A 57,671-nucleotide genomic window follows, 5' to 3' on the forward strand; every position below is an offset into this window, starting at 1 on the left:
GAATCTAAATCCGATTTTTCCGCTTCTACTACTTCCATCTAATTCTCGGTACTCCATCAATTACGCATAACGCCCTGTTAAGGGGTGAGCAACGCAATACCGAAGTCGCCGCATACCACCTTAAACACTTAAACCAACGCATAGTGAAAATGCCACGCGTTGCGAATCCCTCTTGAACAGTTTGTTAACTGTTTTGTTCATGATGTACTTTGTTCCACTTACGTGACTTCAAACCCGTTCTGTATGGCCAAGTAAATAGCTGAGGATAGTCTCTCTCATTAATTACCTCATCCATTTCCCATATTCCCCAATAACCGTCATTTTCAACAATCAAGTCATGAATCTCAACAAACTCATGGTTTAGCAAAGAGATCATTTGTTTTGCTGCGTCTTCGTTTATCTTCTTACTTGGTATTGATATTTGACTCGTAGTATCGACTTTACCTTTGCCTCTTTCGAGTGTCACATAAGTGGATTGTTGTTTTTGGAACTCTAACTTTTTCTCTTTGATTCGATTCACAAAACTTGGTGAATAGTCGAAAAGTTCACGACCAATAAATGCAAACTGTTTCTCTGGGTGCATATAGAGAAGTTTGAGCCATTGCTGCTCAAACTTTACAAATACTTCGTAATCAGGAGCATCTTCCTTTGGAAAGCCATTATTCGTAAGAGTCATGTAATAACAATGATCAACCCACTTCGCCTTTGCGAACTCTTCTAAGGACAGAACCGACAACTGAAATGCAGATGGGTAAGAGCCATGCTTGAACAACAGTATTGAATCCATATGCAAGCGAAGTGCATTCTTTAGGGACTCGTAAGCAATTTTCTCATACTTATAATTACTTAAACGTTTAAGCTTCATACTACCTCTAAAACAGTTAACGCCGCGTTAAGGGGTGAACAACGCGATGCCACCCAACTTAAACCATTGTGCCATAAACACAAAAGCTAAGCTTTGAACCAAAACTGCCATGCGTTGAGAATCCCTCTTAAACGCTTTGTTATGTGCGTACTAAAGTTGTACGTACAATCTCAGCATGTCTTTGTGTTGAATACCATTTTCATAGATTGGCTCTGGATAATTCAGCAAAAAGTAATCTTTGACGATTGAGTCAACCCGAAAGCCAAGACGCTGATAATAAGTCAGTTGATAGCCAAAGGTGCCTGTACCCAGTTCAACACGTGAGATTCCCTTACTTGATAACTGAGACAGAACCGACTTAAGCAATTCAGAACCAACACCTTGACCTTGTAACTTTGGATATACAGAGACATTGAATATCTCAGCAAGACTATTGGTTTGTAGCTTCACTATGCAAGCAGCTAAAACACGCCCATTATCTAGTGCAGCGAAGCACCATGAATCGGATAAATATGAAGAAACACTCGCTTCAGAAGGATCGGCTTCAAGCAGCAAATCTAGCGGAATCTGGCTACTTTTGACTTCGATATATTGCATTTTTCCTCCAAGCACATAACGCTTTCTATACGGCGATTTGCCGTTTTTCTGGCAGGCTACCGCCTTCTTTCTTATCAAAAGCGCTATCAATCGTAGCACTTATATGCATGAAACAAATAGAAAAACAGTATGAATATGTGTGGTGGCGCGCGCAATTAGGCGGCGCACAGCACGCTAATTTCAAAAATGGTGATACATTAACGGAGCTGTATAAATAAACAGGTTAATTTATCATGAAAAGTCAGTTTTTACTTAGTGTAAAAGAGCACATGCTTACTCGTCATTATGCGAATAAAACTATCGAAAGTTATCTATTTTGGATAAAACGTTTTATCACTTTTCACCAGCTCGCCCACCCATCAACACTAGCAGAAGATGATGTCATTCAATTTCTGAGTTACTTAGCGGTAGAAGAAAAAGTTGCGGTAAAAACGCAAGCTTTGGCGCTGAACTCAATATCATTTTTATATCGTGATTATTTTAAAACCCCACTATCACTTGATATGAGATTTCAGAAATCCTTGACCGAAAAGAAACTTCCCGTTGTGTTAACCAGGGAGGAGATCCGAAGATTCGTTCAGCATATCGACCCGAGGTATAGACTCCATATTCAGCTACTTTACGGCTCCGGGCTTCGAGTTATGGAATGTTTACGCTTAAGAGTTCAAGACATCGATTATGATTATGGTGCAGTTCGCGTTTGGCAAGGAAAAGGAGGTAAAAATCGTACAGTCACATTAGCCAAAGAACTACATGAACCACTCAAAGCTCAAGTTAATTTAGCAAGAAACTACTACTTTAAAGATAGGCACATGCCTGGTTATGCGGGCGTATATATCTCTGAAGGTTTACGACGTAAATACCCAAAAGCGGAGCTAGATTTTAACTGGCACTTTTTGTTTCCATCAACAAAGTTAAGCGCAGATCGAGACACTGGTGAACTCCGGAGGCATCATATCAATGAAAGCGCAATACAAAGAGCGGTAAAGCGCGCGGCAAGCGACGCAAGCATTGAGAAAACTGTAACTTGCCACACACTAAGACACAGTTTTGCCACGCATTTATTGGAATCTGGCGCAGACATTAGAACTGTTCAGGAACAATTAGGGCATACTGATGTAAAAACCACGCAAATCTATACTCACGTTATCGAGCGCGGGGCTGGTGGTGTGTTGAGTCCATTATCCAGCCTTTAGAAAAACAAAGCCACCTCGAAAGGTGGCTTTGTTTTATAACTCTTTATTGACGAACACCGAGTTTCACATTGCCTTTTGAATCAAACCAAAGTGCTTGCGAACGGCGACGTCCTATTAGTATCGGACCATCGTCATAAAAGAGAAAGTTCTTCCAGTGCTTTTTAAAAATAGACCATTTCGTTTCGATGACATTGTACTTCTCGTAGCAAAAGTAAACGGTTACATCGTCTTGCCAATCGATATGTGCCTCAGCTTCCGCTGGCATGTCAGGATCATCCGACTCCCACGCAGCCATCCAATCCACAGTTTCAGACCAATTCGCCTCGTTCATTGGCCAGTCTTGGGAACTTAGTCTATCCATATCAGGGCTTTGAGCACTGATATTTTCTTTCCAAAATTGTGCTGAGCGGGCTTGGCTCATCGGCTTAATAAAAGCCAAATCTTCTTCTGGCACAGGCATCGACTGATGCGTAAAAATCCATTTTCTTTGGTATTCGTCCAAAGGCAAATAAGACATTCAGTCTCCTTTATTACGATTTCAGCCAACCTTTCTCTGTGGCTTCTTCAATCAACTCTTTCGCTTTGTCCCATAAGGTAACAGAGCCAAATTCAATTCGTTTATTAATGGTAAGTGCTTGTTCGCGTGAGACACCATGTTCCTTCCAACTCTGACCATTATTATGGTAGTTCAAGAGCATTGGAATTAACCGATCGAGTGCTTTTGCATACTTAGCATCATCGGTCTGCGCGGCTTCAAATTCATGCCAAAGCGCCAATAGCTCTTGCTCCTGATCGCTGGGTAACATACCAAACAAGCGCTCTGCAGCTCTAATTTCTTTTTCTGCTTGCTCTTGAGACGCAGCAGTATCATAAACAAAGGTATCGCCCGCGTCGATCTCTACTACGTCATGTATCAATAACATTTTCATCACTCGGCAAATATCAACAGGTGCATTCGCATGCTCTTCCATCAATATTGCCATCAGTGCGACATGCCAACTATGCTCACCACTATTTTCGAGGCGCCCTTCAGCACTTTTAACTCGAGTTCGGCGCAAAATGCTTTTGAGTTTATCGAGCTCGATTACAAGTGCTAACTGCTTTTCCAATCGTTCCATACTATCGTCCTTCTGGCTGCCAATTCGGATTAATAAGCGACGTTAGAACGTGGTCTTGCCACTCACCATTAATCAAAAGGTAATCTTTTGCATACCCTTCTCGGTTGAACCCTACATGCTCTAGCACAGATTCACTGCGTTTATTGTGAGGCATGTAGCCAGCTTGAATACGATGCAGTTTCTGAACGTTAAACATGTAGTCGCAAGCCATGGTTAATCCACGACGCATATAACCATGCCCTTGCGCTTTTTCAGCGAGAGAATATCCGACGTTACAAGAATAAAAAGGAAAACGACTCAAACTACTAAAGGATATCGTACCTAGCATTTCACCCGAAGAGGCTCTGACTAAAAGGCAATAATACCCCAATCCCATTCGATGCAGCTCATTGAGCTTGATAAGCTTTTGCAACCAACCGTTCACTGAGAAAAAAGCCTCTTCACGTTTCGGTTCAAACGGTTTCAGGTATTCTCGGTTCGCTTGAAAATATTCGGCAATCATATCTGCGTCACCGATTTCAGCGGTACGAAGAAGCAAGTCACCGTCCAACTTATGAACGGCGATAGATGAGCTGTTATCTTCCATTACAAATGATTAATCCCGTCTTTTCGTTCAATTCGATTAATTCTTACGTATACCGTAATCACGCAGTTTATTAGCGATTGAGGTATGCGATACATTCAAGCGCTTAGCAAGCTTGCGGCTTGATGGGAATGACTGATACAAACGTTCCAGAACTTGAGATTCATAATCACGCATGATCTCATCCAAAGAACCGTCGATGTTAAGCGTTGCACTACCAGTGCCGACTGACTGAGGCTGAGGTAAATTGAAGTGATCCGCGTTTAGTATATCACCATCCATTTCCGTGAGCGCTCGAAGAACCATGTTATCCAGCTGGCGCATGTTTCCTGGCCACTGATAATTTGCAAGGGCATCAACTAGACCATCATCAAACTCTGGCTTATCAATCCCAAGCTGTTGAGCATGTTTCGCCACAAACAACTCAAGCAATGGTGCAACGTCGTTTGAGCGCTTACGTAACGGAGGAATGCTGAGCGTAAGTACGTTGAGACGATAATACAAATCTTCACGGAACATTCCTGCTTCAGAAAGCTCGGCAAGGTTATGTTTTGTTGAAGCGATGATACGAACATCGACATGCATCTCATCTTCTGCACCGACACGACGGAAATTACCATCCTGTAGAAAACGTAACAGCTTGATTTGAAGGTGCGAACTCATTTCACCGATTTCATCAAGAAATACCGTGCCGCCATTTGCTTGCTCAAAGATGCCTTTGTGGCCTTGTTCATGATTGAATGAACCCGGCGCATGACCAAAAAGTTCGGTTTCTGCTACATCGTCAGGCATCGAAGCACAACTCAAAACTAGGAATGGCTTGCTCGCGCGGCTAGAACGGCTGTGGCAAGCTTTAGCAAGCATTTCCTTACCAGTCCCCGTTTCGCCCTCAATCAACAATGGTTGGTCAAGCACAGACAGCTTTTTAGCTTGGTTCATTAGTGCTTTATGACGGTTCGATATACCAACAAAGTGCTCAAAACCCAGAGGATTATGCAGCGGTAGCGCTTCTTCAATTCTGGCAACTTGCTGACTAGAGCGAATCGTCATTAGAGTACTCGCTAGAGTCGAGTTTTGCGCTTCGTCTCGGATATAAACGGGCATCAACTCTAGAACATAGTCCAAGCCATCAATCACAAGGTTTTCCCGCGTTCGACCATTAACACCTTCAGACCAACGAGAGAAACGAACACTTGGTAACAAAGCACCGATTTGAGTACCAATCACTTCTTGCTTGTGAAGGCCAAGCAATGAAAGTGCAGACATGTTTGCCATGTCTACGGCACCTTTAAGATCAATGGCAAAAACCGGATCGGGCAAGTTATCAACTAACGAGAGCAGCTCCGTATTGTGGCGCTCCATCGGCATAAACTGGATTTTACGTACGTCTTTCACCCCCGGAATACGGCGGATTTCAGCCATCAGCTCACTAAACGTATCAAAATCAATATCTGGGCAATTCAAATAGATAATACCGCTAATATCGATTTCGATACCACGCAAGTCGATGCTTTTAGACGCTAAAATATCGAGCAGTTCTCGGGTCAAGCCGAGTCGATCTTCACATAAGACTTCAAGACGCACTTAAAATATCCCAATTCACAACTGTCAGGAAAAGTTGACAGTAGTTTCTATCATGCTTGGAATGGCGTCAAGCAATCCTATCCATCAAAGTTGATATTCGTTACGGTTTCATCGTAATTGATGCAACTTTCGCCGCCACTGCCTTGCGTATGGTGCCCAACTTAACCTGACGGTCAGGATACCAGGGTAGTGGACGCAATAAGGTCATCGCTTTCAAGCCCAAACGTGCCGTTAGAATACCAACACCTAGTCCCTGCCCCGCACGAGCAGAAACTTTGCCAGCAAGATCCATCGACATCAAATCCATACTGGCATCAATAGCGAGCTCACTGGCACCAGCCGCCGCCATATTGACAAATACCGCTCTTAGTAACTTGATGCGAGATGCATAACCTAGCTCTACCCCATATACCTTGGAGAGGTTGTCGATCATTTTGAAATTTCGCCAAGCCACCAGCAACATATCAGCGGCAGCCAGAGGGCTCACGGCGACTAGGGCCGCACACTCGGTTGCGTGCTGTGATACGATTTTCGTTGCCAACTTGTCTTGTTGGCTCACAACCATCGAGTCATACATATCAAGAATTTCAGCGTCACTATGAGCAGGGTTAATACTGTTCTGCCAACGATCAAAGCCCGGATTCTCTGCCATCACACCACTTTGTTCTGCTACGGTTTCGCAAAAGGCTTTCCCTTTCCCAACGCTCTCACTATTAACAAGTGCTTCTGCTTCTTCTTGAACACTAAAATGATTTCGTAGTTTTCGCAGTTTCCAAAGCTCTTTACCCATAGCTCCTAAACCAAGCGAAGCGATCGCAGCAATAAACCCCGTCCAGCTTAAGGCTAGCCAATCAGAAGCCTGAATTGCGGTTATAACCGAGTCCACCGCTTGCCAGCCAACCAGACCAGCAAAAGTTGCAAATGCGCCAGTCGCGAGCCATTTTCTGCCCGATTTTGGACGAATGACATGCTCGAGTTGCAATTCCTGTTCGGTCTCCTGGTGCGCTTCTTTAACTTCAACAGGTACAAATGTTTCTTTTTCGCCGAATGTTTGCTGCGCCGTCAACTCCGGTTGATTCGATTGCTGCTCTTTTTCCATTACCTTTTCAGAGAAAACTTGTTTTTGCTTCAACTCACTCATTTCAATTTATCTCCAATCAGGTAATCCAATGCTTTGTCTAAGCGTATGTGCTTCATTGGCTCATCATTCGGTGAGGGCATCGGACGAAACGACGTAAAATCAAACCAGTTGTTTTGCCAATACGCTGCATTTGGTAGCTTTTTCGGCACCTCTCCGGGAAACATAGTCATCGGCTCACCACCCAATGTTGTTCCTTGTAACGCCGGGATGGTCTTATCTCCAGAGGAAATAAACCCCGTCGTGGTTGCTTGGATGGAAGCGATACTCATGCAGCTCATCTCAATATTCTCGTAGGCTGCCGTTTGCCACGCTGGATGCACCATTTGTTGGAGCAGAGACACCAAATTTGGGTGCTGATCGGGCGTGATATGATCCGCTTTTGTAGCAGCAAACAACACTTTGTCGATTTTTGGTGAGAACAAACGACGCAAAAAGCTACTACGACCATAACGGAAGCTATGCATGATCTGTTCTAGCGCTTGGCGCATGTCGTAAAACGCTTCATCACCAGCATTGAGAGGCTGCAAACAATCCACCAGTACAATCTGGCGATCGAAGGTCGCAAAATGATGCTTATAAAACGCTTTCACGACTTTCTGTTGGTATTCCTGAAAACGGGCTTCTAGCATCGCTAAGTTACTGCCCTTGGGCGCTTTGCTTTCTGAATCAACACGACACGGGAAAAACTGTAGCACCGGCGCGCCTGCTAGCTCACCAGGTAATACAAAGCGGCCAGGCTGAACCCAATGAAGGCCAGAGTCTTTACAAGAATGAAGGTACTCTGTGTATGTGTGTGCAACTTTCTCAAGTAGTTTATCATTCACTTCTGCAAAGAGATCCACTTTCTCCAGTTCAGAAAGCCAAGCTTTGGCTAAATCGCCACGCTGGCCTTTAAGTGCATCAAACTGAGTTTGCGACCACGTTGCAAAGTCCATGTCCAATAAAGGCAGGTCGAGCAACCACTCTCCTGGATAGTCGATAATATCAACATTTAAAATTGCGGTTTTACTCAACAGCTTTTTCGTAGTTTTATTTGGTTTGTACTTGAGCGCTAAGCGAATCTCACTCACATCACGTGTCGGTACTGGCCACTGAGGTGGAGTGGCATGAATTTGGCTCATCGCCTCATCGTAAGCAAAGCGTGGCACCATCATATTCGATTGAGGCTCACGCTTCGCCCCAATAAGGCGCTTATCTCTAGCCGCAGTCAAAAGAGGCAAATTGTCATGGGTTGCAGTATGAAGAAGCTGATTCACTAATGACGTGATGAATGCCGTCTTACCGGCACGAGAAAGTCCGGTGACAGCAATTCGAACATTAGAGTCCATACCTCTGTTGATAAAGTCATTAACTTCTTTCTTTATTCTCTTCATTACGCTTCTTTATCTTACTCCACTTTAAAACAACGTTGTCAGCGACTTCGAATTTCGAGCTATGAATACTGTTCTATCCCGAATCCTATGAGTTTAACTTTATATACCTTAATAAAAGATGAACAAAACATCCGGCTTAATGCTGTGTTAAAAAAGAAAAGCCCCTGAGTGGTTCAGAGGCTTACTTAATCTACAGCATTAGTAACTCTATATGCGCTGATTACTATGTTAAACAGGAACCCGCTTTCTTTAAGCCTAGTCGTCTTCGATTAACTTATAGATAACAAATAGAGCGATTTCTAAAATCAACCACAACACACATGTGATGGTCACGTACTTTTCATCAAAGATGCTGATACCGTGAAGAATCAAGTCATAGCCAACAAAGCCACCTATCACTACAGCAAGAATAATTTGTAGAATCTGAATAAAACGAGGCATGCCGTCTCCTAATTATTGTTCGCATAACGTTTGATTGCTATGCCTAAAGGTTTATATCCTTAATTATATAGACAAAAAGTGCAGGTTTCGCTGCACTTTTGTCAATTGTTTGCTAGGTAAATCAGCACCTTGTCACATTCTCTCTACTGAGACGCAGCAAGATTGCCCTTTGCCTTATGCTTCCATCTCTTGAATTTTCACTTTCCAAGTGTCTGGACCAATTTGGTGCGCGTTAACACCATTTGAGTCGACAGCCACTGTTACTGGCATATCTTCAACTTCAAATTCGTAAATCGCTTCCATACCTAAATCTTCAAATGCGACAACGCGAGCTTTCTTGATCGCTTTCGCCACCAAGTACGCAGCGCCACCGACAGCCATTAGGTAAACCGCTTTGTGATTCTTGATAGATTCAACCGTTGCAGGGCCACGCTCAGCTTTACCGATCATGCCCATGATGCCGGTCTTTTCTAGCATCATGTCGGTGAATTTATCCATACGCGTAGATGTTGTTGGGCCAGCAGGACCAACGACTTCATCACCAACTGCATCGACAGGGCCTACGTAGTAAATGAACTTACCGTTTAGATCTACGCCTTCAGGTAGACCTTCACCGTTATCTAGCATGCCTTGAATACGTTTATGCGCAGCATCACGACCAGTCAGAATTTTACCTGATAGAAGAACCGTTTCGCCTGTCTTCCACTCTTGTACTTCTTCTTTAGTAATTGTATCTAAGTTTACGCGACGCGTATTTTCGCCCGCTTCCCAAGTGATGTCTGGCCAATCTTCTAGTTTAGGTGGTGTTAGCTCTGCTGGGCCGCCACCATCAAGCGTGAAGTGCACGTGACGAGTCGCCGCACAGTTCGGTATCAAACAAACAGGCTTAGAAGCCGCGTGCGTTGGCGCAGTTTTGATTTTAACGTCGACAACAGTCGTCAAACCGCCAAGGCCTTGCGCGCCGATACCAAGTTTGTTCACGCGATTGAAGATATCCAAACGAAGCTCTTCTTCTGCGTTTTGTGGGCCACGGTCAATAAGCTCTTGAATATCGATGTGTTCCATTAGAGATTCTTTTGCCAATACCGCTGCTTTTTCAGCCGTACCGCCGATACCAATGCCAAGCATGCCAGGAGGACACCAGCCCGCCCCCATTGTTGGTAGCGTTTTTTCTACCCACTCAGCAATATCGTCAGATGGGTTTAGCATCACCATCTTAGTTTTGTTTTCGCTACCGCCGCCCTTCGCAGCGATCTGAATTTCAACTTTATCGCCCGGAACCATGTTGATATGTACGACGGCAGGCGTGTTGTCTTTGGTATTAATACGTTTACCAGCAGGGTCCATAAGTACTGACGCACGCAACGGGTTATCAGGGTTCGTGTACGCTTGTCGAACACCTTCATCTACCATCTGCTGAACCGTCATGTCGGTCGAATCCCATTGCACGCCCATACCGATGTTGACGAAACACGTCACAATACCAGTATCCTGACAAATTGGACGGTGACCTTCTGCGGACATTCGGGAGTTAATTAGGATCTGAGCAATCGCGTCTTTCGCGGCTTGACTCTCTTCGCGGTGATAGGCTTTTTCAAGAGCTTGAACAAAGTCTAGCGGGTGGTAGTAAGAAATATACTGTAGCGCATCAGCGACACTGCTGATCACATCCTGCTTGCGTATTACCGTCATTACATGCCTCGTTATAGTTATGCTTCCATTATTGGCTTGGCTTCAATCGTGTTTGTTGAGCTTATTGCTCTTTTGAGCTTCGTTTTTTATAAACAATTGTCGAACGGCTGATATCGACACACGAAATGCTGAAGTTGCCTACTTGTAAACCATCTCAAAACCCTATGAATAGAGGGAGTTTGGCTACACAGAGGAATATGATACTCTTGCTGCCCATGACATGCCATGCAGTGAACGATCTCTTTGTCACAAATTACACAAATGAACAACATGGACAATCAATTCATTGATTTTAAAGCGTTGGAATACGCACCAGAGTTTGCTCTTCACCTTTTTTCTCGCATTCAACACCTACCTTGGGCGATGTTGCTGCGTTCTGCATCAAAAACGCATATCGATAGCCGCTTCGATGTGTTGGTCGCCAACCCGATTGCAACGTTAGAAACCACTGCCGACAACACACAAGTTGAAACGCCATCGAATGCCTATTCAACTCAAGATGACCCATTCACGCTGCTTCATCAATTGCAAGAACAGTGGCTTCCTCACGTAGAGTTAAATAAAGAATTGGATTTGCCTTTTGTTGGTGGTGCGCTCGGTTACTTCAGTTACGATTTAGGTCGCCGCGTAGAAACGATGCCAGAAGTGGCAGAAAAAGATCTCAACACGCCGGATATGGCGGTAGGTCTGTATGAATGGGCCGTTGTTGTTGACCACAAGCTTAAAAAAGCATGCCTAGTTGGTCAGAATATCGAGCAAGCTTGGCAGTGGTTAAACGAGCAAAAAGCAGAACAAACCGTTGACTTCGCTTTGTCTGGTGCTTGGCAGTCAAACATGACGAAAGAGAGCTACGCTACTCGCTTTGACAAGGTGCAAGAATACTTGTTGAGCGGTGACTGTTATCAGATAAATTTGGCGCAGCGCTTTAACGCACCGTATCAAGGCAGCGAGTGGCAAGCGTATCTGAAATTAGAGTCCGCAAACCAAGCGCCATTCTCAGCGTTTATCCGTATGCCTGAGTCTTCGATTTTGAGTATCTCTCCAGAGCGCTTTTTAGAGCTCAAAGATCGCGTCATTGAAACAAAACCAATCAAAGGTACTCGCCCACGCAGCGAAGATCCAACGAAAGATAACGCTAATGCCCATGACTTGCAGACAGCGGAAAAAGATCAGGCAGAAAACCTGATGATTGTCGATTTGCTGCGTAATGATATTGGTCGAGTTGCATCACCGGGTAGCGTTCACGTTCCAAAGCTGTTCGATATTGAAAGCTTCCCTGCCGTGCATCATTTGGTGAGCACCATTCGTGCAAATTTGGATGAACAATACGCTCCTGCGGATTTGCTGCGAGCGTGTTTTCCAGGCGGTTCAATTACGGGCGCACCTAAAGTTCGCGCAATGCAGATCATTGAAGAACTGGAGCCGCATCGACGCAGCGCGTATTGCGGCAGTATTGGCTACATTTCACGCCATGGTCGTATGGACACCAGCATTACTATCCGAACTCTTGTAGCGGAACAAAACAAACTTTACGCTTGGGCTGGCGGCGGCGTCGTGGCAGATAGCGATTGCGCCTCTGAGTATCAAGAAACGTTGGACAAGCTTTCAAAGATTTTACCAGCGCTGCAATCGTAGATTTCAACCGCGGACAACGTCGCTTTAATGCTATTGACGAAAACAATCTAAAATGCCTCCAGAACGGATAATGCCGCTCGTTTAACAGCGAGTGGCATATTTCTGTATCTCATCACCCTGCACAGCGACGAAAGAGCGTGATACAGGTTCTTCTATTCAAGCACTTTGTGGTCAAATTTGTTTCATTAACCGCTCATCGTGCTGCTACTAGATTCTCAGTATCGCCAAGGCTCGCTAGAATGACCCAAAAAACATCGTTAAATGATCGGCATTATCCAGCGTGGTGCGTTTTTTGTGTGCTTTATTTGCATGTACTTTAGCTTTTAGCCGTTGGCCAACAAAAATTCTTTTTTAAAAGGCAGCGTCTACTGCTCAAGCCACTTACACATAATCTGTTCAATATCGGTTGCGGTGTACGGCTTAGTGAGGATGTCGTCCATGCCTGAATCAATACACTTTTGACGCTCTTCGATGGTAGTGCCAGCGGTTAATGCAATAATAGGATGAGTAAAGCCACGCTCTCTCAGATACATCGTCGCCTCATAGCCATCCATTTCTGGCATTCGGCAGTCCATGAATATCAGTTCGTAGTCTTTACTTTTCACCGCTTCTAATGCTTCTTTGCCGTTGGCTTTTAAATCAGGTGTGATGTCGAGTTTTTTCAGCATTTGAGTAACAATGACTTGATTCATTCTGATGTCATCAACCACTAATATTGAGCGTCCTGCTAAATCGCTTCGCTCTATGGTGACCAATTCCCCCTCTGCTGTGCCTTGTGCTTGCCCTTCCTCAAGAGGAATAGCAACTTTAAAAGTTGTCCCTTTGCGCTCTTCACTTTCAAAGCTAATTTGACCTTGCATCAAATCCACAAGGTTTTTACAAATCGCGAGACCTAAACCTGAGCCTTCAAAGCTGCGTTTCGCCGAGCGATCAACTTGGACAAATGGATCAAAGAGTGACGGCTGTGCTTTTATTGGGATGCCAATACCAGTGTCTTCAACCTCAAAATAAGCCGTGCCGTTAAGCCATTCCACCCGTAACACGACGCCACCCAAGTGAGTAAACTTAATCGCGTTTCCCACCAAGTTAACCAAAATTTGTGTAATACGCTCTAAGTCACCGACTAAAAATTCCGGGATCCCCAGCTTTTTGTCGATAGAGAAATGGATGCGTTTTTCCGCAGCCTTAGCTGCAAATACACCCATGATGGCTTTTTCAAGTTCCTCCCAGGCAAAGACTTTATGTATGATTTCCATCATACCGGCATTCATCTTACTGAAATCAAGAAGATCATTAATGATAACTCTCAATAAGTCCCCTGATTGAGTCAGATTGCTCAAGTATTGACGCTGCTCTTCTTCTAATTGGGTTCGACTCAATAACTCCGCACTACCCAATACGCCATTGAGAGGAGTTCGCAGCTCATGGTTAATCATGGCGACAAACTCCTTCGTCGCTTTTTCTGATTCCTCAGCCCGCTTTCTCAGCTCGACCTCTCGCTCTAAACTTAAGTGTCGACCAATAACACCATGAACTAAGTCAGACACGAGCTCCATCTGTTTGGAAATAAAAGACTGATCGATTTGATCTTGCAACACAGAGAAAATCAACTCCCCAACCGTTTCCCCATCAATGATAACTGGCAAATGCAAATTCTCTCCCTGCCAATTAGGAGAGGTTAAAATCTCGTTGTTATGACGAAGCTGTAAGTGACCAAAGTGATGACGACGTAATGAGCTCAGCTTTGTAGCGTCAAGAAACAAGTAAGCCGCAGAAATGATCGAGTTAGAAGTGAGCTGCTCAATAAAGCTCGCTATCATTGCTTCATCGAACGTGCTCGATAAAAAAGTACGACCGAACTTAATCAACGTGGCATCAATTTGCTCTTCAAACTCAAACTTACGAAGATCCTTTTTAGATTTAAGCTCTAGCTTTTTCAATGCAACACTGAGTTGCTGGTTGGATTCATATAACTCTAAGCTTTTCTGTTCCAACAGCTGCTCAGCTGCTTTTCTTGATGCAACTTCTCGTTTGAGTTTCCTTTCTAATGAGGAACTTCCCGTCATATCGTTCTTATTGAGCCTCTAACCAAAAACGTACTTTGCTGCCATCTTCTGACTGGTTTTGATGTTTGATATGAACTACCTCACCAAAATGTGCAGCACAACCTTTTATCAATCCTAAGCATACGTGAGACATACATCTTGCGCTGTGGTAGTCAAATACCAATTGGGATTGGTTTTCACTAATGAAATCAAATTGCGGAGGGTTAGCATCAGGATAAAGCTTCTTAACTTCGACATGAATAAAGTCTTCAACATGGCGAACAAATTGAAACGTCGTTTCACACTGTTGCAAACTGGCGTGACTAGGAATGGAGCGAAGTAAATTCAAAAAGACGCACTCTCCAAACACTTCTTGCAGTTGCTCGGGGGGAACACCAGATACTTTACTGAGATTCACGATCAACTTAACCAAGTCTTTGTGATCGTAACTACCAACAGCGGTGTAAACACCTTCATCGTTAGAAAGATCGAGAACTTGGTCTAACACATCAAGACCGAATTTCTCTTCTACTAACTCCATGAACTCGGTGAAAATAATCCCTTTCATTGGCCAATACTTGTCCTATAGTGACGTCCTAAAATAAAGAATGGTGTATAACCTTATAAGTTTCAAATTAATATGTTCAAGCAGAGTGAGACACACAACACAAAGAGGGAAAGTGCTGGCGAGTGCTTTAATGCGAATGTTTTATTTGGTAACCAGTAACGATAACGCCATACGCTTTGCCGTCTTTGAGTATAATAAATAATGGTTAGGCACGATAAATAAGGACTCAGTTTGGTTATCGACAAAACTCATTTACTACAGAACTTTCAATTTCGGCTTCCAACGGGCTACCACAAAGAGTCCCTTGCACGACTGAAATGGATGAAAGAAAAGTCCCTGAGAGATGCGGCAGTCTTAATCGGTTTTGTGGAACGCGATGACGGGTTACAAGTCATTCTGACTAAGCGTGCAGCCCACTTACGCCATCATCCGGGACAAATCAGCTTTCCCGGTGGCAAATATGAGCAGGAAGATATTCAGCTCGTGAATACCGCTTTAAGGGAAACCAAAGAAGAAGTTGGGATAGAAGATGAGCATATTCATGTGTTTGGTCAACTGCCTACACTACCAACGATTAGTCAATTTAATGTGACACCTTTTTTGGCTTTTGTTTCTCCGGAATATAAAACGCATATTGACCCAAATGAAGTAGAGTCAGTTTTTGAGGTTCCTGCCAACCATATTCTGAACCCCAAAAAATTGTATAGCACCAAATTTGACCTAAAAAGAAGCAGTCATCGTGTATTTGCTATCCCATATAGACAGCATTTCATCTGGGGCATGACGGCACAAATTATCGAATCAATGCAAAAACATATTATTTCACATTAAACAGTTGTTGATATCGGTGCTTTTATAGGCGCGATCATTATGCGCATCAATATTAATAAAACGTTGCTTCATAAACATTCATTCACATTAGATTAATTTTCCATTTTCACCGCAAACGCTTGCGGTGAAATAAATTTATACAAACAGCCCTATTGATAAGTTTTTCTAATTTTACTCATTAGCAGAAATCACGAGTAGCACATCATTTTCGTGATAAAAAGCAGGTTTTTGACATATCATTCAATAAGCGTAAGCAATAAATGATTTAGATCTAATTTTCCTAGTGTAAAATCTTGCAAAATTACTCCCGACTTATTTCCTGTTCCCAAAATGAGTAACTAAAAAATGAATACAACTACTTCTGCGGTTTCTACCGCACAATCGTCTAGTAAGTTTTCTTACAAAGACTTTACCTGGTGTCTGTCCCTTTTTGGTACGGCAGTAGGTGCAGGTGTACTGTTCCTTCCTATTAAAGCAGGTGCAGGTGGCTTCTGGCCATTAGTAATCCTAGCCCTAATCGCAGCACCAATGACTTGGTTCGCACACAAATCTTTAGCTCGTTTCGTTCTTTCTGCGAAAAACCCTGAAGCGGACATCACCGACACAGTAGAAGAGCACTTTGGTAAGACTGGCGCAAACCTTATTACGTTCGCTTACTTCTTCGCTATCTACCCAATCGTACTTATCTACGGTGTTGGTATCACAAACACAGTTGACTCTTTCCTAGTTAACCAAATGGGCATGGAATCTATTCCTCGCTGGCTACTTTCTGGTGCACTTATTGCTGCAATGACAGCAGGCGTAGTATTCGGTAAAGAGCTTATGCTGAAAGCAACTTCAGCAATGGTTTACCCTCTCGTGTTCATCCTACTAGCACTGTCTGTATACCTAATTCCTGGTTGGAACACTTCAATGATGGAAGTGTCACCTGACTGGGGTGCAATGCCAGCTATCGTTTGGCTAGCAATCCCTGTTATTGTGTTCTCTTTCAACCACAGCCCAATCATTTCTCAGTTCTCTAAAGAGCAACGTCGTGTATATGGTGATGACGCAGTTAAGAAAACTGACGCTATCACTGGTGGCGCAGCAATGATGCTGATGGGCTTTGTTATGTTCTTCGTTTTCTCTGTTGTACTTTCTCTGTCTCCAGAGCAACTAGCAACGGCGCAAGAGCAAAATATCTCTGTTCTCTCTTACCTAGCAAACGTGCATGAATCTCCACTGATCTCTTACATGGGTCCATTGGTTGCTTTCGCAGCGATCACCTCTAGCTACTTTGGCCACTTCTTAGGTGCGCACGAAGGTCTAGTTGGTCTAGTGAAATCTCGTTCAAAATCACCAGTAAGCAAGATCGAGAAGATGTCTCTAATCTTCATTGTAATCACAACTTGGATCGTTGCTATCGTTAACCCAAGCATCCTAGGTATGATTGAAACAATGGGTGCACCAATGATTGCGGCAATCCTATTCTTGATGCCAATCTTCGCAATGCAAAAAGTTCCTGCGATGGCTAAGTACAAAACTTCAGCACCTGTGCAAATTTTCACAGCAATCTGTGGTCTTGCTGCAATTAGTTCTGTAATCTACGGCGCTCTTTAATCATCTCTGCCCAGTGCAGTATGATTAATCCAAAAATATAACGATAAAATTAAGCCTCCCAACTCCCCTTGGGAGGCTTTCTTCTGAGGTAATCGATATGATTAGTGTTTTTGATATCTATAAAATCGGTGTTGGACCTTCAAGCTCACACACTGTAGGCCCAATGAAAGCGGGTAAAGAGTTTATTGATGATCTTCGTGCAATGGGAAAACTGCGCGACATCACTAAAATCACCGTTGACGTTTATGGATCACTATCACTGACAGGGAAAGGTCACCACACAGATATTGCTATCATCATGGGTCTTGCAGGCAACACTCCTGAGAAAGTTGATATCGATTCTATCCCGGGCTTTATCGCTCGTGTAGAAGAAACTGAACGCCTTCCTGTTGGCATGCACTGTCACACAGTATCGTTCCCACGTGAAGGTGGAATGAACTTCCACAAAACAAACCTAGAGCTACACGAAAACGGCATGCAGATCCACGCGTGGATCGAAGACGAAAAAGTGTACTCAAAGACTTACTACTCTATCGGCGGTGGTTTCATCGTTGATGAAGAAAATTTCGGTAAAGAAGCTGAGAACCCAGTAAAAGTACCTTACCCGTTTACAACGGCAGAGGAACTGGTTAACCAATGCCACGAAAGTGGATTGTCCATCAGCGCACTAACCATGAAGAATGAGCATGCGCTTCATTCAGATGAAGAAACTCGTACTTATTTCGCGAACATCTGGCGCACAATGCGCGAGTGTATGGATCGCGGTATGAATGAAGAAGGTATTTTGCCTGGTCCACTACGCGTGCCTCGTCGTGCAGCAGCACTTCGCCAGCAGCTACTTACTTCAGAAAAGACGACAAACGACCCAATGTCTGTTGTTGATTGGGTAAACATGTTTGCTTTCGCAGTAAACGAAGAGAACGCAGCAGGTGGCCGCGTTGTTACAGCACCAACTAACGGTGCGTGTGGCATCATCCCTGCGGTACTGGCTTACTACGATAAGTTCATCCAAACTGTGACTGAAAAAGATTACATCCGTTACTTTGCGGCTTCTGGCGCAATCGGTGGTCTTTACAAGCGCAACGCGTCTATCTCTGGTGCAGAGGTTGGCTGTCAGGGTGAAGTTGGCGTGGCATGTTCTATGGCAGCAGCAGGCCTTGCTGAGCTTATGGGTGGTAGCCCAGAGCAAGTATGTATGGCAGCAGAAATCGCGATGGAGCACAACTTAGGTCTAACGTGTGACCCAGTTGCAGGTCAGGTTCAGGTTCCATGTATCGAGCGTAACGGTATTGCGGCAGTAAAAGCAATCAACTCAACTCGCATGGCACTACGTCGCTCTTCAGCTCCAACTGTTTCTCTAGATAAGGTTATCGAAACCATGCTAGAAACAGGTAAAGACATGAACGCGAAATACCGCGAAACATCTCAAGGTGGTCTAGCAATCAAAGTGATTTGCTAATACGACTTTCTGAATACCAATCAAAACCCGAGTTTATGCTCGGGTTTTTTTATACCCCAAAAACCTAGGAGAATACGTTATCAGGACAAGTAAAAAAAAACCTAAAACGTTGAATATATCCAAATATTATGGATATCTCAGTAAAAAATCACATCTCTTCCCTAGCTTTATTGATAACGTAGCCAAAAATTAAACTTGGAGCACATCAACACATGATTAGGTTTGAAATTGGAAACCAAATCTGCGTTTGCTTGTCCGAAAACGAAATATCTCTAGAGCTCAATCAGTCACTCCACCACTCCATTCCTGTCAACCCAAATGAGTACGCCATTCTGTCAACTATCGCCACATACGGCAGTTTAAATACGCCGATTAGTCAGCGGTTAATAGAAAGCAAAATCACTCAACAATACAAAATGACACTGCCTGAAAATGGCTTTAAAAACGCGGTGGCCGCTCTAAGAAAGAAATTTCGCAAGCTCACGGAAGAACATTTAACCACTAACAAAAACATTATCGAAAACATTCACCGGACCGGATACTTCATTCCTTTTACTATGCAAAATAACCATCAGAATGGCATCGAACATCAACAGAAGATCAATCAATACACAACCAATAGTCTTCGCAAAGCGCTTCGTATTTGCCTGCGTAATAAAAAGATCTATTCAGAAGCAATGTGGGTTGTGTTGATCACTGCGATCATTTTCTTTGCTATCTGTTACTACGCGATAAACAGCATCGTTAAACATAATTATCTGGATAACGCCTTCGAAATTGCAGAGAACCTTTCCCGCAGGAGTTGCTTTGCTAATGAAAGCGAACTGAAGTCACTATTTGATAATGTGAAGTTGGTGGAGTCGAGCATGATGCTAGATCGTTTCAATATTCGATGCTTAGTCACTCCAGAAACCGTTGTCCCTGTCAGCAAAAAAGCGTTTGAAGAGTGGAGTAACAATAGCAATTACACTACCCAATCATTTGACTTAAATAACGCAACTGTTTTGGTTCGTGTTAAAAACATTAACTTATCCGACAATGTTGAAAATCATATTTCACGTTTTTTTCTTTCCGGTATGAAGCTATCAACGAATACCGGAACGTCGTTAGAGATTGGTAACACCAATGAACGCTTTTTCAATTATCACGTAAAGAATAGTGGCTATAAAGAGGTGTATTACATCTCTGGGCCGTTTCAAAGTATCATTCTACTGAGCTTACTTTTTCTCATTATACTGCGTCACCGCTCCCTACAAGCCTTTATGGCTTACTTGTGCGCAATTCGACAGTTCAAAATAAAACTGGAGCCGATTTATAACACTTCGGCACAAAAGATTGTGCACTACGAAGCCCTCTCCCGGTTTAAGGTAAAAAATACGCAACGGTTTATTGAAACACTGATCCGCAATGGATTGCTGCTAACTCATACCTTACTGGTGATTGATTCCATCTACACCAAACAAAAAGCGTTGCCCATCCCTATCAGCATTAACGTTTGTCCTTCTTTGCTGCGAGGGCGTAACTTTTCAATCCTATATAGAGAGCTATCTAATCGGGATTGCCGTTTGCTGACAATCGAAATCACAGAAAATGCATCGATGTACTATACCTCTGAGATTTATGACAATGTCGCGAAACTAAAAGCTCTGGATTGTAAAATCAGTATTGATGACTTTGGCACCGGCAATAATAATGTGGCGCTTATCAGCAAGCTGAATCCGGACTACCTCAAAATCGACCGAGAATTTGTTATTGGCCTAAAATCTGATGATAAAAAGATAGAAACCTTGCGTCAGTTAATTGCTATGGGCAATACGTATCGCTGCACGGTCATTGTTGAAGGCGTAGAAACGGCAGACAGTGCTCACTTACTCACAACATTGGGCGCCTATATTCACCAAGGTTATTATTACCCTCTTCATTGCTAGCTTTTCTTCACTCGGTTAGTTACTTAAAATAGATCTAATACTCTATAAAAACTCGTGGTGGCATAAAGGTATGCCGCCAATTTGTGATTGAGCGATGATTGCGATTAAACCCACCAAACTGAAAGATTTTTCAAGTTTGATGCAATTGGATGTGCAAGAAGAGCAAAAAGGATTTTTTACACCGTTTGAAATGGCTTATCAAAAACGTAGTAAGTCAGAGGCGTTCTTTACGATTTATTCTGATGATCTATTAGTAGGCTATCTTGTTATCGATAAAGGTTTCTCCCAACATGCGCCGTTTGCTAAACGATACGAACTGGAGCTTAAGTACTTGATGATTGATCAACGTTTCCAACGTCAAGGGGTTGGGAGTGAGGCATTGCGTAAACTGTTCCTTTATGCGTATACCATTAACCCTAAAAGCACCTCTCTTTGCGCCACTGTCCCACAAAGTCAGCAATACGCTATCAGTTTTCTTGATGCGTGCGGATTCATTAATACAGAGGAAACAACATTGGGTGATAATGAAAAAGAATGGATTCTACGACACCCATTAAGCTAGCTGGTGAAGCATAATCAAAATTGGGCCATTCAGACACAACAAAGGCAAGCTTCTCGCTTGCCTTTGTTTAATGCTCAATAGAAAGTGACTTATTCGCCTTTGTAAATACAACCCGCTGTGCACGTTTCTTTGATTTCGACTTTACTTAGCAGTGGTAAGCTTGGCTTAAGCTGCTGCCAAATCCATTTTGCTAACACTTCGCTAGTCGGGTTCTCTAACCCTTCAATGTCGTTTAGGTAGTAATGGTCTAAGCGATTGTAAATTGGTTTAAATGCAGCTTTGATCTCTGCAAAATCCACTACCCAACCTGTATGTGGATCAACTTCACCTTCTACATAAAGACGAACAAGGAAAGAGTGTCCGTGCAAACGACCACACTTGTGACCTTCTGGTACGTGTGGCAAATGGTGTGCTGCTTCGAACATAAACTCTTTGTATAATTCTGTTTTCATCTTGATTCTCAGGCTTTAAAAAGACAGGCAATACTAAGGAATTCGCTGCCAAGAGACAAGCGTTACCCCATACAAGCGTAGCAAAAACTTCCGCTGGTTCCTGGCCTCTTTGCTATCACTCACACCAAAGCGCCGTATTTCTGTCACGCGCCAAACATTTGATTACACAGCACTCACATCACAATTACATATCCCCAACATGTGTGGGGTCACAATCATTCATTTCGTTGTTCGCAGTGCGCATTTGTGCACATTAATATTGTGCAGTTCGTTCCAATTACACTTATAAATTTATGCGCTCAACTATCACTTTTAAGCTCTTACTGGCGTTAATTGCTGTCTTCAGCTGCGTTCTAGCTGCCTCTACGGCTTACCAATACCATCAACAAAAAACCTTAATCAATGATGTTCTTAGTGAACAACTCCATGATAAGGCTAGTAATTATTTCGATAGCCTAAATATGATGATGCTTACGGGCACCATGTCGCAAAAAGAAACCTTACGTCAAAAGGCCCTGGCCCAAGAAGGCATTGAAGCAGTTCGCGTGTTGCGAGCTGATACTGTGACCAAACTTTACGGACCTGGGCAACAAAACCAGCAGCCTGTCGATGATATTGATCAACGAGCGTTGAATGGTGAACTGGTGATTGAACCAATCTCAGCCGATTGGGGCAAAGGGTTAGTAGTCGCACTACCAATGAAATCGAGCGAAAATTACCGTGGCACCAACTGCGTTTCTTGCCACGTTGCACCAGCAGGAGAAGTGTTGGGCGCGATTCGCTTGGAATACAACATGAATCATGTCAATTCAATGATCAGTAAACAGGCAATGTTTGCGATGGGAATAATGGCCGTAATCGCATTTGTGGGCTTCATCATAACGATGAGTTTGATTCAGAAAATCATTGTACGACCAATTCAAAGAACGTCGAAATTCATGTCGAATGTGAGCCATAGTAAAGATCTATCTCAACGACTGATGCATCACCAACAGGATGAAGTGGGCCAACTTTCTACAGCCATCAATTCATTCATGGACACGGTCTCCGAAAGCTTAGAACGTGTGCAAGACACCTCTCACTCACTTGCCGACTCCGCGAGTAAACTAACTGCTGTCGCGCAGTCCACAGATAAAGCGGCCAATAACCAACAGCTAGAGACCAGCGAAGTACAAAGCAATATCACCGATATGCTGCAGCAACAAACTGCTGTTGAGGACTCGACTAACAACGCTACTGTTTTGGTCAATCACACCGTTGATGTCGCCACTCATAGTGCAAGCCAAGCACACAATGTAAGTGAAGACATCAAACAACTAGTAAGTAACATTGATACCGTACGGGAAAAAATCAGCTCTCTAAACCAAAGAACCGAAGAAGTGTCGTCCATTCTTGTGGTTATTAAGGGTATTGCAGAACAAACCAATCTGCTCGCGTTGAATGCTGCTATTGAAGCCGCCCGTGCCGGAGAGCAAGGGCGCGGTTTTGCGGTCGTCGCGGAAGAAGTGCGTAACCTGGCTTCTAGGACGGCTGAGGCCACTGGTAATATTGAACATATCATTTCTCAATTCCAGCAAGGAAGTGAAGAGTCATTAACTTCTGTTGATACCGTCTGCCAGTTTGCTCATCAACGCTCTGTCGATGTCGAGGCACTATCAGCCACAATGCATAACGTTGTTGACGAAATGCGCCAAGTGCTCAGACATGCAGAAGATATCCAAAACCAGACGCAAACCACATCTGATGTAAGTCAGCATATTCAATCTAAAATAGATGTGATCACACTGCATGCTAACGACACATCGCAATCAGCATCGCACACGCGTGATATTAGTGTTGATTTAGAGCATCTATCCGAACGTTTAGAGCAATTACTAAACCAATTCACACTTTCAGAGCACAAAAGAGTGAATAAATAGAGAGATTCTCCCCATCAAAACGAATATAAAGGTTGATGCGAGCGAATTGACAGGTAATATGTCTCGTTGAATCTGTAAAATGCTACCCAACTCAGCGCTTAGCTTGTTTTTTGAACAAAAATGTTATTAGACAAGTACTTTAAGTAAGCGTTGAGTTGAATTTTTACCTCAATGGAGAATATTGAAAACATGACTTACGCGCCTGTATCAGACGTATTGAAAGGTCAGCTAGCAGTAGACAGCGAAGTGACTGTTCGTGGCTGGATCCGTTCACGTCGTGATTCCAAAGCTGGAATCTCTTTCCTTGCCATATATGACGGCTCTTGTTTCGACCCGATTCAGGCCGTGGTCCCAAATAATCTTAATAATTACGAAGACGAAGTATTAAAGCTAACGACTGGCTGCTCTGTTGAAGTAACTGGTAAGATTGTTGAATCTCCTGCAAAGGGTCAAGACTTCGAACTTGCTGCCACTGACGTTAAAGTGGTTGGTTGGGTTGAAGATGCTGAAACTTACCCAATGGCAAAAACTCGTCACTCAATCGAGTACCTACGTGAAGTTGCGCACCTACGTCCGCGCACAAACGTAATCGGTGCAGTAGCACGTGTACGTAACTGCCTATCTCAAGCAATCCACCGCTTCTACCACGAGCAAGGTTACTTCTGGGTATCTGCGCCGTTGATCACGGCTTCAGATGCTGAAGGCGCTGGTGAAATGTTCCGCGTATCTACGCTAGACATGGAAAACCTTCCTCGCACTGACGCTGGTAAAGTGGACTACAACGAAGACTTCTTCGGTAAAGAGACGTTCCTAACCGTATCTGGTCAGCTAAACGCAGAAGCTTACGCTTGTGCGCTAAGCAAAGTTTACACTTTCGGCCCTACTTTCCGTGCTGAAAACTCAAACACAAGCCGCCACCTAGCAGAATTCTGGATGGTTGAGCCTGAAGTTGCGTTCGCAGAACTGGATGATGTAGCGAAACTGGCTGAAGACATGCTCAAGTACGTGTTTAAAGCAGTGCTTGCAGAGTGTCGCGATGACCTTGAGTTCTTCGCTCAACGCATCGACAAAGAAGCAATCACTCGTCTAGAGCAGTTCGTTTCTTCTGACTTCGCGCAAGTTGACTACACTGACGCAATCCAGATCCTTCTTGATTCAGGTCGTGAGTTCGAATTCCCAGTTGAATGGGGTATCGATATGTCTTCTGAGCACGAGCGTTTCCTTGCTGAAGAACACTTCAAAGCACCTGTAATCGTTAAGAACTACCCGAAAGACATTAAAGCATTCTACATGCGTGCTAACGATGACGGTAAAACAGTTGCAGCGATGGACGTTCTAGCACCGGGCATCGGCGAAATCATCGGTGGTTCTCAGCGTGAAGAGCGCCTAGACATTCTAGATGCACGTATGCGTGAAGTGGGTATCGATCCTGAACATATGAGCTGGTACCGCGACCTACGTAAATACGGTACAGTGCCACACGCAGGCTTCGGTCTGGGCTTCGAGCGCCTAGTATCTTACGTAACTGGTATGGGCAACGTTCGTGACGTGATCCCATTCCCACGTACTCCTCGCTCTGCGAACTTCTAATCACTTTTTAGTGATATGGAATTAAAAAGACCTCCCATGTGGAGGTCTTTTATTTTGTACGAATGATTTTCTAGCAACCGATGTATGCACTCTAGTTGTTATTTTCGTCGTCATCCTCATCTGCTCGCGCTGCGTATTTTACTCCAACCACACACAAGCCAAACATCACAAATGGGATAACGGCAGCAGTGTATTCCGTCCAAACCATATGAGAAAAAGATTTCGCCAATATCAAGTGTGCAAAAACCAACAAAAATGCGCTAAAAATAGCAACACCCATCAACCTAAGTTCATGCTTTACCAACTGCTTTTTCATTACGGCTCCTAACCTAAATGGTTGTCTGCCCATGATTGAAACACAGCTTCGGTATCGTCCACTGATACAGTTTGAGCAAAAAACAGGTAAACAGTTGGCTAATGAAGTAATTCTCCGACCGTCTTCACGGCTTGTTCTAATTCATCATTTACAAGTAACGATGTATTAAGCCTCAGGTAGTTCTCATAATTTGGAGCGATAGAAAACAACTGACCAAATGCTACAGTGATGTTCGCTTCCAATAACTTCTGATAAATCGCTTTTCCGCACTTTGTTTTCGGCAGTTCTATCCAAAGAAAATAGCCGCCTTCCGGTTGCGTGTAACGAATCGATTGGGGAAAGTACTTATCAACCAGTTCAATAAACGCCAATTGCCGCTGCTCAAGATTCTTTCGCAGTTTTCTAAGATGGCTATCATAACTATCGTTTTGCAAGTAATGCGCGATACCCTGCTGGATTGGTGCACTGCCTGACAACGTCGAGATAAGTTGCAGCTTTTGAAGTTGCTCATTGAAGCGTTTGTTTACCACCCAGCCCAGCCTATAGCCAGGGCAAAGGCTTTTTGAAAATGATCCACAATACAACACGCGCTCTTGTGTATCAAAAGCTTTAAGTGAGCTTGGCTTTTTTTCAGAAAAATAAAGCTCTGAATACACATCATCTTCGATCAAGTACACATCGTATTTATCAGCCAGTTCGACGATACGTTGCTTCTGCCAGTCACTTAATAAGGTTCCTGTTGGATTGTGAAAGTTAGTCATTAACCAACATGCGCGAACATCATTGTCGGCAAAAGTCGCTTCAATTTGATCCACTGAATGTCCAGTTAACGGATCCACCGTTATTTCTATCGCCTTTAGACCTAAACGTTCAATCGCTTGAAGTGCGCCATAAAACGTCGGTGATTCAACTACAACAGTATCTCCAGGCTGGGTCACGGCCTGAAGGCTCAAATTCAACGCTTCTAATGCGCCAGAAGTAACGACAATATCATCATGGGTAAACACCATACCTTGTTGGATGTACCGTTGAGCAATCAAACGGCGTAAAGACTCACAGCCCGGCGGCAAGTTATCCAATAACGTCTCTGCCCCCATCTTCCTGCCTGAGCTGGCTAGGTTGCGGTTTAGCGCTTCTAATGGGAACAATGCTGGGTCTGGAAACGCGGAGCCAAACTTCACCGCATTCGATGAGGCCTGATTTTTGAGGTAGTCGTAAAGTTCATCGTTGATGCTAGAGCGATAAACGGAAGTGGCTGGAGAACTCGGTTCGAAGCGGTCCAACTCCGCAGTCACAAAGTATCCAGACTGAGGTTTCGCTGCGACCCAACCTTGTGCTTCGAGCAGCTGATAAGCTTGTAATACCGTACCTGCGCTGACAGAATGGTTTCGGCTTGTTACACGCACTGATGGCAGCTTTTCCCCTGCTCTCCATGTATTTTGCTGAATCTGCGTTTTGAACAGCTCAGCCAGTTGACGGTATCGGTTCATGTTTCCCTCATTTCACTTACAGCCGCACCATAGCATACTTCGCGCCAGCATTCTGATATGGGAGTATTCAATTTAGCAACGTAATTTATCAAGCTTATCAATAGATATTTCAGCCACGAAGTGAGCGTTTATATCCCATACTTTGACTGTTACACACATATTGCCTCACATCTTTGCAATACCTAAAAGCCAAGGTTTTACGTTGGACTGAGTGCGTTAAACTCACTTCGAGCTACGGTCTTTAAATCAGGAGGAAGCGATGAAAGTTTTTACAATGGACGATCTCTCGTATCGCGGAAAACATAAAGGTGTACATAGTTGGGACCATCCTGGCAGTACCACCCCTTATTATTGGCATCCTGATTGGCTGCATATCGCTGAAGATGCTTTGGGTGAACACAAAAAGGCTGACCTTGAAGTCCCTGATGGAGAAACAGCTACAGAAGAGCATGTAAAAGCGGCGATTCTCAAACACTTGAATGACGAGTAGTTTAGGCTCTATCACCGTTCAAGAATAGCATTAGGTAGGCGAATCCATCGTCGTATGCTTTAAACACAAATAAAGCTAAAACCTGCCAAATAGTAAATTCTTCTGAATGAGAAGTACGCATCTTCTATCGCGTTCAAAGGGCAAAATAAGTCGATTGTTATCACATTAATTTTCATTACATCTGTTACATTTAAATAGTAATGGTGATGCACACCTCAACTCATGGATTATGAGAGAAAACAATAATGGCGAAATACAACGAAGAAGATATTAAATACAAAGGTGAATCCAACGGCGTACATTCTTGGAGCTCTCCTTCCGGCCAACCTTATTACTGGCATCCAGATTGGTTACACGTTGCAGAAGATGCGACGGGTACGCATCCGAAGCAAAAACTTGAAGTTGAAAAGACAGAAGTACCAACCGAAAAACACGCATTAAAAGCGATCTTAAAGCATATGAACGACTGGGCGACTGAAAAACTTTCTTCTAACCCTGACATCGAAACCAATGCGGTTGAGTCGGAAATCAATCTGAAGAAGTAACCCCAACCGATATCCATACTTCTAACAGTAAACGCTCCACCTTTGGTGGGGCGTTTTTGTCTCAACAAATCCTCACTAGACAACTATAAACGCGTTAACGCAAAGCACTGAATTGAAACGATTGGGATGTGTACAAAACTTCTCCAATCATGGCATAAATGCCCTTCAAACTCTGTGCCTACCAAACGTTTTCATGGCAAAAACTTTAGTTATGTTAGAATTCTGTTTCAAATCGCAACTTTTTTAGGTTTTCTTTTCAGTAACGGTTGTAACCAATATTGCTGAAAGGTATAAATGTTAGCACACCCCTTCGATTAACATGGATGAAGATTATGTTTGAAAAAGTAGTTGCCGCTCCGGCTGACCCTATTCTTGGCCTTACTGAAGAGTTTAAAAAAGATGCTCGCGCAGAAAAAATTAACCTTGGCGTAGGTATTTACAAAAACGAGCAAGGCGAAACTCCCGTTCTTGCGACAGTAAAGAAAGCTGAAGCAGCACTTGTTGAAACTGAAAAAACCAAATCTTACCTAACCATCGAAGGCACAGCAGAGTACGGCATTGCAGTGCAAAAACTGCTTTTCGGCTCTGATGCAGAAATTGTAAACGAAAAACGCGCTAAAACAGCTCAAGCTCCGGGTGGTACTGGTGCACTACGTGTTGCCGGCGAGTTTATTAAACGTCAACTAGGCGATGTAAAGATCTGGATCAGCAACCCAACATGGGCGAACCACAACGGCGTATTTACTGCTGCTGGTATCGAAACGGCACAATACAGCTACTACAATGCTGAAACAAAAGACAAAGACTTCGATGCGATGCTAAATGATCTTCAATCTGCATCTGAAGGCGACATCGTGCTTCTACACGGCTGCTGTCACAACCCTACAGGGATCGATCCTACAGCTGAAGAATGGGAAACATTGGCGAAACTTGTCGCAGAGAAGAAATTGCTTCCTCTGTTCGACTTCGCCTACCAAGGCTTTGCTAAAGGTGTGGAAGAAGATGCTGCAGGTCTTCGTACTTTTGCTAAGTACAACAAAGAAATCCTAGTCGCGAGCTCTTTCTCGAAAAACTTTGGCCTATACAATGAACGCGTAGGTGCCTTCACGTTAGTAGCTGAGTCAGAAGAAGTCGCAACAACCGCATTTTCTCAAGTTAAAGCCATTATTCGCTCTATCTACTCTAACCCACCTGCACACGGCAGCGCTGTCGTGACTCACATTCTTGGCAACGCCGAAATGCGTGCGGAATGGGAAGCTGAAGTAGCAGAAATGCGTGACCGTATTCAAGAAATGCGTGAACTGTTTGTAGCGACACTAAAAGCAGAGGGTGTGGACGCAGACTTTAGTTTCATCGAACGTCAAAATGGTATGTTCTCTTTCTCTGGTCTTTCTAAAGAGCAAGTTAACCGCCTTAAAGAAGAGTTCGGTATTTACATTGTCGGTTCTGGCCGAATCAGTGTTGCTGGTATGACGAAGTCAAATATGGGCCCTCTGTGTAAAGGCATTGCAGCAGTTTTATAATCGACTGTCGCATACTTCATTAAAAGGAAAGGTCAGCATAAGCTGACCTTTTTTGTTTTAACTTAACGCCAAAAACGAACCCGTCCGATCTAGTAGACAAACTTCAAACTCAGCCCAACTTCATTGACGTAATCTGAGCTTTCACCGCTGTAATCAGTATCTCTAAACTGATAAAAAAGACCAGTGCCGATGACTTTATGCCATTGGTAGTTAAGACCGATCTTAAAATTGTTCTCATCAACGATATCACTACTGTTCAACTCCACTTCAGCTGTCGCAATAAGCTTTTCACTGAGCAAGTAATTCACCCCAACAGTTACAGCTTGAATCAATTCGCTATCGGAAGACAACGTATTATCCGTTTTGTCGTCCGTCGCTTTCGCTTTGATTGCGCCTATTCCATATATCCCGTAGATATCGAATTGCTCTGTAACTCCATAACGGTAACCACCACCAAACAAAAGGCGGTCAATGCGAAGAGTAAAATCATCCGGATGGAAAAACTGCGCTGAGTAATCAACATTAAACAACCAGTTCTCAGTAAACAAATAGTTACCACCGAGTCCAACTGTGGTCGCATTAGAGTTATCTAACCATTCTTCGTTTGTCGTTCCGGCACCAACATCCAAATGAATGTGTTCGTACCCAAATTTTTCTGCTTGGTCCATGACCGCTGCGCTTGATATCGCCGGCAAAGCAGCTAAAGAAACAAGCAATAAATTTCTCACCATTCGACTTCCTTTCATGAGAATTATCTAAACACTGTATTCCATCGCCTGAGCTACTTGGCTCAAGAAGAATAGCTTAATCTAAAGACGTGATAACGATCTGAAACAGCCAAAGATCTAATCAGTCATCACGAAGAAAACATATCGACGACGTCTTTTTCAATTGAGGTGACCATATAGTAGTAAAAATGAAGCTCCCTTATCGTGCGATATGTCAGAATCTTATGACTGAGCACGAAAATCGCGGTTCAGATAAGACTCTGTTTTAAAACTAAGTTAAGATTACTTTATTATTTGCGAACTAAAAGGCGCCTTCGATGGATGCAGAACTTCTCGAGATTTACAACTTTCTCGCCAAGTATCCCCCGTTCAATGAACTCCCTGAAGAAACACTAAACAAGGTGACAGAGAGTGTCGAAATCTCGTACTACCGAGAAGATACCCCCATCATCCATTTTGGAGACTATATCCAAGATTTATACGTGGTGCGAAGCGGTGTTGTTGAAGTTTATCGACGCAAAGGTGAGCTGTATAACCGCCTTGACGAAGGTGACCTATTTGGCCAGATGGGCATGCTCACCAATAACAAAGTCCGCTTTCCGGTAAAAGCCATTGAGGATACCCTGCTCTACTGTATTCCTGGTGACATTTTCCAAGAAATTTACGATAACTTTGATTCCTTTGCGGATTTTGTTGAAGTTGAAAATAGCGCTCGTTTACGCCAAGCCATTTCAGAAAACAAAGACGCCAATGACCTGACGACGTCGAAAGTGAAAACCTTGCTGACTGGCGATGCTCATACGATTGATCGTGGTCAGACAATCCAGCAAGCCGCGCAGCAAATGGCGAATGACAACGTATCGGCTTTACTTATCGTCGACCCAGATTTCGTTCGTGACGAAGACGATCCACAGTCCCCAGTACTTGGTATCATTACTGACCGTGATTTGTGTACCCGTGTGTTAGCTGAAGGTTTGTCCCCACAGGACGATGTGTCTAGTGTGATGACCACGGAGGTCATGTCTCTTGACCACAACGCTTACATCTATGAAGCAATGTTAACGATGCTGCGTTACAACGTACATCACCTACCAGTGGTAAAAAACCAATTACCAATTGGTATTATCGAAACAACCGACATTGTTCGTTATGAATCTCAGAATTCGTTGTTGCTGGTGAGTAGTATTTTCCAACAACAGACTATCGAAGATTTAGCAGTTGTTGCCGAAGAAGTGAAAAGCAGCTTCGTGCGTCTGGTCAATGAAGATGCCAACTCTCACATGGTGGGTAGCGCGATGTCGGTCATTGGCCGAAGCTTCAAACAGCGTCTGCTAGAAATGGCAGAAGAAGAGCTTGGCCCACCGCCAATTCCTTATTGTTTCCTTGCACTTGGCTCAATGGGGCGAGATGAGCAACTGTTGGTGACTGACCAAGATAACGCCATCATTCTAGATGAGACTTATCAAGAAGAGAAACATGGTAAATACTTCGAAGCCCTAGCAAAATACGTCAGCGATGGGTTAGATGCCTGTGGCTACAAATATTGCACAGGTGATATTATGGCAACCAACCCACTATGGCGCATGACTCGTTCAGAGTGGGAAGAGTGTTTTGCTGACTGGATTGATAACCCGAACCCGAAAGCACTACTCAACGCCTCCATCTTTTTCGACTTGGATGGCGTCTATGGCCGCTTAAAATGGGCAGAACAGTTAACTAGCTTTATTGTTCGTCGCGCTCGAAAGAACAACCGCTTCTTAGCGTGTTTGGCTCGTAACGCACTAAACAGAACACCACCTCTGGGCTTCTTTAAAGACTTCGTGATGGAAAAAGATGGCAGACACAACAACTCCATCAACCTCAAACGTCGCGGTACTGCTCCTCTGGTCGACTTAATTCGCGTTCACTCTCTGGCGGTTGGTTCACGTGCACAGAACTCGTTTGAGCGTCTTGACGACATTATTGATGCTGGCATTTTGCCAAAAGGTCGAGCACAAGACTTAAAAGACGCGTTAGAATTTATTTCCATGGTACGTATTCGTCACCAAGCGACGGATGTGGAACTAGGCATTGATCCTGATAACAATATCGAACCGGAAAACCTCTCTGAGTTTGAACGTCGCAACCTAAAGGATGCATTCCAGATCCTAAGCAATGGTCAAAATTTCCTTAAGTTCCGCTACCAAGCGAACAAGAGCTTTAAGTGAGGTTTAGCATGATTAAAAAGCTCTTTCAGAAGCCAACCATTCAGTGGCCAACGAAGTTTGAACAAAAGCTGGAGATGGCGAAGGATGAGAATTTAATTGCGTTTTATAGCAACAAGCCGCCTGCTCCAGAAACACCGTTATCTGAGGTGGAGTTCGTGGCGTTAGATTTCGAAACGACGGGTTTGAATCCTGAAAAACATGACATCATTACTATTGGTTTGGTGCCGTTTAACCTGAAGCGAATTTTCCTACGTAACTCGCGTCATTGGAAGGTACGTCCACAGCGTGCACTCGATGAAGATTCAGTCATTATACACGGTATTACTCACAGCGAATTGATCGATGCACCTGACTTAGGCGATATCTTAAGCGAGCTGCTACCATGCTTAAGCGGGAAAATCATTGTTGTTCATTACCGTCGTATCGAGAGAGAGTTTCTGGATAAAGCGCTCAAAAGCCGTTTAGGGGAAGGTATTGAGTTTCCTGTTTTAGATACGCTGCACCTTGAAGAAACGATTCAACAGAAACGTTCAGGCTCTCTCTGGGAGCGTTTAAAAGGGAAAAAACCAGAATCGGTTCGGCTAGCGCAATCTCGACGCCGTTATGGGCTGCCAGACTATACGCCTCACCATGCATTAACCGATGCAATTGCTACCGCAGAGCTACTGCAAGCGCAAATCGCCCATCATTACAGTGAAGAGCAACCCATCAGTGAGTTCTGGCTGTAATATACTTCACGCTTAATAGCGATCAAAAAAGGAGCCAGATGGCTCCTTTTTACTTAGGTTGAGACAAGATTACAGCTTAAAGCGTTGAATCTCTTGTTCAAGTTCGTGTGATAGCTCAGACAGGTGAGCAGCTTGTTCTGCTGCTTGATGAGCTTCGACTGACAGCTCGTTAGACACGTCACGAATACCTTCAGTGTTACGAGTGATCTCAGTGGTTACCGATGCTTGCTCTTCTGCTGCTGAAGCAATCTGCGTTGCCATATCACTGATACGCTCAACAGCAGTGTGGATTTGCGTCAAGCTCGCTGCAGCCGCATTGGCATCATCAACACTGGTATCAGCTAGACGACGACTGTCACCCATAATACCGACCGCTTTGGCTGTTGTGCCTTGTAGCATCTCGATAGTTTCTTGAATCTCTTGCGTTGAAGCATGAGTACGTTGGCTCAATACGCGGACTTCATCTGCAACCACAGCAAAACCACGACCTTGCTCACCTGCACGTGCCGCTTCGATCGCCGCGTTCAGTGCAAGTAGGTTCGTTTGCTCTGCAATGCCTTGAATCGTTGATAGAATCGTATTGATGCTATTTCCGTGTGCTTCTAGCTCTTGAATCACATCAGTAGCAACTTGAACTTCTTGCGCTAAGTTCTGAATAGAGCCTTGCGTTTGAGTTACTTGGCTAGAACCATGTGAACAAGCTTGAACCGCTTCTTCTGAGTTACTTGCCGTGCTATCAGCATTACCTGCAATTTCTTGTGTCGCTGCTGCCATTTCGTTCACAGCCGTCGCCACCATGTTGATTTCATCTTGCTGGTAAGAGATACGCTGACTACGCTCCTCAGCTTGCTGTGCTGTCGTGCGTGCTTGCTCTGAAAGCGCAGAAGATACGTGGCTAAGCTTAGTAACCATTGTGTGCATGTTGCCAACAAAACGGTTGAAGTTTTCCGCCAGTTTACCTACTTCATCATCACTGCGTGGTTCTAGGCGTTGCGTTAAGTCACCTTCGCCAGATGCAATTTCTTCCAGTGCATTTGATACGCGGTTCAAGTCACGGAACAAGAAACCAACTAGCCAAGAAACTGCAAGAATAACCACAATCGTGATCGCCACAGCAGTGAACAATAGATCTCGTAGCAATACCGCATGACCTGCTTCTTCTGTTGCGCGATCCATTTCAATCGCAAACATCCAATGCGTACCAGGAACTTTATTGAAGTAGTAAAGCTTCTCTTTTCCTTTGATTACCGTATCTTCGATACGACCTTCATCGGCGGCGCGCTCAATTGCCTCTTCTGAAAAATCTTTTAGAACACTGGTGATAGGCTTAAGCGTCAAGCTTTTATCTGGATGCGCTAAGAAGGTGCCTTCATTCATGTCGATTAGCATCGCATGCGCGTTTTCACCTGCATCTAAGTTAATCACATCGCTGATAAGCTGATCGATCAGTACGTCCGCACCAACAACACCAACAAACTGACCATTTTTCATTACTGGCTCAGCAATGGTCACAAGTAGTGCATTCGTGATTGCGTCTTGATATGCGGCTGTGATGATTTGCTTACCCGCGGCATCAGCATCCTTGTACCAAGGACGTGTGCGAGGGTCATAATCAGCACGGTTACGCTCCGGATGAGAGCGGTACATATCACCGTTTGGTGTACCAAGGAAGATGTCATCGAAGCCACCAGCCTTGCGAGCTTGTTGTAGGAAAGGAACAACGTCTTGCTCGGTCGAGTAGTCGTTGAACGCAGTGGCAATATCTTTACGGATATTGACCCAATCAGAAATTCCCTCTGACGCAGTAGTACTAAGACTTTGCGCACGTGAATAGACACCTGAACGAGTCTGATCAAATAATTGACCAGCCGACAACCAAGTAAGTGCTGTTGCCATCACAACAACAGCAGAAAGGCTTGCGCCTATAAGCTTTTGTTTTAATGATAATTTCATATTTATAGTTTTTTGAGTTGGGAGAACAGTTAAGGTGCATGAATATTACACACTTTTTTACGACTATTCACTAATTTTTAAAAAACAAAATAGCACATTAACTCTTTGTAAAATATGAACTTTCATGTGTCATTTTTTTGTCTCGAGCGTCATAAAAACCGCACAAAAAAAGCCAGCAAATTGCTGGCCTTTTGATTAATTGTTAGTCAAACGGTTTTATAAAATGCCGAATTACTGACGCTCAGTTCGCATACCCATCAATAAGCTCACACACATTGCAAGCAGAATGAAGGTAAATGGCAGTGCTGTAGAAATGGCACCAGCCTGAAGAGCTTGAACCGCCTCGGAGCCACCAATCCATAGCAGAGCAACCGCAATTGCACCTTCCATGAATGCCCAGAAGACACGTTGAAGTACAGGTGCATCGACTTTACCACCTGCCGTGATACTGTCGATAACAAGTGAACCAGAGTCAGAAGACGTAATGAAGAACACAAGTACCAGCACAACAGCGATGATAGAAAGCATGCTACCAAATGGAAGAACATCAAACATTTGGAACATAGCAAGTGATACGTCAGTCAAGCCATTTGTGCCCAGCTCACCTACTTTATCAACAACTTGCTCGATCGCCAGGCCACCAAATACAGACATCCAAACAACGGTAACCGCCGTTGGAACCAGCAGAACTGCTGTGATGAACTCGCGAACGGTACGGCCACGAGAAACACGCGCGATGAACATGCCTACGAATGGCGACCATGAAATCCACCAAGCCCAGTAGAACACTGTCCAGCCTTGGAACCAAGCTTCGTCCGTACGACCAAACGGGTTACTTAGTGGGATGATATTCTCTACATACGCCATAAGTGTGGTTGGAATCGAACCTAGGCTCGCCGCCCAACCGATAAGACCAACAAGGAGAAGTAGCAAGAACGCCACAACCATGTTGATGTTACTAATGACTTTAACACCACCATCGATGCCGCGTACGACTGAAACAACAGCAAGTAAAGTCACCACGGTAATAACGACGATTTGCAGACCTAGGCCTGGCTCAACACCAAATACGTGATGAATACCACTTGCTGCTTGCTGCGCACCTAGACCTAGGGATGTAGCAAGACCAAATAAAGTCGCAAGCACAGCCAGAATGTCCACAATGTGGCCAGCCCAACCCCATGCACGATCACCCAGAAGTGGGTAGAAGATCGAACGCATAGATAGCGGTAAACCTTTGTTGTAGGCAAAGAATGCTAAAGAAAGTGCTACAACACCGTAAATTGCCCATGGGTGAAGGCCCCAGTGGAACATCGTTGCACCCAGTGCCAATCTCGCGGCTTCTGGTGTATTTGCCTCAACACCAAGTGGTGTTTCATACCAACCGGTGAAGTAAGCGACAGGTTCTGCAACACTCCAGAACATTAAACCGATACCCATACCAGCTGCAAATAGCATTGCAAGCCATGACATAAACGAGTAATCGGCAACAGCGTCTTTACCACCTAGTCGGATCTTACCCATTGGTGAGACGATAAGCGCCAAACAGAAAATAACGAAAATGTTACCTGCAATAATGAACAACCAATCGAATGAACCAATAATTTTCCACTTCAGCCCATCAAGTGCCGTCTTTGCGGTATGTGCATCTAGAACTAATGCAGCGACAAGAAACAGCGCAATTAAACCTGCACTAATACCAAAAACTGGGTTATGAACATCAAAACCCCATTTTTGAACGTTGTCCTGACCTACCGTATAGTCGGTACTATCGATACTGTACTTATCTATACCCTTTGTCATCGTTCCTCTCTATTTTTGTAGTGTTTTTACGTACCAAACAAAAAAATCTTTCGAACACGATACGTTTTGCATTCCGTGAAGGCGCAAGATCCTATCATTTGACACGTTTTTGTCTATCTTTTTGCTATTAAAAAATCCAATAACTTACTTTTCACTGTGTGGTTACGGCCTTTGATAGAACAAATCACTACTACAATAGTTAGACCACAAACATTTATTGCTATAATAATTTTAGCTCTTCTTATTTTGTCGAAAAGGCGCGACAAAATGGTATTGAGGACACGGCGTAAAATTGTAGAGGTAATTTTTGATTTCCCCCCTTTAAATAAGGGCGCATTTAAGTTAGTGTCGCCTCGATAAATGTTCCCTACAGACTGGATGAATAAATTGGAAAAGTACGAAGAAGTATTGGTCTCGATTCGTCAGATCATCCGCGCTATTGATTTACATTCTAAAAAGCTGAGCAAAGAGTCTGGATTGACTGCTCCACAGTTGATTTTGATGCGCGCTATCAATGACTTAGATAACGTGACGATTAAACAGTTGTCTAGCCACACTAACATGAGCCAAGCGACCGCAACGACCATTCTAGATAGACTAGAACGAGGCCAGTTTGTTGAGCGTCAGCGCAGTGTTCAAGACAAGCGTAAAGTGCATGCTGTACTTACGAGCAAGGGCCAAGAAGCCTTAAAACAAGCACCAACGCCGCTGCAAGAGCACTTCATTAATCGATTCCAAAAATTGGAAGAATGGGAGCAATCCCTTCTACTATCTTCCGTTCAACGCATCTCGACGATGATGAATGCAGAGGACATCGATGTTGCTCCAATGCTAGAGCTTGGTAGCATTACCAAAGCCGATTAGTTTCGCTCCCACGTGCTCGCTTTTTGCGGGCACTACTCTCCTACTCAGTCAACCCAGTTTCAAACGCATATTTTGCTAACTCTGCCGTCGAATGTAAGTCCAACTTGTGCTTAATGTTATGGCGATGCGTCTCTACCGTTCGATAACTAATATTGAGTAAAGTGGCGATTTTCTTGCTGCTGTTTCCTTGAGCAACTAATTTAAGTACCGCTTCTTCCCTGCGGCTGAGAGGATTCGTTTTTTGCGTGGCAGGCACCACTTCTTGGGTAAAGAGTGTTTGTGTGACGGATTCACAGAAATACGTCGAGCCTTGGTTCACCGTTTTTATTGCTTGCACCATTTTCTCGGCCGAGATTTCCTTGAGCATATATCCTACGGCACCAGCTTGCATGACCTTCATGATGTACTCGCGATTATCGTGCATGGTCAACATAAGTATTTTGCTCTCTGGGCGAGCTTCTTTAATCACACCAGTCGCTTCAATACCGTTCATTATTGGCATGCTGATATCCATCAATATGACGTCCGGTTGCAAGTGCTTTGCGACCTCTATCGCTTCCAAACCATTACTTGCTGTACCCACCACTTCGATGTCAGGCTCTAACTCCAAACGAGCCATGAAGCCATCCAATACCACTTGATGATCATCGACAATCACTACACTAATCGGTTTATCCATAAACTATTTCATCCAAATTAAGCAGCACGGTAATCTCTGTTCCCAAGCCAAGCTCACTCATTAGCTCAAATTCACCACCGATGAACTCTACACGCTCTTGCATGTTCCTTAACCCAATCCCTTGTTGGTGCACTGCATGGTTAACCACAAATCCAAGCCCATCGTCACGTATGAGTAATTGCAGCATATTGCCCATTTTTTGCAAAGTAACCGTTACTTTTTTCGCTCGCGCATGTTTTTCAATGTTATTCAAAGACTCCTGAGCGACGCGATATAGTGTCGTTGCGACTTCCGAAGTCAGTTTATGCTGCTGAGTATCGAAATTGCTCTCGATATCAATCCCGGAATGGGAATGAAAGTCCTGTAGCAAGGTCGTCAGTGCTGCTTCTAAACCGATATCATCGAGGGCGCTTGGACGGAGCTGATGAGAAATATGCCGCACCTCGTTTATCGCGGTAACGAGCGATCGTTGTGATTTATCTAAGTGGGATTTGAGTTTTTCGTCTTCCAGTCTATGACTCATTAAGTCTAAATGACATTTACTGGAGACTAACAACTGATTGATTCCATCGTGCAGTTCTCGCGCTAAATGCTTTTTCTCATCTTCTTGGAACATCACGGTTTTATGTGCCAGTTCTTTCAGGTTCTTATCAGCGAGGCGATGCTCGTGCAGATTGATCGCCAAAGTGAGAACAATGATTACAGCAACGGTCACCGCTAAGATCACGACGACTGAGAAAAATGTCGTTTCGATATTTTTGTTCACCGCCGCGCGCATATTGGCGACTTCTCGGCTTACATCCTCAATATACAGCCCAGTCCCTATCATCCATTCCCACTTATCGAGCCATGCAGCGTAACTAAGCTTAGGGACAACTTCACCCGTAGATGGCTTTTGCCACAGGTACTGATGAAATCCACCACCAGATTGCGCTTGATACAATAAAGCTTCGATTAAGCGATCGCCATTTTCGTCTTCAAGATAGAGTAAGTTTTCCCCGACAAGCTCCGGAAGAACTGGGTGTACAAGGTTGGTACCATATTTATCATAAGCAAAAAAATAGCCGTCCGACCCATAACTCAAACGATTTAAAATCGCTTTCACACGCGTTTTGGCAGCACTCTCTTCTAAAGTCGGATCGTTGTAGATGTAAGAAATGGAGTCAAAAGCGACGTCGACCGTATCTTTCAGCGCCGCTTCTTTTGATTGGATCAGGTTTTGATGAAAGATCTCCACCTCCCTTTTGCCAAGGGTCTTAGTTTGATAGATAGAGATCCAGCTGATACTCGCTGACACCAATACCACGGGTATCAGTGTCAGCAGAATTAACTTTGCTTTGAGAGGCATCCCTTCCCTCCATGAAACGCTGCCTTTACAGCTTACTATCTTAGCAGTACAAACGAATCGATTGTGTCTGCATAGACATAATTAACAGCTTAACAACTTGTCTCAAAAGGTAAAAACTCTCAGTTCACAAAATCTCTTTATTATCGAGTGATTAACTCATACCGTAAAAACCTGGGAAAAACAGCAAAGACGCCAACACAACAATCTGAATCGCGATGAATGGCATCACACCTTTGTAGATATCTCGCGTAGTAACCCCTGCTGGAGCGACACCTTTTAGATAGAACAAACTAAAGCCAAATGGCGGTGTGAGGAACGACGTCTGCAAGTTCATCGCAATAAGAATCGCAAACCACGTCATATTAATGCCCATCAATTCAGCGACTGGCGCAATAATTGGCACGATGATAAAACAGATTTCAACGAAGTCGATAAAGAAACCTAAAATCAGAATCACCACCATGGTAATAATAAGGAATCCCCACTTTTCACCCGGCAGTTCTAACATCCACTCTTCAACTAAATAATCACCACCAGTGTAGGTAAATGCCATTGAAAAGGCGGTCGCACCAAGTAAGATCGCAAAGACCATTGCGGTTACTTTAACTGTCTCTTTTGATGCATCATAAATCATCGACCAACTAAACTGTTTATACAATAGTGATAAAATTATCGCACCTGCACCGCCCAGTGCCGCTGACTCTGTTGGTGTTGCAATCCCTGCAAAGATGGAGCCCAATACCACGATGATCAATGCTAAAGGTGGCAATACAGCTTTCAGTGCGGTGAGCACTTCTTGTTTACGACTGATCGACTCATCGCGCTCTATCGCCTGTGCGGCTTGAGGGTTCAACTTCGCGTAGATGAGAATATAGATCACATAGGCGCCAACAAGTGTAATACCGGGCCAGATCGCAGCTTGAAATAGGTCCCCTACCGGTACGCCAAGTACATCACCCAACAAGATCAACACGATAGAAGGTGGGATAATTTGGCCCAACGTGCCAGACGCACAAATAGTCCCACACGCTAAACCTTTGTCGTAATTGTACTTGAGCATCACAGGAAGAGATATTAAGCCCATCGCAACAACTGATGCGCCTACCACACCCGTTGAAGCCGCAAGCAATGCGCCAACTAACACGGTAGAAATAGCGATACCACCGCGAACGCCACCGAACAAACGCCCCATTGATTCTAGTAGCTGTTCAGCAAGCTTCGTTTTCTGTAGCACTAGCCCCATAAAAACGAACAGCGGTACGGCCATTAGCACCGTATTTTCCATAATGGACTGAATTCGATATGGCATAAAAGCAAACATCTCGATGCCTTCAGCCCAAACACCAAAAATCAGCGCGATACCACCAAAAGTAAAGGCAACGGGAAATCCCAATAGAAGCGCAAAGAGCGCAACAAAAAACATCACTATACCGATCATAATGACTTCCTTTTACGACTTACCGTTATTACCGGCATAGATGAGATGAGGGTTGACAATTTTGTTGATTGAATGAAGTAACAATCCAATACCACTCACCGCCATAAAGAAAAATGACAGCGGAATCATCGCTTTGATAATCCAACGATATGGTAAGCCACCTGGGTCACCAGACGTCTCGCCTAACGCGTAACTTTCCTTGGCGAAATCAATACCAAACCAAGCTACCAGTAGGCAAAAAGGGAATAAGAAAAATAGTGTGCCTATGATGTCGATGATGGATTGTGCTTTGTAAGATAAGCGTTCATAAAAAATGTCGACGCGAACATGGCCACCGGACTTAATTGCGTAAGGCACACCAAGCAAGAACACGGCAGAGAATAGATGCCATTCCATTTCTTGGAATGCGATAGACACATCATTAAACACGTAACGCATGACAACGTCGTACACAACGTTTGCTAACAACAAAATAAACAGGATGCTGGATAACCATCCGAGAAAATCGCTAAAGCGGTTAAATAATCGCTCAATATAAATAAGACTTCTCATTCCGAACTCCGTGGAACGTTTAGATGCGCTCCGCTATAGTGCGGAGCATTCATTATGAAGTTTTCTTGGGCTTCGATAGCAGGCTAAACCTCTTGGCATCGCCTGCTTCATAAAGTTATTGTTGAGCTTGACTGTTTAAGTACGCTCGGTGCGAAATATCTGACCATGGTCGAACTTGATTCATATAGTTCGCTTGTGACTCTTGAATCTCTTTCGCCAAAGCATCTTTTTCTGCATGTTCTTTCAACAAACGATCGTTTGCTTCTCGCAACGCAGCTACGACTTCAGGTGGGAAATCTTTTACTTCAACATTTGGGTATTCAGACTTAATAGATGCCCAGTTTTTGCCGCTTTCGTGTTTCGATTGCGTGTACATATCGTAAGCGGCCGTTTTCATGGCTACTTGCAAAATCGCTTTTAGATCATCAGGTAGACGGTTCCAGGTGCGCTTGTTAACGAGGAACTGAAGCTCAGTCGCTGGCTCATGCCAACCTGTGTAGTAGTAAGGCGCGATTTTGTGGAAGCCCATACGTAGATCCAGCGATGGACCAACCCATTCCAAGGCATCAATTGTGCGACGCTCTAGAGAAGTATATAGCTCACCAGGGGCGATATTCGTTGGCTTGGCACCTAACTCAGCCAAAATCTCACCAGCAAACCCTGGGATACGCATTTTCAAACCCTGTAAGTCCTTGACGGACTTGATCTCTTTTTGGAACCACCCGCCCATCTGAGTATCGGTATTACCGCCAGGGAAAGACATCAAGTTATGTGGAGAGTACACTTTTTCCATCAGCTCCATACCACCGCCGTAGTAAAACCATGCATACTGCTCAGTTGGCAACATACCGAAGGGCATAGAAGTGAAGTAAAGTGTGTTTGGAACCTTACCCTTCCAGTAATAAGACGCTGAGTGGCCCATGTCATACTGACCCGACTTAACCATATCAAACACCCCAAAAGGCGCTTTATGCTTGTTTGCGGAATCAATGCGGATTTGCAAACGTCCGTTGGACATCTCTTCCGCCATTTTGGCCATGTTTTTTGTGGTATCACCAAAAATTGGGAAATTAGGCCCCCAAGTTTCAGCAAGCTTTAAACGATAGACTTTTTCAGCAGCGTTTACAGAAGTCGCTGCGAGTGCCATCGCGGCAGCGACAGCGGTTGTTTTGAGCACTCGTTTTAAAGATTTTTGGATTAGACTCATCGTTCACGTCCTTTATCACCAAGGTTATTGTTGTCATCCATTTCATTAGGATTGGCTGTATTCGGTATAAAAGATGTAACAATGTTGTCTAATGCGAAATGGGCATGAACACGGAAGCGAGTAATTCATCAATAAGGCATTAGCCTAAGGTATTACGTATAAGTACGTAGGATAATCGTCATGACAAAAGACTGTTAATAGCAAAATCAATAAATTATATTTTTATCTATGAATAAAAATAAAAAACAATACGTACGTATTTTTCTGCCAAAAAATTTACATAGTATTTAAGAAAATGTGACAAACCACTTATTGGCAGTGTTAAAGTCAGTACTTAATACATTATTTCCAATGCCAAGATAAAAAAATACCTCGGCATCGGCCGAGGTATTCAATCCAGAACGGTAGCGGTAATTAAACTGCTTTGTAGATAACTTTGTTACCTGCTAACTGCTCTTTTTGAACTAGGTTTTCTTCAAGAAGCTTCTTTAGTGCGCCAGTAGCCCATGATGCCGCTTTAGTATCTTCTTGACCTGCAGCTAGACCGATGCCTTTAGGGTTAATACCTTCAGCATTCGCCATAACGATGTCTAATACTTGTTGTTGCTTAGGAGTAAGGGCAACATCAACTGTTTTCACTGCAGCTACTTTTTTATCAGCTACTACTTTCTCCGCAACAGCTTTTTCAGCAACAGAAGGTGCTACTGCTTTTTCCGCAACAGGCTTCACTGCTTTAGGTGCTGCAGCTAAGTTTGCTACTGTCGCTTTAATGCGTTTTTGCAGTTTCATCTGCACTTTACGCTTATGAGCAAGTCTCATTGAATATTTCTCCAGTTCACTGCATCTCAGCAGGGATGAAAATTTGAAGCGCGTTTTATACCAAAATTCACAAGCAATTTGTAGGTTTTAGCGGCGAAACGCGATGAAAAATGCGCTCAAAGCATAGAACGTCTACTATTTAATCAGATATTTTATGAACGGATTTATTGAATACTGGGTATAAAAACAGAGGTTTGTTTTATTTTAAATGCAAATCAATGCACATAAAGCTACCCACTTATTTTTGGACAAGTATTCGATGAGGTTATAAGCATGGAAACGCTGCACCTAACAAATTCACATTTCAAACCCGACTCCCCTATCAACAGAATACTTTTGTTGCTCGTTGCACTCATCACTTTGTTTTTGGTTGCCATTTCTCCGGGATGGAAGCAAGCCATGTTGTCGGTCATTTTGATGTCTGCAATCGTTGGTTTCGCCATCTTGATGATTAAGAAAAGCCAAGTCACTTTTACGCTGACAGCTTCTCACTTTCAGCAACACCTTTTTAAAGGAGGTTGGGTCGTCCGATGGCGAAATATTGAGTCAATCGGTATTTGTAGCTACCAACAGGAAGGGTGGCACCAACCGCTACCTTGGATCGGTATTCGTCTAAAACACTACTCACCCTACTTAAATTCAATCTGCCCTCGTATAGCGACAGAAATTCTCCTCAGCCAGCGAGCACTGCTTTACTTAGGCGCGAAACAAAATCAGTGTGAAGATAAGTTTGAGGATATGGTGCTTGACCCTAAACCGTATATAAACAGAGATGGGATTGAGTACAAAGGTTTGTTAGCGATGCTCGCCAACCGGATGAAGTATCAGAGAGGCTTTTATGGCTACGATCTATTTATATCAGCAAGTGATCTAGATCGTGAGGCTGAGGATTTTGTGGGACTGACTCGGCGATACTTAGCTGCCGCCGAGCCAGAATAATGCTTAGTACACGCACTTTTAGTAAAGCGGCATCTCGTCAGCAACGAACGGGTTAGTTTTACGCTCATGACCGAAAGTCGATTGAGGGCCGTGACCAGGGACAAACGTGACATCATTGCCTAAAGGCCACAATTTCTCTTTGATAGAGCTAATCAACGTATTGAAATCGCCTTGTGGGAAGTCAGTTCGACCAATGCTACCGTTAAACAAAACGTCACCCACAAACGCTAAACGCGCTTCTTCACTGTAAAGCACAACGTGACCAGGTGTATGACCAGGTGTGTGGAATACGTTCAGCACTTGATTACCAAAAGTGACAGTGTCACCCTCATTTAGCCATTGGTGCGGTTCAAACGCTTCTGTCAGTGGGAAACCAAACATTTGGCTCTGACCTTCCAAACCTTGCAACCAGAAGTTGTCTGCCTTGTGAGGGCCAACAATCTCTGTACCGCCAAGCAGTGCAGACAGCGGCTCCGTGCCACCTACGTGGTCCAAGTGACCGTGTGTTAGCACTAGGTTTACCACGTCAACACCCAGCTCTTTGATAAGCATAGCGAGCTGCTTTTCATCGCCGCCTGGGTCAACCACAATACCTTTCATGGTTTCGTCACACCAGACAATAGAACAGTTTTGAGAGAAAGATGTTACTGGAACAACTTGGTATTTCAGAGCCATAGATAACCTATACCGAATAAATTTGCGTGAAAACTGCCGCAACTATGACACTAAGGCCTAGCGACTTCAAGCTTTGAACTGTGGGTAATCGACGACGTTCTGAGACTAGAAACCTTGTCTCAACTAGCACTACCAGGAACGAACAGCTCCCGTATCGATATGAACAAAGTTACTACCTGGATAATAACCCACGCCACCGGCTTTTAGGCTTAATGCAGCATCACGAACCGTTGAAAGCTTCACGCCGTCTAAACGAAAATCAATGGCCTTCCCTTCCATGTGCATGCTCTTTTTCGCTACACGAGAAGATCCGTTGCGCAGCGAGGCGTTAGTGGCAGGAGAACGGTAACCTGAAATGACGATCACCTCTGCTTCTGTACCAATTAACTTTTGAATTTGACTTATTTGATCGAACAAGCGTCTATCCATGGGATGAACCTCATTTCGTCGATGGTCTCGACAAAACTCATTCAGCCTTTGCAGTTCATCATTAATGTATCGTTTTCCATCGAAATAGCATGTTTCGAGGATCTCTCCAGTATTAAGGTTGTTCATCGCCAGCGCACGTGGCTCGTCAGGGAGTGAAGCCCAAGAAAATGATGGCAGGGCAGACGCCAACACCACACCACCAGCGGTCATTTTAAGGAAATCTCGGCGGGAAAAGTTACGACTTACCATTTCAAAATACAGTGCTCAACAACTAGACAAGTCGTGGACATTAACCAAACACATTTGTCACGTCAAATGCATAAAACGCTCCATCTTGATTTTCAGATGCAGCAATTATTGCTTAATTATTGAACGAAAAGAGAATTCTTCGTTTTGTAAATTTTCCTTAAAGATTTCAACTGCGGTGATCGTACTTATAGATATCATCACGGTAGTAAAGCGTTCCCTCTTCCAACCATGCTGTTTGATAAATGATGTGTACTTGAATGCGCTCTCCCAAAGGAACTGACGTGTTAGACCGACGAGAACTTTCTCGCTTTTTCGCTAAACGTTCTTCCAACCCCTGAGTTTTGAACAGAAGTTCTGCTAACTGGTCTGCATGTTCTACACGAACACATCCTGAGCTGAATGCGCGTCTGTCCTGTTCAAACAAGTTCTTACTTGGCGTGTCATGCAAATAAATAGCTTGTGGGTTAGGCATATTGAACTTGTACAATCCCAGTGCATTTTGTAAGCCCGACGCCTGTCGCATACGATAAGGAAATGTTCTCGGATTCACCGTTGCCCAATTGATGGTTGTAGGGTCAATAATTTCGTTCGAAGTCCAAGACCGAATAATCTGAATGTTATGGTTAATCAAATACATCGGATTACGTTTTACTTTAGGAATAATGTCTTTAACCATGATAGTCCAAGGCACGTTCCAAGTTGGGTTGAGAATAACTGAATCCAGTGCTACCGACATGATGGGCGTTTTTCTTGATGCTCTCCCTACCACAACTTTAGACTCAAACAAGGGTTGACCATCATGCCAATACGTGACTTCGTATCCAGGCACGTTAACAAAGACAACATTATCCCTTTCTTTCGACCAAATTCTTGAACGCTCAGAATTCAACGCCAGCAGATGCAATCGCTCTTGAGGAGAAAAGTTGATCCATCGAATGGTATTCGGGCCGATAACGCCATCTTCTTTCAAACCATGAATACGCTGGAACTCTTTTATCGCAAGCTCTAATTGTTCGTCATATTCTTCAGTGACTAAATCCAAGTAAGAAACATCTACGCCTACGATCTCCATTCGCTCAATCAATAGGGGTCTGTTTTCTAATATATCGCCAACACGTGCTAGCCCAGTTTGTTGATAGGCAGGATATTGGTACTGAGAATGTTCCGATAGCGAAGAATAGGCGGAGTAGAAAGCATTATCTGTTTGTAATGGAGACCGGAGACTTGCCAAAAACTGACCAAGTTTGCCAACCGTAATCTCATTACTCAGAACCGATAAAGTATCGATGCTAGGAGCGGGTAACGTAACATGGGCTTTGTCTGTAAATAGCCAATTAATCCCTTCTTCGGGGAGTTGCTCAAGATAACTAAGGTACATCAAGAGTGAATCTGTCATCACTAAATCGAAGTCGAGATTATCTCCCTGCCACCTTACTTGGTTTATCCGGTGAAGTTGATTTTCGAATTCATCGGTGACATCCGCAAGTGCAACCAGGTTTACTTGAAAAAGAAACTGCTCAATATCACTTTCATTTTCCCAGTTCAAACGGTAATTGGTGCTTTGATACAGTTGATCAATCACCTCTGGATAATGGATCATTTTTTCTACAGACAGCTTTTGTACCGCTCCCTCTTGCTCGACTTGCGCTGAAGCTTCGAGAGAAACGACGGTGGAAAAGCTGCAAAACGGCACTAGAAGTGCCGTCATGATTAAAACCCTAGCAAACACTGAAATGATCCTTGCGCTACTTGCCATAATAAAAAGTATGGCAAATATCTCACAGCTTGCAGGTTTAAAATTAAGAATCTGATGCCGAAAACGACAACAAAACTCTCTATAAGTAATTACTCAATGATCTTTCTAGATAATTCTCGACCAATGGTTGTCCCATTGCACTCCGCTTGCGAAGGTACTTTTTGACTCCTCAGGTCTTTGCTCTACCACTTTTCCCGCCCCAGAACTGACTCGGAACTCATCGCCATAGACCACAACACCAGAGGCATCTGGTAACGCACTTAGCTCGACCAATTTGCCCGTAGATTTAGACCATATACCATAACAACTGCCCGGAGGCGAAGTGGCTAAGATCCATTCATCGGTTGCTGCAATACTCGCAACGTAGTGATTGAAACGCGCCCACTCTTCAGGATCAGCTTGTAGATCCTGCATCTCACCACCACGCGTGTGCATGGCGATCAAGGCTGGATACTCGTCCGGCTCACCACGATATTGTTGCCCACAAAGCACGGTTTCCGCACCATCATGAGCTAAATGGCGAATACTCAACTTATGATCCGGTAAAGACACTTGATCCAATAGCTCCCCTTCTTGTGAAAGGTAACTCAGACTCGGTCTCATGCTATCAAGATTGAGAGGTTCACGGCCATTAGTGTGTACGCCACCAACGCCAATCGCCAATGCGCCATCAGGCATCATGATCACTTCATGAGGGCCAAGGCCAAAGCCTGTTAACTCATCGATCTTTTGATATTGCTTCTGTACATCATAAACACCAATGATCCCGCGGCTTGTCCCCCTCTCCCCTTCTGTGGCAAATAGCAACGTGCCGTCATGGGAGTAAACACCATGTCCGTAAAAATGGCGATTTGGCGTTGCTAGTTGCAGTTTGATCATCTGCTCTGAGCGATAATCAAACACCATGAAGAAAGTACCAGGTCGACGACCAAAAACTACGGCGTGGCCTTGTTGGTTGGTTGCCACACCGTGACCACGCTCAGGAATCGGCAATGAAGATAGCGGCATACCATGCTCATCCGCCACCACCGCTGCATATTTATCTCGGCCAATGATAGAGCAGCCGATCAACGCAGGCTCACGTGAGCTTGTTGAAGAACAACCAAATGGCATCATAGGTGTAGCCGCCCCGAATAGAGCGGCTTTCAGCAAAGTTCGGCGGGTTTGATCAGTCACCATCGGTTGCATTAAATCCTATAACTACGCCAAGCTCGATTGCCACTTCTTCGTGAATCAGGTACTTCAATTGCTCTAGCTTATTGTATTGAGCAAGCACCATGCGATAGCCTTCTTTTGTTTGTAGTGCAGCAAACAAGCTCTTATCTTCTGGCCAAGTTTCTAACGCCATTTCAAACTGATGAACAACACGGTCTGCGAGATCTGCATGGCCTTGCTCTCTTAGTAGCGCATCTAGACCATTTCCGTTCGCAAAGTACAACGCTTCCATCCCTTGAAGGTTGGCTTTTAAGTTTGAAAGTGAGGTCTCTGAACGCCACGATTCTGAAAAATACGGGCGAGGCTTACCAATCTTCGCTAGCGGTCGGCTCAACTTCTTCATGCTGTACTCAAGCTGATTCGAGAGCAGTGAAATGTACTCAGATTCCCATTCCGTCATCTCTAGCGCTTTCCAAGGGTTCTCTGCCCAAGAATCCGCGATGATCTGCGCTTTGTTATCGAGGTTTTCTGCAATCGCTACGCCTGTCACACAGGTATTGCTATTGCTAGATAAGGTCGACGCTTTATCGTAAAGCAGCCATTCCAATGCACCTAAACCTTGCACGGTGACACTTTGGGTGGAGATACCTTCTGCACTCCAAGCTTGATCAGATTTCGTCAGTACAGACATTTTACGACCAGTGGTGTTCTTTTTATCTGGCCAAAACTGAACATTCCAGCTTTGCTCCAACGCCGTAGCAGGGCCACGTTCTTGACCTTGTAATGCCATCCACGCAAGCATCGTTTGATGCCATTGCTGTTTTACTTGTGCATCATCTTTCGACTCTGATGCGCAGTAATCCGCGAAGCGCTGTTCAAGTTCTGTGGTTTGCGCTAAAAACGTCTGAGCTGATTGAAACTCAACCTCGTACACGCTTTGAGAAATATGACTTGTACTCTCAGGCTTGGCTGAGCTCGAACCGATGGTCGATTGGCAACCAACCAAACTTAACGTTGCGGCAATCGCACTCACTAACAGTGTTTTTTTCATGGTTGCTTCCTTATAGAGAGTTCAGAAACGCAATGAGAGCATCACGTTCTTTTTTGTTCAGAGCTAAAACATTTTGTTTCGCCGTTTCAGCTTCGCCGCCGTGCCACAACACCGCTTCCATCAGGTTACGAGCGCGGCCATCATGTAGAAAGTACGTGTGTCCGTTTACTTCTTCGGTATAACCAATACCCCACAACGGTGCCGTTCGCCATTCACGGCCGTTTGCTAAGTATTCCGGACGGTTATCGGCTAAGCCTTCACCCATGTCGTGCAGAAGCATGTCGGTGTATGGATGGATAAGCTGCTCAGAAAGCGCTGGTAACTCTGGTCGCTTCGCCGTTTTAACACTGGTTTTATGGCAGCTTTCACAACCAGACGCAGCAAAGATTTGCTGACCAAGTTTCACGCTAGGCTCATTGATGTTACGGCGAATAGGTACGGCTAAGTGTTGGCTGTAAAACTCTACGAAGTCGAGAATATTTTCACTCACTTCAGGTTTGCCGCCATTTGGCATGTCGTCACAAATGCTTTGTTTCGAGGTACAGTTTTCATTTGGGAATAAATGGCTCGTAAGACCCACATCACCATTAAATGCTGCTGCATTTTGCTGCATTAGCGTCGGTTGTCCTGCTTTCCAGCCAAAACGACCAATCGAGAAGTCGTCCTTTTCAATATCCCACACCTTATTGACTTTGCCTGAGATACCGTCTTTGTCGGCATCTTGTTCATCAGCCCAAGCAAGTAGCGTTTCGTCGGGAATACTCTCCAACAAACCAAGGCCGATCATTGGTGGTGCCACGCGTGCTGAGAACTCGGTATCTGGGTGCATATCGCCGTAACCCAGATCGGTAATGTTCAAATGAGGTTTTCTTAGCGTCACCGTCGTACCGTCTTTAAATTTCACTGGGACATCGGTGTAAGTGATTTCGATTTTGCCTTCTGGCGTTTGATCTTGCAGAGCGAAATCTTGAAGCTGGCCACCATAAGTCGGCTCAGGTATGCCGCCATCTTTGATGTAAGCTTTCTTTTGTTCTGGCGTCATCGCAGGAATGCTTAAGCGCACTAACATAGACACGGCATGTAAATCATCTTTCTCTGGCGGATGACCACGACCGTCTTTGATGTGACAATTCTGACAACCATTGGTGTTAAAAAGCGGGCCTAAGCCATCACGAGCGTCCGTTGACGCTGGCGCTTGTACCCAAGGGTTACGGAAAAAGCTGTTACCTACGCTAAAGTCGAGGCGTTTGCTCATTGGCAAGTTAGCAGCAGGAAGAGAATAGGCATTCGCGCCGTCTTTTTTAACACTGGTTTTGCCACCGGACTTAACATCGTAAGCCATGGCAGAAGAAGAAAGGATCGCTGCTAGCGCAGAAATTAGGTATGGTTTCATATCATTGCTCTACATAGACAACAAGGGTGATAACAACGAGCTCAAACGGCAAAAGGGCTCACAAAGAGCCCTTATTTATTATGGTTTTCTTATTAAAACTCGTGGTCAGCAGTATCAGGGCTTAGGCTATCGATGCCGACAATGCTTGCCGCGCGCTCAATCGCACCGGTTTGTGCTACCAACGACATGATGGTGTCGTTTACTAGCGCGTTGCCCTGTGCGTTACCCGCTGCAATAAGTTGGTCAAAGTGCTGGTTGTTCTTCTCTGCAGAAGTCACTAGCTCACCAACTTGGCTAAGTGTTGTATCAAACTGTTTTTGAATTTCGCTCGCCGCTTTCTTATCTTTTTGAGCAACAAGATCAGCAATACTTGGACCAGATAACTCTTTGCCGTTTACACCTTTGTATGTACCTGTGTAAACGTTGTAGATGCCTTGCTCATTGTAGTAGTGAGAATTATGCGTGTTGTCTGAGAAACAATCGTGCTCGTCTTCAGTTGAGTTCGCTTCTAGTGCCACCTTCATGCGCTCACCCGCTAGCTCACCTAGAGAAAGAGAACCCATGCCGAATAGCATCTTACGAAGACCATTATCAGCAGATTCGTTTAGTAGCTCTTCACGGTAGTTACCTTTCACTTCAGCAGACCACTGCTTTTCCATCCACTCAAGGTCTTGAACCAGTAGATCAGCGGCTGCTTTTAGGTACTCACCACGACGGTCACAATGACCATTCGTACACTCAGAACCGACAACGAAATCAGTGTAAGCACGTTGACCTGCACCCGCGTTAGTGCCGTTTAGGTCTTGACCCCAAAGCAAGAATTCAATCGCGTGGTAACCTGATGCAACGTTTGCCTCAGAACCGCCTACTTCGTTTAAATCTGCTAGTAATTCTGGCGTAATTTTTGAAACGTCCAGTTTAGAAGCGCCAATCTGCAGACTTGTGTTTGCGATGATGTTGGCAGCCGCGCCCTCGTTACCCAATTCGTATTGGTAATCAGCTGCTACGTAATCAATCAGACCTTCATCAAGTGGCCATGCGTTCAGCTGACCTTCCCAATCGTCAACAATCGCGTTACCAAAACGGAAAACTTCAGACTGTTGGTAAGGCACGCGAGAATCTAGCCAAGCTTGTTTTACTTCTTCAAGCTTTTTCGCTGATGGTGATTTTAGAAATTCGTCGATTTTTACGTCAAGCGCCTTCGCTGTTGTTACTGAATCAGCAAACACAGCATGGGCAACGTCCGCGTAATGTTCGACTACTTGTTGTTTAGTTACAGTGGCAGCAACGGTAGAACCACTGGCAATGAGGAGTGATGCAGCAATAGATTGGACTAAAACTTTTTTTGCATTCATCTGAAGCATCCTTGTTGAGCTTTTCAATTATCGTATTGGTAGTGCTAATTATTCTTATTTGCACTTTAGTCTCGAGATAATACAAATTTACAATTTATTTGCAACTCCAGATACAAAAAAACCTCATAAAAATGAGGTTTTTCACAGACTTTATTGTCAGTTTTATCTTTAGGATTAAACCTTTAGGTCATGTTTTCCGTGAGAGACTTTTGCCTTCAGATAATTTTCGTTGCCATCTTTGATATGTGCAGAGGTATTGACAACCTCGCCAATTTCAATTCCGTACTCAGATAACTCACGGATTTTCTTAGGGTTGTTCGTCACAAGGCGGATCTTATTCACGCCTAAAGCTTCTAGCATTTGTGCTGCTTCTGTGAAATCACGCAGGTCATCATCAAAGCCCAAATGGTTGTTAGCTTCGTACGTGTTCATGCCCTGGCTTTGTAAGCGGTATGCATCGATCTTATTGTACAAACCAATACCACGACCTTCCTGACGGAGATACAAGATGATACCACCGGACTCGCCCATGCGATTGATCGTCTCTTCTAGTTGCTCACCACAGTCACAGCGTGAAGAGTGGAACACATCGCCTGTCAAACACTCAGAGTGCATACGAACTAAAGGCATGTCCTGAGTTTGGTCCGCTTGTTTAAAGATAATAGCAACATGCTCTTTGTCTGTCTTCAGACCATGGAAAGACAGAATTTCGGCATCAATGTTACTTTTTGCCCCGACTTTAAAATCTACTCTGGCACGTACTTCCGCCATATCTATACTCACTCGATTTATTGCTTGATGCGCTTGGTGCGTTTTCGTTATTGCATTCATGGGATTTACTCGTTGCTCTTCAACTATGGGGACTGATACCGCATTTTGCAATATAGAGATCACAATTGAGGGCAGTTATCCACTCAAGACAGCAAAAGAGAAACACTCTCCAACTGAACAATTGTTATATTATAACAATTTAAAAAAACTACAATAAAAAACCCCAGACAAATTTTGTCTGGGGTTTCAAGAAGGTCGTTTGGTCTATCTTTTAATGGGTCTGACTGCGCTTCCAAACGGCGAGTTCAATCCAAACTGCTTCGAGTTCTTGGATTTCCTCGTCGGTCAACACGGCGAGCGTTGAAGTAACTTGAGGCAGGTTCGGTGATTGCAATGCACGAATCTGCGAATAGAAGTCTTTTTTAAGTTGTAATATAACTGAATCCACTGCGTGCACCTATTTCGTTCTTTTATTACTTATCCAGCTCAAAATTTTTATTTTCTTTATACTGGAAACTTCATAAATTCGGAAAAATGATAACATTCTGCTTGTTAAGTGCACAATTTATTTTTAATAGTGGAATAACGGTCACATTAATTACGCTTCACCATTCGGATCGAATATAAGACAAAAAAGATCAAAAATAGCACAGGAAAGATCCACAACAGCGCCGTGGAATAATTTAATGGTGGTTGATACAGAACAATATTCCCATAACGAGCAACTAGATAGTCCTTTATTTCTTGATCTGAGCTGCCTTCATTGGCCATCGTATACACTTTCAACCTCAGGTCTTTAGCCGCTTGTGCATTAGACTCGACAAGGTTTTGGTTTTGACACTGCGGGCAGCGTAAGGTCTTGGCTAACGAGGTTGCACGCTGTTGCACTTCAACAGAATGAAATTCAAACAGATCAACATTCTGTTCTATATCCGCACTTCTCGTGGAAGGAGAAAATAGTATAAATAGGATTAAAGTGAGGAGAAGATTATTAAATCGAAACATTCAAGTATCCTGAAAATATATCGTTCCATTTATCTGCCGTTAGCTCCCCACGATATTTGATCAATATACTACCATTTTGATCAATCAAGTAAGTTTCCGGCGTTCCGATAACACCTAGCTCCACAGCAAGCTTTCCATTAGGGTCACTAATTACTTCAATATATGGATTTCGTTTAGAGCTCAAATATTCACGAGCGGCTTGTTTTTGATCTCTATAATTCAGCCCAATAATAGGCACACCGAGTTCTGCTAACTGCAATAACTCTTCATGCTCTCGTTTGCATACTCCGCACCAAGATGCCCAAACATTCAATAATTTATATCCGTCGCTTTTGAACAACTGCTCAGAAACCATGTCATCAGAGATCAGAGAAGTAGAGCGAAAATTAGGTGTCTCTAAATTTCGTTGTGGGGACAATTCAACATGTGGTCGCTCAGACAAAGCCACCGCAGTTACTACAGCAAACACGGCAACAGCCACAACGAGACCTGCGAGTTTAAGCGTATTTCTCGATCGCATTGATAGCCTCTCTCCTTTTCTTTAAGCCTGTTAATAGCGCACCAAACACAGCTAGTAGCCCGCCAGACCATATCCACCAAATACCTGCGCGGTACTGAACTTTAATCGCATAAGCATAAGTATCGACTTTGTCACCCAATGTCACGTAATAATCGCCATGCCATAGTGAACGAATCGCAGGCTCGGTCATATTCATCACTCGCACAGGGTAATGACGCTTTTGCGGGTTGAAATTGAGCATGCGGCCATCTTCCAAGTGCAAGGTGATCTGTCCTTGTTCCGCGGTGTAGTTTGGCCCCACCAGCCATTCGATACCATGATAATCGATAGTGATCCCCGCTCTTTGTTGAGAACTGCCAGGTTCGACACGTAAATTGTGTTCATATGAGTAGTGACTGTTGAATACAGCCCCACTCACCGCCAGTGCAAAACCGATATGTGCCATCACGATTGGCATGAGTTTACGCTTATTGGAGCAGCGAAACAGCATAACGAGATGCGCCACAATCACCCAAGTAGCCAACGTTATGGTTAACAATACTTCGAAATGCAGTGCATTCACTGAGAACATAAACCCGATCCCAGAGACTAGAGATAACGCGATACTGATCGCGATATCACCGCTTACACTCGGAACTGTGCCTTTTGTCCATTTCAGCACTGGCATGAATGCTAAGGCAATCAGAGCCAGTATGCTTAATGGGAAGATCAGACTATTAAAGTAAGGTGCGCCAACTGAAATGTTCCCTAAACCGAGCAGTTGATAAACCATCGGATAAAAAGTGCCAAGAAAAACGATGGCAGTCGCAATAACCAGCAGCCCTTTGGCGATATAAGCAGTGTAAGCTCGGCTCGCTAGAGATTGAAGTTTGAAACGAGGGAGTTGTTCTCCTCGCAAAATCAGTACGCCAAAAGTGATAATGACAAGCAAGCTCAATACACCAATCAGCACCAAACCTTTAGTTGGGTCCACCGCAAAAGCGTGCACTGAAGTCAGCACGCCAGAGCGCACCACGAATGTCCCTAAAATGCTTAGGCTGAACGTAGCAAACGCCAGTGCATAGGAGCTCCAAATTGCGCCTCTGTTACGTGTTGCGACAACACCGCTGTGCAACAAAGCAGTACCAGTAAGCCAAGGGAGTAGAGAAGCGTTCTCCACAGGGTCCCAAAACCACCAGCCGCCCCACCCTAGTTCATTGTACGCCCACCATGATCCCACCAAGATACCCAACGTGAGCGTTCCCCATGCAAAAAACGCTGCGCTTCGAGCGACCACATACCAATCGCTCATCGGTTGTTTACCCAATAGCGCCGCTAATGCAAAAGCTAATATTGCTGCGTAACCGACATAACCGAGATAAAGCAATGGTGGATGAATGATAAGCCCAACATCTTGCAGCATAGGGTTTAGATCTCGCCCTTCCGACGCCAATACTTGGGCATACTCGAACGGGTTAGAGGTCATTAACGTGAACCATGCAAACGTCCCAATCAGAACGTTCATGATTCCTAAACAGTCACAAGTATATTGGGCATTGAGCGGTGACTTAAATGCAATAAACGACGCCCATAAACTCAGGGTGACGACCCAAAACAACATGGAGCCTTGGTGCCCACCCCAAGCGGCAGCAATTTTGAACGCCACGGGAAGTTGACTGTTGGAATGCGTAACAACATATTCCAACGCGAAGTTGTCTTGCACGAAGCAGACGATCAGAAGTGCTAAACAAATGATGGAAGCTAAGCTAATGATGTGGGACATAGCGACTTGATGCGGCAATGTCGCCTTCTTACCCATAGCACGACGTAGCCAATGCAGAAGCGATGCACAAGTCGATGTTACAGCCACCAATATCAGTAAGAAGAACCCTAGCTCAGCCTCCATTTTTCCCCCTTACACTATGGTCATTTGACCGGCATAGAGAATGAAAGTACGCAGCATAAGTACGCCAACCAAGCTCAACGTCGTGACCACAAAAACGTAACTGCCTTTGTGGCGCACTTCTGAAGGCGTTAACCAATTGAGAGTCAAAGGCGTAATCATGCCGATGAACACTACTCCAACCCAGAACCATTGAGCCCAGAACCCACTCGAAATTGCATTCCAAGCCGCGACTTCGTTCTGACCACCGCTGAAGATCAATCCAGTAAAGAAGGTCACTAAGACAAACAGCTCAAACAATACTACTGGGCGTTCAAATCCGTGTACCCAAGACACACTTGGGCTGCTGGTCGACTCTTTAAACACCAAGATACCGAACATCAAGCATGCTGCTGCACCCGAGGACAAACTAGAGAACAAGAACAAGATTGGCAGTACTGGATTGTTTAGCATCGGGTAAGTCTTCAACGCAGACAATAGAAAGCCGGTGTATGCCGCAAGCACGATAGCTAAGAAGCCCAAGAACAATTCAATGGCGTTGTTGGCTTTCCCCGCCTTAATTAAAATGCCGTCAGCAAAATCCAACAGTTTGCTTGGTAACTTCCCTTCACAGAAGCTGATGA

At 44.2% G+C, this 57,671-nt stretch carries 53 protein-coding genes (1 of these 53 running past the window's edge); 16 read left to right on the forward strand and 37 right to left on the reverse strand.

Translation table 11 applies throughout. The features are described from left to right. Positions 1-184: 184 nt before the first annotated feature. Both R7E29_RS04500 and R7E29_RS04505 read right to left on the reverse strand, forming a co-directional pair. Positions 185-865: an AbiV family abortive infection protein gene (locus tag R7E29_RS04500; protein ID WP_136977403.1), complete on the reverse strand. Its 681-nt coding sequence runs from the start codon at positions 863-865 to the stop codon at positions 185-187. A 150-nt stretch (positions 866-1,015) separates the two neighbouring features. Continuing rightward, the gene (locus tag R7E29_RS04505; protein WP_017821421.1) at positions 1,016-1,462 is read right to left on the reverse strand and encodes a GNAT family N-acetyltransferase; all 447 of its coding nucleotides are present in this window, start codon (positions 1,460-1,462) and stop codon (positions 1,016-1,018) included. Between the two features lie 233 nt (positions 1,463-1,695). Here R7E29_RS04505 and R7E29_RS04510 point away from each other — a divergent pair, with 233 nt between their 5' ends. Then, positions 1,696-2,658 (forward strand): integron integrase, encoded by a 963-nt coding sequence (locus R7E29_RS04510; protein WP_017636093.1) that lies wholly within the window; start codon positions 1,696-1,698, stop codon positions 2,656-2,658. A gap of 43 nt (positions 2,659-2,701) precedes the next feature. On the opposite strand, the gene R7E29_RS04515 is transcribed toward R7E29_RS04510, so the two are convergent. The 8 genes from R7E29_RS04515 to R7E29_RS04550 all read right to left on the reverse strand — a co-directional run bounded on the left by R7E29_RS04515 (position 2,702) and on the right by R7E29_RS04550 (position 10,590). Then, positions 2,702-3,175 (reverse strand): DUF2947 domain-containing protein, encoded by a 474-nt coding sequence (locus tag R7E29_RS04515; RefSeq protein WP_017636094.1) that lies wholly within the window; start codon positions 3,173-3,175, stop codon positions 2,702-2,704. A gap of 13 nt (positions 3,176-3,188) precedes the next feature. Further along, on the reverse strand, positions 3,189-3,776 hold the full coding sequence (locus tag R7E29_RS04520) for an HD domain-containing protein (protein ID WP_005376917.1): 588 nt from the start codon (positions 3,774-3,776) through the stop codon (positions 3,189-3,191). A gap of 1 nt (position 3,777) precedes the next feature. Next, entirely contained in the window at positions 3,778-4,362 is a 585-nt protein-coding gene (gene rimJ, locus R7E29_RS04525; protein WP_005388271.1) for a ribosomal protein S5-alanine N-acetyltransferase, read from the reverse strand. 36 nt (positions 4,363-4,398) lie between these two features. Next, positions 4,399-5,943, reverse strand: coding sequence for a transcriptional regulator TyrR (gene tyrR, locus R7E29_RS04530; protein WP_054577016.1), 1,545 nt, complete (start codon positions 5,941-5,943; stop codon positions 4,399-4,401). Between the two features lie 100 nt (positions 5,944-6,043). Continuing rightward, positions 6,044-7,084 carry a YcjF family protein gene (locus R7E29_RS04535; protein ID WP_005388274.1) on the reverse strand — a complete coding sequence of 347 codons (1,041 nt, stop codon included), beginning with the start codon at positions 7,082-7,084 and terminating at the stop codon, positions 6,044-6,046. Further along, positions 7,081-8,457: a YcjX family protein gene (locus tag R7E29_RS04540; protein WP_054577017.1), complete on the reverse strand. Its 1,377-nt coding sequence runs from the start codon at positions 8,455-8,457 to the stop codon at positions 7,081-7,083. Before R7E29_RS04540 ends, R7E29_RS04535 begins: the two co-directional genes overlap by 4 nt. Before the next feature lie 255 nt (positions 8,458-8,712). Then, the gene (locus R7E29_RS04545) at positions 8,713-8,898 is read right to left on the reverse strand and encodes a hypothetical protein (RefSeq protein ID WP_005376906.1); all 186 of its coding nucleotides are present in this window, start codon (positions 8,896-8,898) and stop codon (positions 8,713-8,715) included. A 174-nt stretch (positions 8,899-9,072) separates the two neighbouring features. After that, a complete protein-coding gene (locus R7E29_RS04550; RefSeq protein WP_054577018.1) occupies positions 9,073-10,590 on the reverse strand; it encodes a fumarate hydratase in 1,518 nt (505 codons plus the stop codon). Between the two features lie 270 nt (positions 10,591-10,860). On the opposite strand from R7E29_RS04550, the gene pabB reads away from it, so the two are divergent. After that, complete coding sequence (gene pabB / locus R7E29_RS04555; protein WP_054577019.1) at positions 10,861-12,225, forward strand: aminodeoxychorismate synthase component 1; 1,365 nt, start codon at positions 10,861-10,863, stop codon at positions 12,223-12,225. 365 nt (positions 12,226-12,590) lie between these two features. Here the strand turns inward: pabB and R7E29_RS04560 are convergent, their stop codons facing one another. Together R7E29_RS04560 and R7E29_RS04565 are read right to left on the reverse strand one after the other, a co-directional pair. Continuing rightward, positions 12,591-14,291: an ATP-binding protein gene (locus R7E29_RS04560; protein WP_005388280.1), complete on the reverse strand. Its 1,701-nt coding sequence runs from the start codon at positions 14,289-14,291 to the stop codon at positions 12,591-12,593. A gap of 7 nt (positions 14,292-14,298) precedes the next feature. Beyond that, positions 14,299-14,838: a heme NO-binding domain-containing protein gene (locus R7E29_RS04565; RefSeq protein WP_005388282.1), complete on the reverse strand. Its 540-nt coding sequence runs from the start codon at positions 14,836-14,838 to the stop codon at positions 14,299-14,301. Between the two features lie 231 nt (positions 14,839-15,069). Here R7E29_RS04565 and R7E29_RS04570 point away from each other — a divergent pair, with 231 nt between their 5' ends. The 5 genes from R7E29_RS04570 (at position 15,070) to R7E29_RS04590 (ending at position 21,217) form a co-directional block, all read left to right on the forward strand. Next, positions 15,070-15,669, forward strand: coding sequence for a CoA pyrophosphatase (locus R7E29_RS04570; protein ID WP_005376901.1), 600 nt, complete (start codon positions 15,070-15,072; stop codon positions 15,667-15,669). 345 nt (positions 15,670-16,014) lie between these two features. Further along, on the forward strand, positions 16,015-17,268 hold the full coding sequence (locus R7E29_RS04575; RefSeq protein WP_005388284.1) for an aromatic amino acid transport family protein: 1,254 nt from the start codon (positions 16,015-16,017) through the stop codon (positions 17,266-17,268). Between the two features lie 97 nt (positions 17,269-17,365). After that, the gene (locus R7E29_RS04580) at positions 17,366-18,727 is read left to right on the forward strand and encodes an L-serine ammonia-lyase (RefSeq protein ID WP_042522776.1); all 1,362 of its coding nucleotides are present in this window, start codon (positions 17,366-17,368) and stop codon (positions 18,725-18,727) included. 212 nt (positions 18,728-18,939) lie between these two features. Then, positions 18,940-20,655, forward strand: a complete 1,716-nt coding sequence (locus R7E29_RS04585; RefSeq protein WP_042522777.1) for an EAL domain-containing protein — start codon at positions 18,940-18,942, stop codon at positions 20,653-20,655. 94 nt (positions 20,656-20,749) lie between these two features. After that, positions 20,750-21,217: a GNAT family N-acetyltransferase gene (locus R7E29_RS04590; protein ID WP_017820448.1), complete on the forward strand. Its 468-nt coding sequence runs from the start codon at positions 20,750-20,752 to the stop codon at positions 21,215-21,217. Positions 21,218-21,306: 89 nt separating this feature from the next. On the opposite strand, the gene queD is transcribed toward R7E29_RS04590, so the two are convergent. Next, complete coding sequence (gene queD / locus R7E29_RS04595; protein ID WP_005376896.1) at positions 21,307-21,669, reverse strand: 6-carboxytetrahydropterin synthase QueD; 363 nt, start codon at positions 21,667-21,669, stop codon at positions 21,307-21,309. Between the two features lie 293 nt (positions 21,670-21,962). Between queD and R7E29_RS04600 the strand changes: the two genes are divergently transcribed. Continuing rightward, a complete protein-coding gene (locus tag R7E29_RS04600; RefSeq protein ID WP_042522778.1) occupies positions 21,963-23,588 on the forward strand; it encodes a methyl-accepting chemotaxis protein in 1,626 nt (541 codons plus the stop codon). A gap of 189 nt (positions 23,589-23,777) precedes the next feature. Next, a complete protein-coding gene (asnS, locus tag R7E29_RS04605) occupies positions 23,778-25,178 on the forward strand; it encodes an asparagine--tRNA ligase (protein WP_017636101.1) in 1,401 nt (466 codons plus the stop codon). A 91-nt stretch (positions 25,179-25,269) separates the two neighbouring features. Here asnS and R7E29_RS04610 read toward each other — a convergent pair whose 3' ends face one another. Together R7E29_RS04610 and R7E29_RS04615 are read right to left on the reverse strand one after the other, a co-directional pair. Further along, the gene (locus R7E29_RS04610) at positions 25,270-25,494 is read right to left on the reverse strand and encodes a hypothetical protein (RefSeq protein WP_017636102.1); all 225 of its coding nucleotides are present in this window, start codon (positions 25,492-25,494) and stop codon (positions 25,270-25,272) included. Positions 25,495-25,592: 98 nt separating this feature from the next. Further along, positions 25,593-26,984, reverse strand: a complete 1,392-nt coding sequence (locus R7E29_RS04615; protein WP_054577020.1) for a PLP-dependent aminotransferase family protein — start codon at positions 26,982-26,984, stop codon at positions 25,593-25,595. 259 nt (positions 26,985-27,243) lie between these two features. Here R7E29_RS04615 and R7E29_RS04620 point away from each other — a divergent pair, with 259 nt between their 5' ends. The 3 genes from R7E29_RS04620 to R7E29_RS04630 all read left to right on the forward strand — a co-directional run bounded on the left by R7E29_RS04620 (position 27,244) and on the right by R7E29_RS04630 (position 29,542). Further along, complete coding sequence (locus tag R7E29_RS04620) at positions 27,244-27,474, forward strand: hypothetical protein (RefSeq protein ID WP_005376886.1); 231 nt, start codon at positions 27,244-27,246, stop codon at positions 27,472-27,474. Between the two features lie 245 nt (positions 27,475-27,719). Next, entirely contained in the window at positions 27,720-28,019 is a 300-nt protein-coding gene (locus R7E29_RS04625; RefSeq protein WP_005376885.1) for a hypothetical protein, read from the forward strand. A 332-nt stretch (positions 28,020-28,351) separates the two neighbouring features. Next, positions 28,352-29,542, forward strand: coding sequence for an amino acid aminotransferase (locus tag R7E29_RS04630; RefSeq protein ID WP_005376884.1), 1,191 nt, complete (start codon positions 28,352-28,354; stop codon positions 29,540-29,542). An 89-nt stretch (positions 29,543-29,631) separates the two neighbouring features. Here R7E29_RS04630 and R7E29_RS04635 read toward each other — a convergent pair whose 3' ends face one another. Beyond that, on the reverse strand, positions 29,632-30,273 hold the full coding sequence (locus R7E29_RS04635; protein ID WP_017636106.1) for an outer membrane beta-barrel protein: 642 nt from the start codon (positions 30,271-30,273) through the stop codon (positions 29,632-29,634). Positions 30,274-30,587: 314 nt separating this feature from the next. On the opposite strand from R7E29_RS04635, the gene R7E29_RS04640 reads away from it, so the two are divergent. Beyond that, positions 30,588-32,477, forward strand: coding sequence for a DUF294 nucleotidyltransferase-like domain-containing protein (locus tag R7E29_RS04640; protein WP_017636107.1), 1,890 nt, complete (start codon positions 30,588-30,590; stop codon positions 32,475-32,477). A gap of 8 nt (positions 32,478-32,485) precedes the next feature. Continuing rightward, entirely contained in the window at positions 32,486-33,205 is a 720-nt protein-coding gene (locus tag R7E29_RS04645; protein WP_005376881.1) for a 3'-5' exonuclease, read from the forward strand. Positions 33,206-33,274: 69 nt separating this feature from the next. Here the strand turns inward: R7E29_RS04645 and R7E29_RS04650 are convergent, their stop codons facing one another. Both R7E29_RS04650 and R7E29_RS04655 read right to left on the reverse strand, forming a co-directional pair. Then, positions 33,275-35,158, reverse strand: a complete 1,884-nt coding sequence (locus tag R7E29_RS04650) for a methyl-accepting chemotaxis protein (RefSeq protein WP_005376880.1) — start codon at positions 35,156-35,158, stop codon at positions 33,275-33,277. Positions 35,159-35,389: 231 nt separating this feature from the next. Further along, entirely contained in the window at positions 35,390-36,961 is a 1,572-nt protein-coding gene (locus R7E29_RS04655) for a BCCT family transporter (RefSeq protein ID WP_005376879.1), read from the reverse strand. 387 nt (positions 36,962-37,348) lie between these two features. On the opposite strand from R7E29_RS04655, the gene R7E29_RS04660 reads away from it, so the two are divergent. Then, positions 37,349-37,825, forward strand: a complete 477-nt coding sequence (locus tag R7E29_RS04660) for a MarR family winged helix-turn-helix transcriptional regulator (RefSeq protein ID WP_005376877.1) — start codon at positions 37,349-37,351, stop codon at positions 37,823-37,825. Positions 37,826-37,865: 40 nt separating this feature from the next. Here R7E29_RS04660 and R7E29_RS04665 read toward each other — a convergent pair whose 3' ends face one another. The 6 genes from R7E29_RS04665 to R7E29_RS04690 all read right to left on the reverse strand — a co-directional run bounded on the left by R7E29_RS04665 (position 37,866) and on the right by R7E29_RS04690 (position 43,868). Further along, positions 37,866-38,504 (reverse strand): response regulator, encoded by a 639-nt coding sequence (locus R7E29_RS04665; protein ID WP_005376875.1) that lies wholly within the window; start codon positions 38,502-38,504, stop codon positions 37,866-37,868. After that, positions 38,497-39,852: a cache domain-containing protein gene (locus R7E29_RS04670; protein ID WP_054577021.1), complete on the reverse strand. Its 1,356-nt coding sequence runs from the start codon at positions 39,850-39,852 to the stop codon at positions 38,497-38,499. The genes R7E29_RS04665 and R7E29_RS04670 overlap by 8 nt, the downstream gene beginning before the upstream one ends. 151 nt (positions 39,853-40,003) lie before the next feature. Then, positions 40,004-41,290: a TRAP transporter large permease subunit gene (locus tag R7E29_RS04675; protein WP_005376871.1), complete on the reverse strand. Its 1,287-nt coding sequence runs from the start codon at positions 41,288-41,290 to the stop codon at positions 40,004-40,006. Positions 41,291-41,302: 12 nt separating this feature from the next. Continuing rightward, positions 41,303-41,842 carry a TRAP transporter small permease subunit gene (locus tag R7E29_RS04680; RefSeq protein WP_005376869.1) on the reverse strand — a complete coding sequence of 180 codons (540 nt, stop codon included), beginning with the start codon at positions 41,840-41,842 and terminating at the stop codon, positions 41,303-41,305. A 115-nt stretch (positions 41,843-41,957) separates the two neighbouring features. After that, positions 41,958-43,049, reverse strand: coding sequence for a TRAP transporter substrate-binding protein (locus tag R7E29_RS04685; protein ID WP_054577022.1), 1,092 nt, complete (start codon positions 43,047-43,049; stop codon positions 41,958-41,960). 414 nt (positions 43,050-43,463) lie between these two features. Next, positions 43,464-43,868, reverse strand: coding sequence for a hypothetical protein (locus R7E29_RS04690; protein ID WP_005376863.1), 405 nt, complete (start codon positions 43,866-43,868; stop codon positions 43,464-43,466). Positions 43,869-44,141: 273 nt separating this feature from the next. Here R7E29_RS04690 and R7E29_RS04695 point away from each other — a divergent pair, with 273 nt between their 5' ends. Next, the gene (locus tag R7E29_RS04695) at positions 44,142-44,807 is read left to right on the forward strand and encodes a DUF2982 domain-containing protein (RefSeq protein ID WP_005376857.1); all 666 of its coding nucleotides are present in this window, start codon (positions 44,142-44,144) and stop codon (positions 44,805-44,807) included. 18 nt (positions 44,808-44,825) lie between these two features. Here R7E29_RS04695 and R7E29_RS04700 read toward each other — a convergent pair whose 3' ends face one another. The 13 genes from R7E29_RS04700 to nrfD form a co-directional block, all read right to left on the reverse strand. Next, entirely contained in the window at positions 44,826-45,482 is a 657-nt protein-coding gene (locus R7E29_RS04700; protein WP_005376855.1) for an MBL fold metallo-hydrolase, read from the reverse strand. Positions 45,483-45,611: 129 nt separating this feature from the next. Continuing rightward, the gene (locus R7E29_RS04705) at positions 45,612-46,160 is read right to left on the reverse strand and encodes a DUF882 domain-containing protein (RefSeq protein WP_031778936.1); all 549 of its coding nucleotides are present in this window, start codon (positions 46,158-46,160) and stop codon (positions 45,612-45,614) included. 166 nt (positions 46,161-46,326) lie between these two features. Then, positions 46,327-47,868 (reverse strand): murein L,D-transpeptidase, encoded by a 1,542-nt coding sequence (locus tag R7E29_RS04710; protein WP_213906756.1) that lies wholly within the window; start codon positions 47,866-47,868, stop codon positions 46,327-46,329. A 153-nt stretch (positions 47,869-48,021) separates the two neighbouring features. Beyond that, positions 48,022-49,104 carry a DUF1513 domain-containing protein gene (locus R7E29_RS04715; protein WP_005376850.1) on the reverse strand — a complete coding sequence of 361 codons (1,083 nt, stop codon included), beginning with the start codon at positions 49,102-49,104 and terminating at the stop codon, positions 48,022-48,024. After that, complete coding sequence (locus tag R7E29_RS04720; RefSeq protein ID WP_005376849.1) at positions 49,085-50,122, reverse strand: imelysin family protein; 1,038 nt, start codon at positions 50,120-50,122, stop codon at positions 49,085-49,087. Before R7E29_RS04720 ends, R7E29_RS04715 begins: the two co-directional genes overlap by 20 nt. A 10-nt stretch (positions 50,123-50,132) precedes the next feature. Next, a complete protein-coding gene (locus R7E29_RS04725) occupies positions 50,133-51,515 on the reverse strand; it encodes a di-heme oxidoredictase family protein (protein WP_065274667.1) in 1,383 nt (460 codons plus the stop codon). 92 nt (positions 51,516-51,607) lie between these two features. After that, complete coding sequence (locus R7E29_RS04730; protein ID WP_047103250.1) at positions 51,608-52,870, reverse strand: imelysin family protein; 1,263 nt, start codon at positions 52,868-52,870, stop codon at positions 51,608-51,610. Between the two features lie 174 nt (positions 52,871-53,044). Further along, a complete protein-coding gene (locus R7E29_RS04735; protein ID WP_025767283.1) occupies positions 53,045-53,641 on the reverse strand; it encodes a GTP cyclohydrolase II in 597 nt (198 codons plus the stop codon). A gap of 271 nt (positions 53,642-53,912) precedes the next feature. After that, complete coding sequence (locus tag R7E29_RS04740) at positions 53,913-54,089, reverse strand: hypothetical protein (RefSeq protein WP_020480909.1); 177 nt, start codon at positions 54,087-54,089, stop codon at positions 53,913-53,915. A 146-nt stretch (positions 54,090-54,235) separates the two neighbouring features. Beyond that, the gene (nrfF, locus tag R7E29_RS04745) at positions 54,236-54,646 is read right to left on the reverse strand and encodes a heme lyase NrfEFG subunit NrfF (RefSeq protein ID WP_213906757.1); all 411 of its coding nucleotides are present in this window, start codon (positions 54,644-54,646) and stop codon (positions 54,236-54,238) included. Continuing rightward, complete coding sequence (locus R7E29_RS04750; RefSeq protein ID WP_171344305.1) at positions 54,633-55,166, reverse strand: DsbE family thiol:disulfide interchange protein; 534 nt, start codon at positions 55,164-55,166, stop codon at positions 54,633-54,635. The genes nrfF and R7E29_RS04750 overlap by 14 nt, the downstream gene beginning before the upstream one ends. Continuing rightward, positions 55,144-57,051 (reverse strand): heme lyase CcmF/NrfE family subunit, encoded by a 1,908-nt coding sequence (locus R7E29_RS04755; protein ID WP_171344306.1) that lies wholly within the window; start codon positions 57,049-57,051, stop codon positions 55,144-55,146. The genes R7E29_RS04750 and R7E29_RS04755 overlap by 23 nt, the downstream gene beginning before the upstream one ends. A gap of 9 nt (positions 57,052-57,060) precedes the next feature. Further along, a protein-coding gene (gene nrfD / locus R7E29_RS04760) for a cytochrome c nitrite reductase subunit NrfD (RefSeq protein WP_005443386.1) crosses the window boundary here: on the reverse strand, positions 57,061-57,671 show its 3' portion. It continues 361 nt past the right edge of the window; 611 of the gene's 972 nt are visible here — the last part of the coding sequence; the start codon falls outside the window, past its right edge; it ends in the stop codon at positions 57,061-57,063.

Source organism: Vibrio sp. Vb1729, assembly GCF_033338655.1.
Classification (GTDB): Bacteria; Pseudomonadota; Gammaproteobacteria; order Enterobacterales; family Vibrionaceae; genus Vibrio; species Vibrio alginolyticus.

Excerpts from the sequence above, each read along its gene's own strand:
- rimJ (WP_005388271.1), bottom strand. The coding sequence starts at position 4,362 with ATGGAAGATAACAGCTCATCTATCGCCGTTCATAAGTTGGACGGTGAC.
- R7E29_RS04750 (WP_171344305.1), bottom strand. The coding sequence starts at position 55,166 with ATGCGATCGAGAAATACGCTTAAACTCGCAGGTCTCGTTGTGGCTGTT.
- R7E29_RS04640 (WP_017636107.1), top strand. The coding sequence starts at position 30,588 with ATGGATGCAGAACTTCTCGAGATTTACAACTTTCTCGCCAAGTATCCC.
- R7E29_RS04680 (WP_005376869.1), bottom strand. The coding sequence starts at position 41,842 with ATGAGAAGTCTTATTTATATTGAGCGATTATTTAACCGCTTTAGCGAT.
- R7E29_RS04615 (WP_054577020.1), bottom strand. The coding sequence starts at position 26,984 with ATGAACCGATACCGTCAACTGGCTGAGCTGTTCAAAACGCAGATTCAG.
- R7E29_RS04565 (WP_005388282.1), bottom strand. The coding sequence starts at position 14,838 with ATGAAAGGGATTATTTTCACCGAGTTCATGGAGTTAGTAGAAGAGAAA.
- R7E29_RS04600 (WP_042522778.1), top strand. The coding sequence starts at position 21,963 with ATGCGCTCAACTATCACTTTTAAGCTCTTACTGGCGTTAATTGCTGTC.
- R7E29_RS04520 (WP_005376917.1), bottom strand. The coding sequence starts at position 3,776 with ATGGAACGATTGGAAAAGCAGTTAGCACTTGTAATCGAGCTCGATAAA.
- R7E29_RS04500 (WP_136977403.1), bottom strand. The coding sequence starts at position 865 with ATGAAGCTTAAACGTTTAAGTAATTATAAGTATGAGAAAATTGCTTAC.
- R7E29_RS04755 (WP_171344306.1), bottom strand. The coding sequence starts at position 57,051 with ATGGAGGCTGAGCTAGGGTTCTTCTTACTGATATTGGTGGCTGTAACA.
- pabB (WP_054577019.1), top strand. The coding sequence starts at position 10,861 with ATGGACAATCAATTCATTGATTTTAAAGCGTTGGAATACGCACCAGAG.
- R7E29_RS04545 (WP_005376906.1), bottom strand. The coding sequence starts at position 8,898 with ATGCCTCGTTTTATTCAGATTCTACAAATTATTCTTGCTGTAGTGATA.
- R7E29_RS04670 (WP_054577021.1), bottom strand. The coding sequence starts at position 39,852 with ATGCCTCTCAAAGCAAAGTTAATTCTGCTGACACTGATACCCGTGGTA.
- R7E29_RS04720 (WP_005376849.1), bottom strand. The coding sequence starts at position 50,122 with ATGAAAAAAACACTGTTAGTGAGTGCGATTGCCGCAACGTTAAGTTTG.
- R7E29_RS04730 (WP_047103250.1), bottom strand. The coding sequence starts at position 52,870 with ATGAATGCAAAAAAAGTTTTAGTCCAATCTATTGCTGCATCACTCCTC.
- nrfF (WP_213906757.1), bottom strand. The coding sequence starts at position 54,646 with ATGTTTCGATTTAATAATCTTCTCCTCACTTTAATCCTATTTATACTA.
- R7E29_RS04685 (WP_054577022.1), bottom strand. The coding sequence starts at position 43,049 with ATGAGTCTAATCCAAAAATCTTTAAAACGAGTGCTCAAAACAACCGCT.
- R7E29_RS04700 (WP_005376855.1), bottom strand. The coding sequence starts at position 45,482 with ATGGCTCTGAAATACCAAGTTGTTCCAGTAACATCTTTCTCTCAAAAC.
- R7E29_RS04665 (WP_005376875.1), bottom strand. The coding sequence starts at position 38,504 with ATGGATAAACCGATTAGTGTAGTGATTGTCGATGATCATCAAGTGGTA.
- R7E29_RS04655 (WP_005376879.1), bottom strand. The coding sequence starts at position 36,961 with ATGACAAAGGGTATAGATAAGTACAGTATCGATAGTACCGACTATACG.
- R7E29_RS04710 (WP_213906756.1), bottom strand. The coding sequence starts at position 47,868 with ATGACGGCACTTCTAGTGCCGTTTTGCAGCTTTTCCACCGTCGTTTCT.
- R7E29_RS04635 (WP_017636106.1), bottom strand. The coding sequence starts at position 30,273 with ATGGTGAGAAATTTATTGCTTGTTTCTTTAGCTGCTTTGCCGGCGATA.
- R7E29_RS04690 (WP_005376863.1), bottom strand. The coding sequence starts at position 43,868 with ATGAGACTTGCTCATAAGCGTAAAGTGCAGATGAAACTGCAAAAACGC.
- R7E29_RS04510 (WP_017636093.1), top strand. The coding sequence starts at position 1,696 with ATGAAAAGTCAGTTTTTACTTAGTGTAAAAGAGCACATGCTTACTCGT.
- queD (WP_005376896.1), bottom strand. The coding sequence starts at position 21,669 with ATGAAAACAGAATTATACAAAGAGTTTATGTTCGAAGCAGCACACCAT.
- R7E29_RS04645 (WP_005376881.1), top strand. The coding sequence starts at position 32,486 with ATGATTAAAAAGCTCTTTCAGAAGCCAACCATTCAGTGGCCAACGAAG.
- R7E29_RS04630 (WP_005376884.1), top strand. The coding sequence starts at position 28,352 with ATGTTTGAAAAAGTAGTTGCCGCTCCGGCTGACCCTATTCTTGGCCTT.
- R7E29_RS04735 (WP_025767283.1), bottom strand. The coding sequence starts at position 53,641 with ATGGCGGAAGTACGTGCCAGAGTAGATTTTAAAGTCGGGGCAAAAAGT.
- R7E29_RS04590 (WP_017820448.1), top strand. The coding sequence starts at position 20,750 with ATGATTGCGATTAAACCCACCAAACTGAAAGATTTTTCAAGTTTGATG.
- R7E29_RS04575 (WP_005388284.1), top strand. The coding sequence starts at position 16,015 with ATGAATACAACTACTTCTGCGGTTTCTACCGCACAATCGTCTAGTAAG.
- R7E29_RS04705 (WP_031778936.1), bottom strand. The coding sequence starts at position 46,160 with ATGGTAAGTCGTAACTTTTCCCGCCGAGATTTCCTTAAAATGACCGCT.
- R7E29_RS04725 (WP_065274667.1), bottom strand. The coding sequence starts at position 51,515 with ATGAAACCATACCTAATTTCTGCGCTAGCAGCGATCCTTTCTTCTTCT.
- R7E29_RS04505 (WP_017821421.1), bottom strand. The coding sequence starts at position 1,462 with ATGCAATATATCGAAGTCAAAAGTAGCCAGATTCCGCTAGATTTGCTG.
- asnS (WP_017636101.1), top strand. The coding sequence starts at position 23,778 with ATGACTTACGCGCCTGTATCAGACGTATTGAAAGGTCAGCTAGCAGTA.
- R7E29_RS04535 (WP_005388274.1), bottom strand. The coding sequence starts at position 7,084 with ATGAGTGAGTTGAAGCAAAAACAAGTTTTCTCTGAAAAGGTAATGGAA.
- R7E29_RS04540 (WP_054577017.1), bottom strand. The coding sequence starts at position 8,457 with ATGAAGAGAATAAAGAAAGAAGTTAATGACTTTATCAACAGAGGTATG.
- R7E29_RS04585 (WP_042522777.1), top strand. The coding sequence starts at position 18,940 with ATGATTAGGTTTGAAATTGGAAACCAAATCTGCGTTTGCTTGTCCGAA.
- R7E29_RS04560 (WP_005388280.1), bottom strand. The coding sequence starts at position 14,291 with ATGACGGGAAGTTCCTCATTAGAAAGGAAACTCAAACGAGAAGTTGCA.
- R7E29_RS04650 (WP_005376880.1), bottom strand. The coding sequence starts at position 35,158 with ATGAAATTATCATTAAAACAAAAGCTTATAGGCGCAAGCCTTTCTGCT.
- R7E29_RS04515 (WP_017636094.1), bottom strand. The coding sequence starts at position 3,175 with ATGTCTTATTTGCCTTTGGACGAATACCAAAGAAAATGGATTTTTACG.
- R7E29_RS04625 (WP_005376885.1), top strand. The coding sequence starts at position 27,720 with ATGGCGAAATACAACGAAGAAGATATTAAATACAAAGGTGAATCCAAC.
- R7E29_RS04675 (WP_005376871.1), bottom strand. The coding sequence starts at position 41,290 with ATGATCGGTATAGTGATGTTTTTTGTTGCGCTCTTTGCGCTTCTATTG.
- R7E29_RS04580 (WP_042522776.1), top strand. The coding sequence starts at position 17,366 with ATGATTAGTGTTTTTGATATCTATAAAATCGGTGTTGGACCTTCAAGC.
- R7E29_RS04620 (WP_005376886.1), top strand. The coding sequence starts at position 27,244 with ATGAAAGTTTTTACAATGGACGATCTCTCGTATCGCGGAAAACATAAA.
- R7E29_RS04695 (WP_005376857.1), top strand. The coding sequence starts at position 44,142 with ATGGAAACGCTGCACCTAACAAATTCACATTTCAAACCCGACTCCCCT.
- R7E29_RS04550 (WP_054577018.1), bottom strand. The coding sequence starts at position 10,590 with ATGACGGTAATACGCAAGCAGGATGTGATCAGCAGTGTCGCTGATGCG.
- R7E29_RS04610 (WP_017636102.1), bottom strand. The coding sequence starts at position 25,494 with ATGAAAAAGCAGTTGGTAAAGCATGAACTTAGGTTGATGGGTGTTGCT.
- R7E29_RS04715 (WP_005376850.1), bottom strand. The coding sequence starts at position 49,104 with ATGCAACCGATGGTGACTGATCAAACCCGCCGAACTTTGCTGAAAGCC.